This window comes from bacterium (genome assembly GCA_041648665.1).
Taxonomy (GTDB): Bacteria; UBA10199; UBA10199; order 2-02-FULL-44-16; family JAAZCA01; genus JAFGMW01.
The window spans coordinates 1-56,211 of sequence record JBAZOP010000009.1; the positions used below are offsets into that span (position 1 = coordinate 1).

General features: G+C 59.8%; 52 protein-coding genes. 44 read left to right on the top strand and 8 right to left on the bottom strand.

Translation table 11 applies throughout. The annotated features are described in order from the left end of the window. The 6 genes from WC683_05215 to WC683_05240 all read left to right on the top strand — a co-directional run. Nucleotides 1-262, top strand: a 262-nt coding sequence (locus WC683_05215) for a hypothetical protein (GenBank protein MFA4971992.1), incomplete at its 5' end; no start/stop codon positions are given. Next, nucleotides 262-621 carry a hypothetical protein gene (locus tag WC683_05220; GenBank protein ID MFA4971993.1) on the top strand — a complete coding sequence of 120 codons (360 nt, stop codon included), beginning with the start codon at nucleotides 262-264 and terminating at the stop codon, nucleotides 619-621. The genes WC683_05215 and WC683_05220, both read left to right, overlap by 1 nt. Before the next feature lie 231 nt (nucleotides 622-852). Continuing rightward, nucleotides 853-1,887: a site-specific integrase gene (locus WC683_05225; protein ID MFA4971994.1), complete on the top strand. Its 1,035-nt coding sequence runs from the start codon at nucleotides 853-855 to the stop codon at nucleotides 1,885-1,887. Between the two features lie 242 nt (nucleotides 1,888-2,129). Next, a complete protein-coding gene (locus WC683_05230; protein MFA4971995.1) occupies nucleotides 2,130-2,735 on the top strand; it encodes an NAD(P)H-dependent oxidoreductase in 606 nt (201 codons plus the stop codon). A gap of 71 nt (nucleotides 2,736-2,806) precedes the next feature. After that, nucleotides 2,807-4,114, top strand: a complete 1,308-nt coding sequence (locus WC683_05235) for a radical SAM protein (GenBank protein MFA4971996.1) — start codon at nucleotides 2,807-2,809, stop codon at nucleotides 4,112-4,114. 18 nt (nucleotides 4,115-4,132) lie between these two features. After that, nucleotides 4,133-5,419 carry a DegT/DnrJ/EryC1/StrS family aminotransferase gene (locus tag WC683_05240; GenBank protein MFA4971997.1) on the top strand — a complete coding sequence of 429 codons (1,287 nt, stop codon included), beginning with the start codon at nucleotides 4,133-4,135 and terminating at the stop codon, nucleotides 5,417-5,419. On the opposite strand, the gene WC683_05245 is transcribed toward WC683_05240, so the two are convergent. Beyond that, nucleotides 5,416-6,474 (bottom strand): 4-hydroxy-2-oxovalerate aldolase, encoded by a 1,059-nt coding sequence (locus tag WC683_05245; protein MFA4971998.1) that lies wholly within the window; start codon nucleotides 6,472-6,474, stop codon nucleotides 5,416-5,418. The two genes, WC683_05240 and WC683_05245, sit on opposite strands and share 4 nt — an antisense overlap. 226 nt (nucleotides 6,475-6,700) lie before the next feature. Between WC683_05245 and WC683_05250 the strand changes: the two genes are divergently transcribed. The 5 genes from WC683_05250 to WC683_05270 are packed head-to-tail and all read left to right on the top strand — an operon-like array spanning nucleotide 6,701 to nucleotide 10,386. Then, nucleotides 6,701-8,290 (top strand): 30S ribosomal protein S1, encoded by a 1,590-nt coding sequence (locus tag WC683_05250; GenBank protein ID MFA4971999.1) that lies wholly within the window; start codon nucleotides 6,701-6,703, stop codon nucleotides 8,288-8,290. A 21-nt stretch (nucleotides 8,291-8,311) separates the two neighbouring features. Beyond that, nucleotides 8,312-9,190: a signal peptide peptidase SppA gene (gene sppA, locus WC683_05255; GenBank protein MFA4972000.1), complete on the top strand. Its 879-nt coding sequence runs from the start codon at nucleotides 8,312-8,314 to the stop codon at nucleotides 9,188-9,190. A 39-nt stretch (nucleotides 9,191-9,229) separates the two neighbouring features. Then, on the top strand, nucleotides 9,230-9,514 hold the full coding sequence (locus WC683_05260) for an integration host factor subunit beta (GenBank protein ID MFA4972001.1): 285 nt from the start codon (nucleotides 9,230-9,232) through the stop codon (nucleotides 9,512-9,514). Further along, nucleotides 9,514-10,008 (top strand): HIT domain-containing protein, encoded by a 495-nt coding sequence (locus WC683_05265; GenBank protein ID MFA4972002.1) that lies wholly within the window; start codon nucleotides 9,514-9,516, stop codon nucleotides 10,006-10,008. Before WC683_05260 ends, WC683_05265 begins: the two co-directional genes overlap by 1 nt. 15 nt (nucleotides 10,009-10,023) lie before the next feature. Next, nucleotides 10,024-10,386: a LapA family protein gene (locus tag WC683_05270; GenBank protein ID MFA4972003.1), complete on the top strand. Its 363-nt coding sequence runs from the start codon at nucleotides 10,024-10,026 to the stop codon at nucleotides 10,384-10,386. 4 nt (nucleotides 10,387-10,390) lie between these two features. Here the strand turns inward: WC683_05270 and WC683_05275 are convergent, their stop codons facing one another. The 5 genes from WC683_05275 to WC683_05295 form a co-directional block, all read right to left on the bottom strand. Continuing rightward, nucleotides 10,391-12,109 carry a radical SAM protein gene (locus WC683_05275; protein ID MFA4972004.1) on the bottom strand — a complete coding sequence of 573 codons (1,719 nt, stop codon included), beginning with the start codon at nucleotides 12,107-12,109 and terminating at the stop codon, nucleotides 10,391-10,393. 3 nt (nucleotides 12,110-12,112) lie between these two features. Beyond that, nucleotides 12,113-12,877: a hypothetical protein gene (locus WC683_05280; protein MFA4972005.1), complete on the bottom strand. Its 765-nt coding sequence runs from the start codon at nucleotides 12,875-12,877 to the stop codon at nucleotides 12,113-12,115. Between the two features lie 125 nt (nucleotides 12,878-13,002). After that, nucleotides 13,003-13,578 (bottom strand): hypothetical protein, encoded by a 576-nt coding sequence (locus tag WC683_05285; GenBank protein MFA4972006.1) that lies wholly within the window; start codon nucleotides 13,576-13,578, stop codon nucleotides 13,003-13,005. A 10-nt stretch (nucleotides 13,579-13,588) separates the two neighbouring features. Continuing rightward, nucleotides 13,589-14,197, bottom strand: a complete 609-nt coding sequence (locus tag WC683_05290; protein ID MFA4972007.1) for a hypothetical protein — start codon at nucleotides 14,195-14,197, stop codon at nucleotides 13,589-13,591. A gap of 15 nt (nucleotides 14,198-14,212) precedes the next feature. After that, nucleotides 14,213-14,650 (bottom strand): hypothetical protein, encoded by a 438-nt coding sequence (locus WC683_05295; protein ID MFA4972008.1) that lies wholly within the window; start codon nucleotides 14,648-14,650, stop codon nucleotides 14,213-14,215. A 182-nt stretch (nucleotides 14,651-14,832) separates the two neighbouring features. On the opposite strand from WC683_05295, the gene mutS reads away from it, so the two are divergent. Genes mutS through WC683_05320 form a run of 5 tightly spaced genes read left to right on the top strand, consistent with a single transcriptional unit; the run spans nucleotide 14,833 to nucleotide 22,310 of the window. Beyond that, complete coding sequence (gene mutS / locus WC683_05300; GenBank protein ID MFA4972009.1) at nucleotides 14,833-17,313, top strand: DNA mismatch repair protein MutS; 2,481 nt, start codon at nucleotides 14,833-14,835, stop codon at nucleotides 17,311-17,313. Nucleotides 17,314-17,353: 40 nt separating this feature from the next. Continuing rightward, nucleotides 17,354-19,102: an N-acetylmuramoyl-L-alanine amidase gene (locus WC683_05305; GenBank protein ID MFA4972010.1), complete on the top strand. Its 1,749-nt coding sequence runs from the start codon at nucleotides 17,354-17,356 to the stop codon at nucleotides 19,100-19,102. After that, the gene (glnD, locus tag WC683_05310) at nucleotides 19,102-21,750 is read left to right on the top strand and encodes a [protein-PII] uridylyltransferase (protein ID MFA4972011.1); all 2,649 of its coding nucleotides are present in this window, start codon (nucleotides 19,102-19,104) and stop codon (nucleotides 21,748-21,750) included. Before WC683_05305 ends, glnD begins: the two co-directional genes overlap by 1 nt. A 9-nt stretch (nucleotides 21,751-21,759) precedes the next feature. Beyond that, nucleotides 21,760-21,972: a hypothetical protein gene (locus WC683_05315; protein MFA4972012.1), complete on the top strand. Its 213-nt coding sequence runs from the start codon at nucleotides 21,760-21,762 to the stop codon at nucleotides 21,970-21,972. Next, nucleotides 21,972-22,310 (top strand): hypothetical protein, encoded by a 339-nt coding sequence (locus tag WC683_05320; protein MFA4972013.1) that lies wholly within the window; start codon nucleotides 21,972-21,974, stop codon nucleotides 22,308-22,310. The genes WC683_05315 and WC683_05320 overlap by 1 nt, the downstream gene beginning before the upstream one ends. Nucleotides 22,311-22,367: 57 nt before the next feature. On the opposite strand, the gene WC683_05325 is transcribed toward WC683_05320, so the two are convergent. After that, nucleotides 22,368-24,377 carry an oligopeptide transporter, OPT family gene (locus WC683_05325; GenBank protein MFA4972014.1) on the bottom strand — a complete coding sequence of 670 codons (2,010 nt, stop codon included), beginning with the start codon at nucleotides 24,375-24,377 and terminating at the stop codon, nucleotides 22,368-22,370. Nucleotides 24,378-24,562: 185 nt separating this feature from the next. Between WC683_05325 and WC683_05330 the strand changes: the two genes are divergently transcribed. The 22 genes from WC683_05330 to WC683_05435 all read left to right on the top strand — a co-directional run bounded on the left by WC683_05330 (nucleotide 24,563) and on the right by WC683_05435 (nucleotide 50,732). Then, entirely contained in the window at nucleotides 24,563-25,012 is a 450-nt protein-coding gene (locus WC683_05330) for a nuclear transport factor 2 family protein (GenBank protein MFA4972015.1), read from the top strand. Nucleotides 25,013-25,067: 55 nt separating this feature from the next. After that, entirely contained in the window at nucleotides 25,068-27,089 is a 2,022-nt protein-coding gene (locus WC683_05335; protein ID MFA4972016.1) for an oligopeptide transporter, OPT family, read from the top strand. Beyond that, the gene (locus WC683_05340; protein ID MFA4972017.1) at nucleotides 27,058-27,438 is read left to right on the top strand and encodes a PqqD family protein; all 381 of its coding nucleotides are present in this window, start codon (nucleotides 27,058-27,060) and stop codon (nucleotides 27,436-27,438) included. The genes WC683_05335 and WC683_05340 overlap by 32 nt, the downstream gene beginning before the upstream one ends. After that, nucleotides 27,417-28,745: a tRNA (N6-isopentenyl adenosine(37)-C2)-methylthiotransferase MiaB gene (gene miaB / locus WC683_05345; GenBank protein MFA4972018.1), complete on the top strand. Its 1,329-nt coding sequence runs from the start codon at nucleotides 27,417-27,419 to the stop codon at nucleotides 28,743-28,745. Before WC683_05340 ends, miaB begins: the two co-directional genes overlap by 22 nt. Beyond that, nucleotides 28,742-29,263 (top strand): bifunctional nuclease domain-containing protein, encoded by a 522-nt coding sequence (locus WC683_05350; GenBank protein MFA4972019.1) that lies wholly within the window; start codon nucleotides 28,742-28,744, stop codon nucleotides 29,261-29,263. The genes miaB and WC683_05350 overlap by 4 nt, the downstream gene beginning before the upstream one ends. Nucleotides 29,264-29,284: 21 nt before the next feature. Next, complete coding sequence (locus tag WC683_05355; GenBank protein MFA4972020.1) at nucleotides 29,285-29,695, top strand: VanZ family protein; 411 nt, start codon at nucleotides 29,285-29,287, stop codon at nucleotides 29,693-29,695. Further along, nucleotides 29,692-30,216, top strand: a complete 525-nt coding sequence (locus WC683_05360) for a gamma carbonic anhydrase family protein (protein ID MFA4972021.1) — start codon at nucleotides 29,692-29,694, stop codon at nucleotides 30,214-30,216. The genes WC683_05355 and WC683_05360 overlap by 4 nt, the downstream gene beginning before the upstream one ends. Before the next feature lie 5 nt (nucleotides 30,217-30,221). Beyond that, nucleotides 30,222-31,208 (top strand): tRNA lysidine(34) synthetase TilS, encoded by a 987-nt coding sequence (gene tilS, locus WC683_05365; GenBank protein ID MFA4972022.1) that lies wholly within the window; start codon nucleotides 30,222-30,224, stop codon nucleotides 31,206-31,208. A gap of 77 nt (nucleotides 31,209-31,285) precedes the next feature. Continuing rightward, nucleotides 31,286-33,232, top strand: a complete 1,947-nt coding sequence (gene ftsH, locus WC683_05370; GenBank protein MFA4972023.1) for an ATP-dependent zinc metalloprotease FtsH — start codon at nucleotides 31,286-31,288, stop codon at nucleotides 33,230-33,232. Beyond that, nucleotides 33,229-34,050 (top strand): dihydropteroate synthase, encoded by an 822-nt coding sequence (folP, locus tag WC683_05375; GenBank protein MFA4972024.1) that lies wholly within the window; start codon nucleotides 33,229-33,231, stop codon nucleotides 34,048-34,050. Before ftsH ends, folP begins: the two co-directional genes overlap by 4 nt. Before the next feature lie 72 nt (nucleotides 34,051-34,122). Further along, complete coding sequence (glmM, locus tag WC683_05380) at nucleotides 34,123-35,496, top strand: phosphoglucosamine mutase (GenBank protein ID MFA4972025.1); 1,374 nt, start codon at nucleotides 34,123-34,125, stop codon at nucleotides 35,494-35,496. A 2-nt stretch (nucleotides 35,497-35,498) separates the two neighbouring features. Continuing rightward, nucleotides 35,499-36,218 carry a pyridoxine 5'-phosphate synthase gene (locus tag WC683_05385; protein MFA4972026.1) on the top strand — a complete coding sequence of 240 codons (720 nt, stop codon included), beginning with the start codon at nucleotides 35,499-35,501 and terminating at the stop codon, nucleotides 36,216-36,218. Between the two features lies 1 nt (nucleotide 36,219). Then, nucleotides 36,220-36,594: a holo-ACP synthase gene (gene acpS / locus WC683_05390; GenBank protein MFA4972027.1), complete on the top strand. Its 375-nt coding sequence runs from the start codon at nucleotides 36,220-36,222 to the stop codon at nucleotides 36,592-36,594. Continuing rightward, on the top strand, nucleotides 36,591-37,484 hold the full coding sequence (locus WC683_05395; GenBank protein ID MFA4972028.1) for an NAD(P)H-hydrate dehydratase: 894 nt from the start codon (nucleotides 36,591-36,593) through the stop codon (nucleotides 37,482-37,484). The genes acpS and WC683_05395 overlap by 4 nt, the downstream gene beginning before the upstream one ends. Then, nucleotides 37,468-37,908 carry a tRNA (adenosine(37)-N6)-threonylcarbamoyltransferase complex ATPase subunit type 1 TsaE gene (tsaE, locus tag WC683_05400; protein MFA4972029.1) on the top strand — a complete coding sequence of 147 codons (441 nt, stop codon included), beginning with the start codon at nucleotides 37,468-37,470 and terminating at the stop codon, nucleotides 37,906-37,908. The genes WC683_05395 and tsaE overlap by 17 nt, the downstream gene beginning before the upstream one ends. After that, nucleotides 37,901-39,280, top strand: coding sequence for a dihydrolipoyl dehydrogenase (lpdA, locus tag WC683_05405; protein MFA4972030.1), 1,380 nt, complete (start codon nucleotides 37,901-37,903; stop codon nucleotides 39,278-39,280). Before tsaE ends, lpdA begins: the two co-directional genes overlap by 8 nt. A gap of 9 nt (nucleotides 39,281-39,289) precedes the next feature. Further along, nucleotides 39,290-40,498 carry an aspartate kinase gene (locus WC683_05410; protein MFA4972031.1) on the top strand — a complete coding sequence of 403 codons (1,209 nt, stop codon included), beginning with the start codon at nucleotides 39,290-39,292 and terminating at the stop codon, nucleotides 40,496-40,498. A 232-nt stretch (nucleotides 40,499-40,730) separates the two neighbouring features. Beyond that, nucleotides 40,731-45,674: a hypothetical protein gene (locus WC683_05415; GenBank protein ID MFA4972032.1), complete on the top strand. Its 4,944-nt coding sequence runs from the start codon at nucleotides 40,731-40,733 to the stop codon at nucleotides 45,672-45,674. Between the two features lie 175 nt (nucleotides 45,675-45,849). Further along, on the top strand, nucleotides 45,850-47,172 hold the full coding sequence (locus WC683_05420; protein MFA4972033.1) for an OmpA family protein: 1,323 nt from the start codon (nucleotides 45,850-45,852) through the stop codon (nucleotides 47,170-47,172). A gap of 55 nt (nucleotides 47,173-47,227) precedes the next feature. Beyond that, the gene (gene recG / locus WC683_05425; GenBank protein ID MFA4972034.1) at nucleotides 47,228-49,372 is read left to right on the top strand and encodes an ATP-dependent DNA helicase RecG; all 2,145 of its coding nucleotides are present in this window, start codon (nucleotides 47,228-47,230) and stop codon (nucleotides 49,370-49,372) included. A gap of 34 nt (nucleotides 49,373-49,406) precedes the next feature. Next, nucleotides 49,407-50,279: a lipoyl synthase gene (lipA, locus tag WC683_05430; GenBank protein ID MFA4972035.1), complete on the top strand. Its 873-nt coding sequence runs from the start codon at nucleotides 49,407-49,409 to the stop codon at nucleotides 50,277-50,279. A 9-nt stretch (nucleotides 50,280-50,288) separates the two neighbouring features. After that, on the top strand, nucleotides 50,289-50,732 hold the full coding sequence (locus tag WC683_05435; protein ID MFA4972036.1) for an SRPBCC family protein: 444 nt from the start codon (nucleotides 50,289-50,291) through the stop codon (nucleotides 50,730-50,732). Here the strand turns inward: WC683_05435 and WC683_05440 are convergent. Continuing rightward, complete coding sequence (locus tag WC683_05440; GenBank protein MFA4972037.1) at nucleotides 50,724-53,003, bottom strand: prenyltransferase/squalene oxidase repeat-containing protein; 2,280 nt, start codon at nucleotides 53,001-53,003, stop codon at nucleotides 50,724-50,726. The genes WC683_05435 and WC683_05440 overlap by 9 nt on opposite strands. Before the next feature lie 357 nt (nucleotides 53,004-53,360). Between WC683_05440 and WC683_05445 the strand changes: the two genes are divergently transcribed. The 6 genes from WC683_05445 to WC683_05470 form a co-directional block, all read left to right on the top strand. Beyond that, complete coding sequence (locus tag WC683_05445) at nucleotides 53,361-53,537, top strand: hypothetical protein (protein ID MFA4972038.1); 177 nt, start codon at nucleotides 53,361-53,363, stop codon at nucleotides 53,535-53,537. A gap of 359 nt (nucleotides 53,538-53,896) precedes the next feature. Further along, nucleotides 53,897-54,223: a hypothetical protein gene (locus tag WC683_05450; GenBank protein ID MFA4972039.1), complete on the top strand. Its 327-nt coding sequence runs from the start codon at nucleotides 53,897-53,899 to the stop codon at nucleotides 54,221-54,223. Nucleotides 54,224-54,554: 331 nt separating this feature from the next. Next, on the top strand, nucleotides 54,555-54,809 hold the full coding sequence (locus WC683_05455; protein ID MFA4972040.1) for a hypothetical protein: 255 nt from the start codon (nucleotides 54,555-54,557) through the stop codon (nucleotides 54,807-54,809). Between the two features lie 13 nt (nucleotides 54,810-54,822). After that, nucleotides 54,823-55,092 (top strand): hypothetical protein, encoded by a 270-nt coding sequence (locus WC683_05460; GenBank protein ID MFA4972041.1) that lies wholly within the window; start codon nucleotides 54,823-54,825, stop codon nucleotides 55,090-55,092. A 28-nt stretch (nucleotides 55,093-55,120) separates the two neighbouring features. Next, complete coding sequence (bet, locus tag WC683_05465; protein ID MFA4972042.1) at nucleotides 55,121-56,002, top strand: phage recombination protein Bet; 882 nt, start codon at nucleotides 55,121-55,123, stop codon at nucleotides 56,000-56,002. Next, nucleotides 55,999-56,211, top strand: a 213-nt coding sequence (locus WC683_05470; GenBank protein ID MFA4972043.1) for a PD-(D/E)XK nuclease family protein, incomplete at its 3' end; no start/stop codon positions are given. The genes bet and WC683_05470, both read left to right, overlap by 4 nt.

Consider the following 56,211-nt stretch of genomic DNA (forward strand, 5'->3'; position numbering starts at 1 on the left):
GGCAAATCGAGTAACACCTCCCCCGGAGCACAACCGCATTTCGGGTAACACCCTAACCGCTCAAAATGACTTGCTTGCAGGTGTTACTCAAAATGACGGTGTGTGTGAGGCATCGCCTTCATGGGATGGCGAAACAGTGAAGCGGTACAATGGCACCTTCTCCCTGACATCGCCGCCGCTGTCTTCTCCGCCCCCATTGCTACGCCAAGGCGACGAAGATGAGGGATATATGCCGGAACCCGACCTCCCGGAGGGCTTCTGATGAAAGCAAGCTCTGAAATCCTTGAGCTGATCGAGGGCGACTTTCGCCGGGTCGAGTGGGCTGATTTCGTCCAGCTCCCCGTGCGGGAGATATGCCGCAGGCCCTTCGTCCTCAAGGCGCACGGGCTTTATTTCGTGGGAGATGGCTGGGGAACGGATGTTGGCAAAATCGTTGCTCGGAAGCACCCCGGGAAAGTCCGGCACCTGATTGAGTGGCTTGAGATCGTCCTCCCTTATTGGGACTCGGACCTCATGGACAAACCCCTTGCTGGCATCCCGCTGCGAAAGATCGGGGACGGCAACGCCTCGGAGATATTGGCGAGGATTCAGGCGTTGGCGAGTGCGGAGGCCATGGCATGACGGAGCGGCTTCTCACCCTCGATGCTTTCATGGCGCTGGGACGAGTGCCCGCCATCTGTCGGAGTGCGATCGAAAGAGGTTTGAGACAGGGCTGGATTAGTGGTATGAAACTCGGCAAGCGTTGGCTCGTTGATCCTGATGAGGTAATTAACGATCTTAAGAGCAGGGGGCGCAATGGGTATCAATCAAATCAAAGGGCGGGTGAAAAAGTGGCGCGTTCGCTATTACGAGGTGTCATACGAGGGCGGCAGGCTGATCCGTCGCCGCGTCTCAAAGTATTTCGAGAATCGGGACCTGGCAAAGGCGTTTTGGCACGAGAAGTCAAAAGACTCCGAAGCGTTCAAGGCAGGGCTCACGAAAACAATCCCGATCACCCTCAACCGATTCATTGCGGAGATGACTGAGGGGCATTTCGCCCACCGCTCGCCGAAATACCTGGCGGGGGAGTGGGGCAGGCTCGACCTCATGGCGACTTATTGGGAAGGGAAAGAGATGCACAAGATTGAGGCCCCGGAGATTCAGGCATTTCTTTATCGTCTCTCGGATCAGGGGTTGGCCTCAAAGACTGTTAAGAATTACCACGGGCTTTTGTCGCTGATATTCAACCAGGCGAAGCTCAGGCATCACGTTGAATCAAACCCCATGGAATACGTCCCGGCGCCGAAGGTTGTCCCCCGGCGCGAGGTTACGGCACTCTCCGAGATTGATATTGCGAGGCTCGTAAAGGCAGGTGAAAGCCCTGCATGGGAAAAGGCGGTAAAGACCGCACTGATCCTGATTCATACGGGCATGAGGCTGGGAGAGATGTTAAAAGTTAGAGTCGAGCGGGATGTTGATTTTGAGCGCAATTGCCTGAGAGTCCGATCAGTGGAAGGGGCGGAGACTAAAAACAAAAAGCCTCGCGTTATCCCTTTTTCGGATGTTTGCCGGGGCTTCTTTGCGGAGATTCGAGTCGGGCCGATATGGTCCGAGACGGGACGGGTTTTCGATGCTCAATTGCGCAAGCTGGGGGATGTGCTTAAAATCCATCTCCACGCCCACCGATTCAGGCACACCTTCGCATCCCTCAACCTGGCGGCGGGTGTCCCTGAGCCCATGGTGAGCGCATGGTTGGGCCACGGATCGAGCGCAATCACAAAACGCTATACTCACATGAGCGGCTATGACCTTCAATTTGCGCGTCTCGAAGTGGGCAAAAATTTGAGGCCAATTTGCGCCCAGTTTGATGAAAAATCACGCAAAGTGATGACAGGTGATGACAGGTGATGACAGGTGATGGAAGGACGGGAGATGAAGATATGATGCGGGTTAGAACCGAAAATATATGCACTTCAAGGGGATGTGAAAACCCCTGCATAAGTGGTCTTTCTGGGTTCAAATCCCGTCTCCCGCTCAAAAAGAAACGGCCCCGATTCTGGGGCCGTTTCTTTTCCCGTTTCTCTTTCCCCGCCTTTACACCTTTTCAATCTTCTGACATATGGACGCAATCGAGGAAGGGAGATCCGAATATGAACCGGAAAGTCGTGGCGATCATGGGGACCTATCGGAGGGGATGCATCACGGAGCAGACCGTCGACGCGATCCTGGGGGCGATCGGAAAGCGCGGCGGCCAGGGCGAAAAGATCGTGCTGCTCGATGAGAAGATCGAGTTCTGCAGGAACTGCCGGACATGCACCCAGGAGAGTGAGGATAAGAGGCGGGGCAGGTGCGTCATAGAGGACGATATGGATGGGGTCCTCGCGAAGATCGACGCTGCTGCTGCCCTGATCCTCGCGGCGCCCGTCAACTTCAGCAACACGACCGCGATCATGAAGCGCTTCATCGAGCGGCTCATCTGCTATACCTATTGGCCCTGGGGCAAGACGATACCTGTGAACCGCATAAAGCGCAGCGAGAAGAGGGCGATGCTCTTCACCTCGAGCGGCGCGCCGGCGATCATCAACAGGATCATCATGCCGTGCCCGCTCAAGGCCTTGAAGATTGCGGCAAACGTCATGGGGGCGCGGGTGAAGAAGAGCATCTACATGGGGTCGGCCGGCAAGGACCAGGGGGAGAAACTTGGCGCAGGCGACCTGAGTCGAGCCGAGTCCGCAGCCGCCTGGCTCCTCGGTTAACTCGGAGAATTCGCATTGTGATTCCGGCCTAAGCGTGCTAATTTTTTAATGAAAACGCTCACAGGGCCCCCATGAGAATCGCGCTGGTCAATCCAAATACCCTGCATCTCCCCGGGACCGTCCTCTCAGATGACGCGGCCATCGACGCCCTGGTCAAGCCTGGGGCGGTATGGTTCCGCGAGTTCTCGCCCAACGACTCGCTGCTTGCCCTTGCGGCGCTCACGCCCGAGGAGCACGAGCTCATCTACATGGACGATCAGTTCGGCACAATCGACCCGGACGCGAAGGTGGACCTCGCTGCGATCAGTACGGTGACGATGAACGCCGACCGGGCATATGAGCTGGCAGCGGCCTTCAGGGAGCGGGGTGTGCATGTGGCGATGGGCGGTATCCACGTGACCATGCTGCCCGAGGAGGCGGCCATCCATGTGGATACGGTCGTGACTGGCGATGCGGACCTGGTGTGGCCTAAGTTTCTCTCGGATCTTGAGTGCGGGAGGCCTAAGGTTCGCTATGACGGCGGCTACGCGGACATAAAGAAGAGTCCTCCGCCCAGGCTCTCGATACTTGAGCCTGAACGTTACTTTCGCCGCTGCTTCGGCCTGGAGGTATATGATCTTCGGACCTCGGCCGGATGCAGCAGGCGCTGCCGCTTCTGCGCGAACTGGATGAGGCAGGGCTGCGATCGCATGCACAAGAAGTCGCTGAAACAGGTCGAGGCCGAGCTCGCCCGGATAGCCGCCTTCGCAGGGCCGCGTCTGCTAAGCGTGAGCGACGACAACCTCTTCCTCGATCCGCGGTATGCCGCCGGGGTCATGCGCCTCATCCGCGACCACGGCTTCACGTGGATCGGTTCCGGCGACGTGTCGGTGACGAAGAGGCCGGAGCTCATGCGCCTCCTCGAAGAGAGCCGCTGCCGCGTGCTCTGCTTCGGCCTTGAGAGCCTCGACGCGAGGAACCTGCGGTGGCTCGCGCCATGGAAGGCGCGTCAGGTCCCGCGTTACCGCGAGGCGATCAGCGTAGCGCGCGACCACGGCATCAACGTGTGGGGGTCGTTCATCGCGGGTCTCGAGCACGACGATCTCGATGTCTTTCAGAGGATCCTCGATTTCTTTTTAGCGAGCAGCCTGAGCAGTGTGAACGTCGCCATCCTGACCCCGTATCCGGGCACAGAGGTGCGGCAGCGTCTGATAGACGAGGGTAGACTCGACATCTCCGCAGCCTGGAGCAAATACACGGCCTTCAACCTGCTCTTTCGCCACGATCGGTTCAGCTCGGAGCAGGTGATGAGAAAGCTGGAGTGGTTCTTGAGGAAGCTTGCAAGCCCCGAGATTCAGGAGCATCTCCGGCGGATCACATTGAGGCCGGAGGGAAATTAGGCTTCCACGGAGGATTCTATGAAGAAGAGCTATTATTTCATCAGCCCGGCGATGGAGCCGGCGCGCGGCAGGACGCGCGAGCTCATCGAGGAACTCGACGCACTGTGGCTGGCCGGCAAGAACGAGGGTGCAGGCGAGATCTGCGCCGCGCTCCATACGCTCGCCGACGAGAAGAATCTGCCCTACGTCTTCAGACAGATGGAGGGATCGCCTACGGTCGGCATGCTGAGGGACATCTTGAAGCTGCTCACCTCGTGCGATTGGAAGGGGAACGCCTTGTTCGAAAGGATCCTCAAGGGGCGCTCCGAGCAGACTATAAACCTGGACGCCGCCGGGGTGAGCTGCGCCACCGGGGGCCTGCATGCGGCGCTGCAGGGGTTGGGCGCCGCGGGCGGCGAGGTCATCACGACCTCGTTCAATTACATCGGGGTCGTCAACGCCATCAAACTAGCAGGCGCAAAGCCGAGGTTCGTGGATATAGACCCGCGCACCTGGTGCATGGATCCGGGCGCTGCGCGCGCCGCTGTGAACGACAACACCAGGGCGATCCTCCTCACGCACTTCAACCACTTCGCGGATCTTGCGCCGTTCTACGATATCTGCGAGGAAGGCGGCAGGAATGTCCCCCTCGTGCAGGACGCCTCCCTCGCCATCGGATCGAAGCGCGCGGGCCTTCGTCCCGGGTTCCTGAATATCGGCCGCCCCGGCGCCACGGTCATGAGCTTCACGATCTCGAAGATCATCTCCGGTCTGGGAGGGGCCATCGTCGTCTCCGACAGCAGCAAGCTGATAGAGCGCGTGCAGGTGATCGCGCACCAGGGGCTCAACCTGCGGGACGAATGCATCGTGGACGAGTTCGGCGCCAACTACAAGCTCTCCTACCTTAACGCGGCCATTGCGCGCGAGATGCTCAAGCGCTTCGACGGGATCGTCGGCCGCCGCCGCGAGATCAGGACCCGCTACGACGAGGCGTTCGCGCCGCTCGCCGCCGACGGCCTCATCGAGCTGCAGGGGCTCAGCGCGGATGACGCGGTGACGTATTACGGGATCCTGCTGCCGAAGGGCGTGGCATGGCGCGAGTTTGCGAAGCTCCTCTTCGACAGGCACGGCATCATCATGGGGCGATGGCACTGCCTGCACCAGGAGGAGATCTACAAGAGGGCGCAGGGCGATGCGGGCGCCTCCCTCCCTGTCACCGAGGAGATCAACAGGCGCATGCTCTTCCTGCCGCTGCACACCGGGTTTTCCGACGAAGATGCGAAGTATATCTGCGAGAAGACTGCGGAGGAGATCCGGCGGCTCTAGCGTTTTTTGATACCGATGGCAGCGAGTACCTTTTCCGGATCCTTGCCGAGCTTCTTGAGTGCGCGTTCGATCCCGTCCAGTTCGATCTCGACAGTCCCCAGGTTTGCCGCGATCGCGCGGATGAGCGTGGTCAGATCCACATTCGCCTCCGCCGAGATCCGCTCATAGATGGAGAGCGGGTAGACGTCTATGTTGAGGTCTGCGGTTGTGAGGTCGATGGCGGCTATTCCCTTCGATGGAGGCATGATCGGCGCCACGAGTTCCTCTCCGGCGCGGAGCAGCTGGTCGAAATCCACATGCAGCGCCATTCCCGTGCGCCTGAGCAGGGAGACGATCGCCTCGAGCTGCGCGTTGCCCGCGGCGCGTCCGATGCCCTTGAGGCTTGCATCGATCGAGACCGCTCCTGCGCGCACCGCGGCCAGGCTGTTGGCGTTCGCCAGTCCCATGTTGTTGTGGCCGTGGAAGCCCACGCCGATCGGGCATGACTCCCTGATGCGGGATATGAGATCAAAGACCTGCTCCGGTAGGAAATGGCCGGCCGTGTCCACGAGGTAAGCGATGTTTACCCCCATATCCTCGGCGATCTTCATCGAATCCACGAGCTTTTCAGGCTTCACTCGGGTGGAGCGCATCAGCTGGACAAATATCTCTATATCAGGGCGTCGCGACCTGGCGTGGGATATGTTTTTTTCAAGGATGCTCGGGTTGTCGCAGTTGGCGGCGAATCTTATGAAGTCGAGATGATCTATGACCGAATCTATGTCGCGGGGCAGGGTGCCCGGCTCAGGGTTCGCGATCACGCCGATCTTGGCCCTCTTCACCGCTGCCTTGGCTGATCTCACCTGGGCCACATCGCTCGCAGCAGGGGGCAGCCCAACCTTTTCACCGGCGCAGAGTCCGCAGCCGTGGCCGACTTCTATGTAGTCCACGCCTGCCCGGTCCAAGGCCTGCGCCACTGCAAATACCTGCTCCTCTGTGAACTGGTAGTTGACGGCATAGCTGCCGTCGCGAATGGTTACGTCTAATATCTTGATATCGTTGGTCGATTTGGTCATTTTCCCTCCGTGCGACGTCAAAAATGATATCTTATATTTAATGCGAATGCGAGGGGTTTGCGATGCAACTCGCCAGTCGGCCGTTATCTTGGCTTTTCACGGTTAACCCTTCAAGAAACAAAACAAATCCTTTGACAAAAGGCCGATTGAAATTTAAGGTCCGGCACCGAATTTAAAAACACCACAAGGTGTTAAATTTAATAAGGAAAAAGGAGGAATTAACAGAATGTGCGCCGTTCATATCCAACCCACTGAAGTGCAGAAAAACAGCGAGTTTGCGAGGCTCTTCGACGAGAGCGTGAAGAAGGTGACCCTCAAACAGGGGGAGATCATCAAGGGCAAGATCGTCGGCCTCACTCGCGACAACGTCATCGTGGACATCGGTTTTAAGTCCGAGGGCCAGATTCCTATCGAGGAATTCAAGAACCCGAGGGGCGAGATCACGGCAAAGCCCGGCGATGAGATCAACGTGCTCCTGGAGAACATCGAGAACGAGCACGGCCTCATGATCCTCTCAAAGGAGAGGGCCGACGCCATGCGCACCTGGGACGTCCTCACCGAGGTCAGCGAGAAGGACGGCGAGATCGAGGGAACGGTGGTCTCCAAGGTCAAGGGCGGGCTGTCGGTCGACATCGGCGTGCGTGCGTTCCTCCCCGGCTCCCAGGTTGATTTGAGGCCGGTCCGCAACCTCGAGAAGTACGTGGGCAACGTGTACAAATTCAAAATCATCAAACTCAACAAGAGGCGCGGAAACGTCGTCCTCTCCCGCAAGGTCATCTTGGAGAAGGAGAGGGAGGCGATGCGCGAGGCCACTCTCGCGAACCTCGCCGAGGGCCAGGTCTTCGACGGTATCGTCAAGAACGTCACGGACTACGGCGTCTTCGTGGATTTGGGCGGCATCGACGGCCTGCTACACGTGACCGACATGACCTGGGGAAGGATAAACCATCCCTCCGAGATGTTCTCGGTCGGCGACGAGATACGCGTCGCGGTGCTCAAGTTCGATCCCGAGACGCAGAAGGTGAGCCTGGGGCTCAAGCAGCTTATGCCCGATCCGTGGGCCGACGTGGAGTCGAACTATCCGGTCGGCTCCCGCGTGACCGGCAAGTGCACCAGCCTCACGGACTATGGCGCGTTCGTGCAGCTGACCGACGGCGTCGAGGGGCTCATCCACGTCTCGGAGATGAGCTGGACCAAGAAGATCAAGCATCCCTCCAAGGTCATGGCCGTGGGCGACACGGTGGACGCCATAGTGCTCGACGTGGACACCGAGAACAAACGCATCTCGCTCGGTCTCAAGCAGATCGAACCCAACCCCTGGGAGCAGATCAGCGAGAAATATCCGATCGGCAGCACGATCAAGGGCGCTGTGCGCAACATCGCCGATTTCGGGGTCTTCATGGACGTCAACGGCGAGATCGACGGCCTAATCCATATCTCCGACATAGACTGGGTCCAGAATTTTGCGCATCCCTCCGAGCTCTTCAAGAAGGGGGACGAGATTGAGGCTATAGTGCTTCACGTGGACCCGCAGAACGAGCGCTTCTCCCTGGGGCTCAAACAGCTCAAGGACGATCCGTGGGACCGCATCAAGTCTGCGTATAATGAAGGCAGCCGCGCGTACGGCAAGGTCCTCTCTAAGAGCGGCGCGGGCGCGGTCGTTGAGCTCGAGCCGGGCGTCGAGGGCCTCATCCCGGACGCGGAGGGCGGCAAGGAGTTGAACGCCGGCGATTCGCTCGACGTGGTCGTGAGGCAGACGAACCCCAAGGACCGCAAGTTCCTCTTGGCGCCTGCGGCGAAGAAGGATGGGGAATAAGGACAAAGCCGGGGGATACGAATGCGTCACAAGTGGCTCTTGATCGTCATTCCCGTCGCGGCCATGATCTTCATCGCGTTCATGGCCGGCATGGTCTCCTTTTTTGCGACAACGGGCGGCGGCACATCGATCTTCGGTGGCGGCAGGGTGGGTGTGATAGAGGTGAGAGGACCCATCATCTCCGCCGAAGAGACGGTGAAGGACATCGAGGAGCTGAAGAAGGAAGACGGGATCAAATCCGTGATATTGAGGATCGAGTCGCCCGGCGGCTCGGTCGGCGCGTCGCAGGAGATCCTGGAGGCCGTGAAGCTGCTGGCCAAGGAGAAACCGCTCGTCGCTTCGATGGGGTCGGTGGCCGCCAGCGGCGGGTACTACATAGCGTGCGGCGCCACGAGGATACTCGCCAATCCGGGCACAATCACGGGTTCGATCGGCGTCCGGATGGAGCACGTGGCAATAGGCGATCTGCTCAGATGGGCCAAGGTGAATCTCGAGACCCTGAAGAGCGGCCGCTATAAGGACATAGGCACGATGGAGAGGCCGCTCACGGATGAGGAGAGGGGCATTCTGCAGGATCTCCTCGATGAGCTCCGCGGGCAGTTCAAACAAGCGGTGATGGAGGCGCGAGGCCTGTCCGCGGAAGAGGTCGAAGCGTTGGCGGACGGCAGGGTCTTCACCGGGATCCGAGCCAAGGACCTCGGTCTCGTCGACGAGATAGGCGGATTCGCCGAGGCCATAAAACTCGCTGCGCAGCTCGGAGGCATCTCCGGCGAACCCGAACTCGCGTATCCCAAGAAGCGGGGAGGCTTCATCAAGAGGATGATTGAAGGCGCAGCCGAATCGCTGGATTTTCTCGCCGGATCGGCTGCGGATTACCGGCGGCCCGTGATGAAGATATAGGCTTCAGTTAAACCTTAAGGGCGTGAAAGGAGGACGGCCTTGAACAAGAGCGATCTGATCGAACTGCTGTCGAAGAAATTGCCCAACCTGGCTGCGAGGGACGTGGAGGTGATCGTCAATACTGTTTTCGACAGCATGACCGACGCGCTGGGCAAAGCCGAGCGCATCGAGATCCGCGGATTCGGCAGCTTTGAGGTCCGCGTGCGCAAACCGCGCGTGGGACGCAATCCCAAGACCGGACAATCGGTCGACGTGGGCGAGAGGTTCGTCCCATTTTTCAAGGTCGGCAAGGAGCTGCGCGAACGCGTCAACAAGGGGGTCTGATGGAACGCCTGTGGGCGCCCTGGCGCATGAAGTTCATCGAGGAGCTGCGCGAGCGGGGCTCGGGCTGCATCCTCTGTGAGCTCGCAGCCCAGGGCGATGACCGCAAGAGGCTGGTCCTTCACAGAGGCAAAAGATGTTACGTCGTCCTGAACCGCTTTCCTTATAACAACGGCCATATCATGGTGGTGCCTTATAAGCACGCGGGGGAGCTCGCGTCCCTCGAACCAGGCGATTACTCGGAGATGCTCTCCATCTCTTCGCACGCGGTCCGCATCATGCGCGAGAGGATGGAGGCCGATGGCTTCAACATTGGGATCAACATAGGCGCCGTGGCCGGCGCGGGGATCACCGATCACATCCACATGCACCTGGTGCCCAGGTGGAACGGCGACTCCAATTTTCTGCCGGTGTTGGGCGAGACCAAGTGCATGCCGGAATATCTCGAGGAGACCTATGACAGGCTCGCCGGAGATTTCTCAAAGATAGGAAAATGAAGCAGGGGGATTTCGATGAAAAAACTGATATTCGCGTTCCTGATGGCCGCTCTCTTCTTCGCGCTGCTCAACTTCATTTACTGCAATCTCGACGAGAGCGTGTTCGGATACAAGATCGTGTTCAAATTCACCGTCCCGTATATGTTCGCGCTGCAGTCCTCCCCGCTGCCGATGGGCTTCGTGCTCCTCGTGACGTTCTGCGCAGGCATGATCACGATCGCGCTGCTGGAGGCGCTGCCCTCGTTCTTCAAGACGCTGGAGATACGCTCCAAGAACAAGAAGATCCGGCAGCTGGAGAGGGAGCTCGACGTGGTCCGCGGTCTCGGGGAGGTCAGGGAGACGCGGGTTGAGGAGAGCGAGAGCTCGGAGAAGAAATGATCCTTCAGAATGTCCTGTAGACGATGGCCTTCCTTTGTTCCAGCCTGCCCAGCGCCGCCTTCATCCTCTCGTCGTCGAATCCCAGGTGGCTTGCGATATCGCTGCCGCTCAGCTTTCCGGTGGAGTAATGGAAGATCGAGCTCTCCTCCGCGTCCATCAATACCCCTTCGAATGCGTAGAGGCCGTCTTCGCTCATGCCGAACGCGGGCAGCCTGGTCGGCATCAGGTGCCTCCAGCCGTCGCCCGCCTCGAGCCGGTATTCCGCGAATTTTTCGGCCTTCTGCCTCAGTATCTCGGTCTGTATTTTTTTCATCTTCTCCATGAGCCCCTCTTCCAGGAGTATCATGGACTTGTGGAAGTGGCCGACGTTCGCCCTTATGGCGTCTATCGCCCTTTTGGTGCGTTCGCCGCCTGAGGCCAGGGCGGCGCGCATCATCTCGAAGCTCTCGGTGAACATGTCGAAGCGGGCCCTGAATATCTGCGCGCGGCTCATCTCCGCGGTCCTCGTTACGCAGTTGTCGAAACTGACCGAGGTGTAGAGCTCAGGGTCGAGCATCTCGATGCCGTACCTGTCGGGGTGCATGAATATCTCTGTCCCGGGCAGGGGGGTCATGAAGGTGAAGTTGAGCTGCAAAAAGCCCTTCGAGTCCTTTGCGAGCCTGGACATGAGATCCCTCGTCGAGTTCAGCGTGGCGGGCGACTCAAAGGGGCCGCCCACGATGAATCCGGCGTGATAGAGGAGCTCCAGGTCGGCGCAGGCGCTGCAGACCCTGCGCGCCTGGTCGAGTGTGATGCCCTTTCGATACGCCGCGAGCACGCGCTCGTCCCCGGACTCGATCCCCAGCTGCAGGAATCGGAGTCCCGCCGCCTTCATGACCGCGAGCACCGAGGGGTCGTGCGCTATTCTGTCGATTCGCGCCTCCGCGTACCAGATGAATTTGCTGCCACCGCCGACCTGTTTGATCGCGTCGCAGACCGCCGCGGTCCTCGCAAGGTCGAAGGTGAACGTGTCGTCCGCTATGGTGAGAAACGGGAGTTTGCGCCCCTTTGAGGAGAAGATAGCGTCGATGTCCGCGGCGATCTTACCCGGGCTGCGCCACCTGATCTTGCTCGAGAGGAGCGGCGCCGCGCAGAAGGTGCAGCGATAAGGGCATCCGCGCGCGGTCGCCAGCGCGGGCGCGTACGGGATCACCTCCGAGTCCAGCACCGTCGAATAGTCGGGCGATGGCAGCTCGTCCAGGTCGATGGGCTTCGGCATCTCGTTTCTCACGATGCGATTGCGGCTCATGCGCATGATCCCGCGGACCTCCGAGAGCCTGCGTTTTTTAAGGAGGTCGAGGCACGCGATCTCGCCCTCGCCGATCACCAGCGCGTCGGGCATGGCCTCCCGCATCAGCGCCTCCGACGCGAGCGTGGCGTGCGGGCCGCCGAGGACGACGCGGGAGTCGGGGGAGAGGGCGCGCACGATCCGCACCAGGCGCATTGCGGTGAAGACGGTGTCGGAGAGCACGTCGATTCCGATCCAGCGGGGTTTCTCCTCGGCCAGAAAGTTCGCCAGCTGCCTCATCGAAAACTTGGGGCTGCGGCAATCGATGATCCTGGAGCGGAGGCCGTTAGCGTTGAGGAATGATGAAAGGCCGACGAGGCCTATGGGCGGCAGGAAGTATTCCATGTCTAGCGGCGAGATGCCGGATTCGCAGTGGATGAGCAGGAGGTCGATCATCCATCAACCCCTCATGCCGCGGGTGGAACGGCGTATCTTCGCAAGCTCGGTCTTCGCCTTTCCCTCGACCTCGACCGATTCCGCTTTTTTCTTGGTCTGCTGCAGTGCCTTGAGGCCGATGGCTTTCTCCTCGGCGCGCGTCGTTGGCTTGCCGGAGAACGAAGATACCTGCATCGCCGCCTTGGCGCTGACCGCATCTATCTCGGCCTTCTCGATCGCGTCGTGGACCTGTTCGCCCTTTGTCTTGAGCATGTGGTTGAGCAGGATCTCGAGGTTTCTGAGCGGGGAGGGGCTCTTCTTCAGGAGCTCCTTGATCTTCAGCTTTGCCGGCTGCTTGATAATTATCAGTCCGCCAGACTCGCGGAATTCCTTCTTGATCTCGTCCAGGAATTTCGCGAGATCCGCCTTCGGCAGCGAGCACGAGGGAGCGATCGACGCCTCGAAGAGCTCGTTCAAGCCAGGGTCGTCGTATTTTCCCTCGTTTATCATCATGGCGTCGAAGGGTATGCGGATCTCGCCCTTGTAGCGGTACTGATCGAGCGCCGTGAACTGGTCGTGCGTGAGCAGGAATGTGCCGTCCGCCTGCCGCATGGGTTCGAAGATCGCCCTCCACTCCTGCATGCCGATCCTCTGCGTGTCCACGAAACCCATGGTCCAGAGCTGCTTCACGTCCTTGTTGGTGTAGCGGATGTGCTTGCCGTCGGGGGTCTTCTGGAGGGTCTCCCAGAGGTACTCCATGACGTCGAATTTATCGAGGGTGAGAGCCATTTGAGGTCCTTTCCTTGAGCGCGGCCTGTCAGCGGGCCAAATCGTTGAATATGATAAAGAAAGATAGGGAAAAAGAAAAGGGGGATGAGCGAGTCATCCCCCTCGGTCGATCGGTCTTGTCCGGATCAGGCGGCTGCAGGCTTCCCGTAGGCGTAGTTGGTGCGGAAGAGCCGATCCAGCGCCTTGGTGTTGATCCTGCCCGCCTTCTCTGTCTTGAGTTTTTCCGCAACCCTGGCCTTGGCTATGGAGAGCTGTTTTTCCTGTTTGACGCGGCTCTCGTTCGCCTTGAAGTACTCGGCCTGGAATTCGACCTTGTCGCTTATTCCCTTCTCCTGCCAGTAGGACTTGTCCATCTCCATTTCCATCTGTTTCTCGGCCATGGCGTCCTGGTGTTCCAACTGGCTCAGCGTGGATTTGCGCTGGAAGTCCATCTGGTTTTTGGCGGTGACGTAGCCGATTATGCTGGAGCATATGCCGGCCACTGTGGAGCCGATGCTCATGCCTATCTGCGCCTGCGCCAGGTTCTCCATGCCGGAGGATGCGCCGGCAGCGGTCTGCGATGTCGGGGGTACGTTTGTGAAGCTTGTATCAGGGAGCGCATTGGCTGCATCCGGAGTCATATTCACCACGTTACCTGTGGCGGTGTCGGTAAACCACAGATTATTGGAGGTGCTCATCTCTGGTATGTACGTTAAAGACATAATCTCTCCCTTATGCCGCTATCGAGGGCGTTCCCAAGTCCCAGCTGCCGCGGCTGAAAGCGTCGGTCACTGAGAATATCTTTGCCCTCTCGGTCTTGCCCTTCTCCTCGATCGCCGCGAGCCTGGACTGCGTGTTGCCCTCGAGCTTCGCCATGCGCTCCTCGTGCATGCACTGCTCTAGGTGCATCGTGCTCTGGGCAGTGATCGCCTTCTCCTGCACGTCCATCTGCCTGAGCGACACGTCCATCTGATAGCCGGCGATATTGTCCTGAACCTCGTAGTACTTGTTTGCGATCTCGAGCTGGCAATTCATCGCCTTGTTCGCGAGCCCGTAGTTGCAGAGCATGTTGACCATGCCGTTTAGCATGCCGCCGGCCTGGAGACCGAACTGGCCCCACATGTAACCTTCCATCATCTCGTCGTTCTTGGGGCTCCAGTTGACGTTCATGCTCGTGCCGCCGCCCGCAGGGGCGATCGACTGGTTCGGCAGGGTGACCGGGTTGAACTGGGGCGGGCCTGACTGGCTTGCGCCGACCTGCTGCTGGTTGGAATAGGCCGGCGGATAACCCGTAGCCTGATTCTGTTGATTCTGGTTGTAGACCTGGCCTGCGCTCATCATATGATTTCTCCTCTTCTATGACTGCAGATTGAGCTGAGACTGACTGGCGTTGCCCGAGGGCTCCACCGGCGTTCCATGGCTGTAATGTTCGGATGAACTGTTGGTCTTCTTGCTGTCTCCCAGCTTCTTCAACTCCGCCACAGTTTCGTATTTTGCCTTCCTGTTTTTGAACTGCTCGGTCATTATCGCGCTTCCCATTGCCATGATATTGGCGAGGTTGGTTCGCTCCTGCTGCCTGTAGGCAGCCTCCTGCTGGGCATCCAACTTCTTTTCGGCCTTACCCTCGGCATCCTCCTGCGCCTCGAGCATCTCGTTCTGCAGCTCCTCTGCCTGCTGCTGCTGAGCGACGCTCACGCCCACGGTCACGCCTACGGTGATAACGCTCGATACGATGCCCAAGATCGCGCCGAGCGAACACCCCAGAATTGCTGTAAGTCCAATTATTCCAAGCATTTTAGCTCCTGGTGCTTTCCCCTCGTACTAATTATCGGTTGGCAAAAGACCCAAAGTTGCGTGTCCTGCGATTTTTTTTGGATAGAAAAACGACCCATAATCCTTGCCTTAGCCCGGCCTGCTATGGTAGCGGGCAGGCCATGCAAGAGAGCGCATCTGTCATTGAAAACCCTCCTACCCCCATGCTCAGGCAGTACGCGCGCATCAAGTCCCAGTATCCTGACTCCATAGTTATGTTCCGGCTAGGTGATTTTTATGAAATGTTTTATGAAGACGCTGTGTTAGCTTCAAATATCTTAGGTATAACATTAACATCCAGGAATAAAAAAGAGCCAAACCCCATACCCTTGTGCGGCGTTCCACATCATTCTGTGGAGCCATATCTGGCTAAGTTATTGGAAAATGGCAAGAAAGTGGCGATCTGCGACCAGATGGAGGACCCGCAGCTCGCCAAGGGCATCGTGAAGAGGGAGGTCACAAGGGTCCTGACCCCTGGCGTGATTGCGGATGGGCTGGGCTTAGGGCAGAGGAGTTCGAACCACCTGGCCAGTATCTATATATATGATGGAATCCTGGGACTGGCCGTTGTCGAGGCATCGACCGGATATTTCGCTGCCTCAGAGTATGATGGCGTGGATGGACTCCTGGAAGAGCTGGCAAGGGTCGAGCCCAGGGAGGTGCTCATCCTTGCGGATCAGCCCTCCGAATCCAGGATCGAGTCAGGGATCAGCGCTGCCTGCCCGGGCATACTCTTCACCAGGCTCGATGAGACGAGCTTCGACCCCGCGAACATCGCTCCCCTGGATGGCGCGGCTGAGATCCGCGGTTCGATGCCCGTTGCCGCAAGGGCGGCAGGTGGCGCCATGGCCTACCTCGCAGCCACCCAGATGGGCCGCACCCGTCAGATGACGAGGATTGAGACGATATCGCAGACCTGCGTCATGCGCCTGGACGAGCAGACCAAGAGAAACCTGGAGCTGGTGAAGACCATGCGCGAAGGCGAGCGCGAGGGCTCGCTCCTCTGGGCGCTCGACCGCACGAAGACCGCGGCGGGGGCCAGGCTCCTCAGGCGCTGGCTCCTCTATCCGCTGACAGAGCCGGCGCGGATCGAGGCCAGGCTCGATGCGGTGGAGGCGATCTACAAGGAGCCTGCGCTCATGCGAGCGCTCTCCGCCGCGCTGGGCGAGATCTACGATATCGAACGGATCGCGAGCAGGGCGGCGGCAGGCAGCGGAAACGCGCGCGACCTCGTGGCGCTTGCCCGCTCGCTCGAAGCAGCGGCGCAGCTCAAACAGGAGTTGGCGGGGCGCGCGCAGGCGCTCGCGGATTTCGCGGAGAGGATCGACGATCTCGCGGCTCTTTGCACGAAGATCGCAGCCACTATTGCGGAGGAGCCGCCGCTGGGCGTGAAGGAGGGCGGGCTCATAAAGGCCGGGGTCAGCGCGGAGCTCGACGAGATCAGGGACGCGATCGCGAATGGAAAGCGCATCATCGCAGGCATGGAGGAGGCGGAGCGCGCCTCCACGGGCATCGGCTCGCTCAAGATCCGCTTCAACAGGGTCTTCGGCTATTACATCGAGGTCACCAACGCACACAGTGACAAGGTCCCTGATCGCTACATGCGCAGGCAGACCCTGGCGAACGCGGAGCGCTATATCACCCCCGAGCTCAAGGAGCACGAGGAGAAGGTGCTCGGCGGCGAGGAGCGGGCACGGGCCATGGAGCACGAGATGTTCGCCCAGCTCCGCGAAGAGGCGGGCTGTGCGATCTCCGCCCTGCAGCGCACGGCCTCTGCTATAGCGGCGATCGACGTTCTCACCTCCTTCGCAGGGGTGGCTGCTGAGTACGATTACGCGAGACCGGTGGTGGACGACTCCCAGGAGATCGAGATCAACGACGGGAGGCATCCGATCGTTGAGAGGCTCTGCCCCGCGCGCTTTGTGCCCAACGACGTGAGAATCGGCGGGGATGATCTTAGGCTCCTCATGATCACCGGCCCCAACATGGCCGGCAAGTCCACGGTCATGCGCCAGGTGGCCCTGATCGCGCTCATGGCCCAGATCGGGTCGTTCGTGCCGGCGAGGAGGGCGCGCATAGGGGTGGTGGACCGGATATTCACGAGGGTCGGCGCCTCGGACGCGCTGGCGCAGGGGCAGTCCACCTTCATGGTCGAGATGTCCGAGGCCGCCCTGATCCTCCGCGAGGCGAAGAAACAGAGTCTCGTGATCATCGACGAGATCGGCAGGGGTACGAGCACGTTCGACGGTCTGGCCATCGCGTGGGCCGTGGCAGAGGACCTGCATGACAGGGTGGGCAGCCGCACCATGTTCGCCACTCACTACCACGAACTCACCGACATGGCCCTCACGAAGCCCGGGATTTCGAACTATCACATCGCGGTCAAAGAATGGAACGGAAAGATAGTCTTCCTCCGCAAACTCATGCCTGGCGCCACATCGCACAGCTACGGGATCCAGGTGGCGGCGCTTGCGGGGCTGCCGGGCTGCGTGATCGAAAGGGCGCGCGAGGTCCTGTCAAACCTCGAGGCCGGCGAGTTCGACGAGGTCGGCAGACCCCGGATCGGCTCCTCCAAGGCGGCCAAACCCCGTAGGGAGCATGCGGGACAGATGCCCCTCTTCATGGGCCAGGCGATCAAGCTTTAGTTGAAAGGTCGTTGGCCTGATGGTAATATCGCAGACAATCATGAAGACATCTCTTTCCATATCGATAGTCGTTGCGATCCTGCTCGCAGGATTCGCCGCGCAGGCAGACCCCTCTATCGCGGCCTACGAGAAGAGCAAACCCTGCTACACGAAGCTCGTCGAGGCCTCGGGAAAATCGGCTTCTGAGAAAGACTGGCGCTCCTGCATCGATCAGTTCAATGAGGTCTACAGGAACTACCCTACCGGGGCGCGCGCAGCCGCTTCCCTCTACTCCTCCGCAAAGCTGAAGAAAGGCCTCTACGACAAGGACAAGGATCGCGCCGAGCTCGAAGGCGCCGTGAAGGATCTAAACCTCCTGGTGAGGGAGTTTCCCAAGAGCTCTCTGGCGGACGACGCGCTCTACCTTATCGGCGTGATACGCAGAGACGATCTCAAACAGCCTGATCGAGCGCAGCGCGCCTTCAGCTACCTCGTCGAGAATTATCCTGACGGCGATATGGCGACCAAGGCGCGCGTTGCGATGGAGACGGGAGGCGCGGCCAAGGCGAAGCTCACTGCCGATGCAGAGGCGGCCGTGGCCGACATGTCGCAGGAGGCCGCCCCGGTTGCTGCCGAACCTGTTGTCGAAGCTCAGGCCTCGCCGACGACGCCACGCGACAAGGTCGTCGCCAAGGCGAGTTCCTTTGATCGCGCCGCACTTGAGGAGGTGAAACTCACGAAATCGAAGGGCCAGACCAAGGTCGAGCTCATTCTGGACAAGGAGGTCGAGTTCACGGTCGAGTACACCGAGCTCGGTCCCAGGACCATGTCCCCTGCGACGCTGGAGCTCTCGATCTTGCACTCGTACCCAAAGGGCAATATAGAGAAGAAGGTGGATCTCGATTCAGCGCAGCTTATCTCCTACAAGATCGGCAAGCTCCTCCTCTCCAGCGGGATCAAGGCCTCCTTTGTGCTCGCGCCAGGCGCGCGATACGACATAAAGAATCAGAAAGGCGTGATCTCGGTCAGCTTCTTCTCGTCCGGAGATGTTCCGGCGCCTGCGGCTGTCCCTGCCAAGGGGGGCGATGCGGAGAAATCCAAGGCAGGCGAGGACCTCTCGGAGCTCAGGATAGTGATCGATCCTGGCCATGGCGGCGACGACGAGGGGGCGGTGGGGCCGAAGGGGACACTGGAGAAGGACGTGACGCTCGCGCTCTCCAGGGAGCTCGAAGCGATGCTCCGCAAAGAGGTGGGCGCGAAGGTCTGGCTCACGAGGACTTCCGACAAGACGCTCACGCTCGAGCAGCGCCACGAGTTCGCCGCCAGGAAAAAGGCGGACCTCTTCATATCAGTGCACGCCAACGCCTCGAGAGAGAGCTCCGCGTCCGGCGTAGAGACCTATTACCTGAACAACGCGACCGACGAGGCGGCGCGCAAGCTGGCCGCGCGCGAGAACCGCTCCTCCGGCAAGAAACTCACGCAGGTCGAGCACATTCTCTCCACAATGTTGCAGAACTACGATGCGGCACAGTCGCGCGATCTTGCCTCGGACGTTCAGTCAAGGCTGGCCAAGCGAGTGGGCAACCTTGCGGGGGGAGGGGTGCAGAACAGGGGCGTCAGGTCCGCTATGTTCTATGTCCTCGTAGGCGCCCGGTGCCCTGCTATACTCGTCGAGGCCGCATTCATCTCCAACCCCAGGGAGGAGAAACTCCTGCGGACCGACGCCTTCCAGAGGAAGATCGCCTTGGCGGTGACCGAAGGCGTTAAGCTCTACTTCAAGCAGAAAGACAGCCGAGTAGTGTCCCTGTGATGCAAAAAGACATCCTGCTACAGTTGCCGAGACCGCCCCTGGCGGATGAGCCTCTGTTCGCGCGCGATCAGGTCGCGGCGGTCCGGGCTCTCGTCCTGGAACGCAGGGGATGGTTCGAGTCCGCCCTCGAACAGGGCTGTGCGCCCCTTGAGATAAACCGCGCGAGCAGCGACTCCATAGACTCCGCCGTCTGCCTGCTCTTCAGGAATGCCGAGTTGAAGTCAGGTGTGAAGAGCGCGTTGGTCGCGCTCGGAGGCTACGGCCGGAGGGAGATGGCGCCGCTCTCGGACGTGGACCTGCTCTTCCTCATGGAGGGCGGCTCTCAAGACGAGGCGAAACCTCTCGCCGACGCGATACTCTATCCTTTCTGGGACAGCGGCGTGAACGTGGGCGGCGCCACGAGAACCGTCGCCGACTGCAGGGATGTCATGACGACGGACGTGCGCGCGCTCACGGCGATGCTCGACGCAAGGCTCGTCGCGGGCTCGTCGGAGCTCTATGACGGCTTCAAGCAGCTCATCTGCGAATACTTCTCAAACGCCAGGCAGCGAAAAAAATTCATAACGCTGAAGATCAGGGAACACGAGAAGAGGCTTCAGAGATTCGGAAGCTCCATCTATCTTGCGCAGCCGAACGTGAAGGAGGGGGAGGGCGGCCTCAGGGAATACCACACCCTCATGTGGTGTGCGCGCGCGGCGAGGCCCGGAGACGATCCGGCCGCCGTCTTGGCCCGTTACCTCCGCGACGAGGTCGCGGTGAGGCGCATGAACGCGAGCTACGGGTTCCTCTGGTCCGTAAGGCAGGCGCTGCATCTTGCCGAGGGCTCCTGGAACGACAGGCTCGCCGAGGGGGTGCAGGAGGAGGTTGCACGCAGGCTCGGCATCCGGCGCCAGGGAGGCGAGGGCGATGCGCAGCGACTCATGTCGCTCTATTATTCCAACGCGGAACAGCTTCACCTGGCCTGCGAACGTGGTCTCGAGATGATAAGGCGCGAGGTAGAGCCCTCTTCAATCTTTTCCTCGATCATTCTCAGGCGCAGGCTCCCCGGCGGATTCGTGAAGACCGAGAACGGCACTCTCCTCATGGATGCGGTCGCGGGCGAGTTCAGCCCCGACGTCGTGATGAAACTGTTTGCGACCGCCCGGCGGACCGGCTTGCCCGTGGATCCGGAGACCAAGGCCGCGCTGACGGCGAACGGCGGATGGCGGACCGGGCTGAAACAGGGGGAGGCCTTGTCGGAGGCCCGCTCCATATTCTCAGAGATCTCCCATCTCGACCGTGTACTCGTGGAGATGCACGAGTGCGGGGCGCTCGAAGGAGCGTTCCCTGAGATGGAAGAACTCTTTCACGCCGCGCAGCGCGACGGGGTTCATCTGTACACGGTGGGCGTGCACTCGATAAAGACCGTGGGCGAGATCGCAGCGCTCGTCGCCGGGGCGAAGCGTCCGGCGCACAAGAGGGCGCTGGCCCAGATCAGGAGGCCGCACGTCCTGGCGCTCGCGGCGTTCCTCCACGACATAGGCAAGGGCCGCGGCGGGGATCATGCGGGCAAGGGCGCTGTGATCGCGCATGAGATCGCAAAAAGGCTCGGGCTCGATGCGGCCGACTGCCAGGACATAGAGTTCCTCGTCCGCTCGCACCTTCTCATGGCCACGCTGGCCTTCAAGAGGGATATCAACGACCCGGCCCTGATAGAGAGGTTCGCCCAGTCGGTGCGCTCGGCGGAGCTTCTGGCCATGCTCTACCTGATCACATACGCCGACCTGCGCGCCGTGGGGCCGTCGGTATGGAGCGAGTGGAAGGGCGGGCTGCTGGACGACCTGTATGGGCTGACGCAGGAGCACATGGCAGCGGGCGGCGCCGCCCCTGAAAAGAGGGCGCGTGAGTCCGAGAGGATCATCAGGTCCGTTCTCCGACGGATAGGTGCGGGTTGTGAGGAAGAGCGCGTCAGGGAGTTCCTCGAGACCCTGCCCGAGCGATACCTTTTTTCCGTGGATCCGGAGTCCGTGGCCGCCCACTTCATGATGTCGCGCGACGTGGGCGAGAGGGCTTGCGCCACCATCACCAGGGAGGTTTCTGAAAAGGGGTGCACGGAATTCTCGGTCGTGACGCCGGATTCGCCGGGACTGTTCGCGAAGATCGCGGGCGTGCTCTCCGCGAACGGCGCCAACATCGTCACCGCGCAGCTGTACACATCCGCCCACGGCATGGCGATAGACGTCCTGTGGGTCACCGACTCGCTGCACAGGCCCATGAACGATCCCGAACGATGGTCCAGGATTCGCTCGGAACTCGTAGAGGCGGTCTCCGGCGAGAGGGAGCTCAAGAAGATAGTCGGCGGCCGATTCAAACAGAGGCTTCTGGCGTGGAACGCGGCCAGAAAGCCTGTCGAGGTATTGGTTGACAACGACGTCTCCGCGCTGCACACCGTGGTCGAGATATCGGCCGACGACCGCAGGGGGCTGCTCTACACGATAGCGGACACCATCCACGAGCTCGGCCTAATGATAGATCTGGCGCGCATCACCACCCATGTTGACCGGGTGACCGATGTCTTCTATATTAAGGAGGCGTCAGGGAAAAAGGTCGAGGCCCAGGAGAGGCTCGACGGCATAAGGCGGGCGCTTTCCGATGCGCTTGCGGAGTGAGGGCGACAGATGGTCTGGTACGTGATAGCCGGGATAGCGGCGACTGCAGCGCTGGGGTTGCTCGTCGTCACGTTCGTCAGGGATCGAAGGTATATGAAGAAGAAGACGTCCGAGGCCATGAGCCGCGAGCTGTGGACAGAGATCGAGGAGGAACGCGAAGATGGAAGGCAGAGGCAAGAGAAGTGGCAAAGGGCGCTCGGTGAGGCCAGGAAGAAGGGCTGATGGCTCGCATTAAGATCTGCAAAGATCCTGACTGCCAGGATGCGGCTACGACCGGCGGCTACTGCAGGCTGCACTACCTCAAACACTGGAGCAGGATAAGACAGGCCGAGAAACGCGCCGCGCTGCGCAGGCTCAACCGCTACATCGAATACGTATGCAAACAGAATCCCGAGGATTACGTAGAGGCGATCAAGAAGGACCTCCGCAGCCCGCAGTTCGCGAACTACGTTGACGACAACTTCGCGGACGAGGAGGGCGCCGTCCTCTTCGACGAGGCCGAGGACGAGGAGTCCATCGACAGGATAATAAAAAAGCTGAAGGTGGAAGAGGGATTTTGAATTAAAAACCCCGGGTTCGTCCCGGGGTTTTTAATTTTCAAGTCATGTGATCCGCGATCATGCTTTCTTGCGCGAAGGGAGCCAAATAAGCGCGAACGCTACGGCTGCGAACACGAGCAGCGACAGCGCTCCGCCGTGGGAGTTGAGGAGCGGAAGCTCGTCGACCCCGAAGATCTTGCCTGACAGCGAAGGTATGCCGATCAGGACGAGGGAGGCCAATATCACGCCTGTGATCGCCTCGCCTGCGATGAAGCCGGACGCCAGCAGCACCCCCGGTCCTTCGAGTCCCTCGACATAGGTTCCGCGCCTCTTCGCCAGAAGGTCCGCGAGCCACTTGATGACGCCGCCGACGAAGATCGCGAATGTGGCCTGGAAGGGCAGGTACATGCCGACCGCGATCAGCATCGGGGCGGGCGCCTTGATCAGGATCAGCGCCAGCGAGAAGAACATGCCGATGATGAGCAGGCCCCACGGCATCTCGCCCGCTATTATCCCCTTCGCCAGCTGCGCCATGAGGCCTGCCTGCGGCGCGGGGAGGTTGATGTCGCCGATGCCGAGCCCCCCTGCGGCGATGTTCCCCTCGTGCAGCACGATGATCGGCAGGATCAGCGTGAACGCGACGACGACCGTGCCTATCAGCGCGGCGAGCTCCATCTTCCAAGGGGTTCCGCCGATCAGTTGCCCCACCTTGAGATCCTGTATCATGTCGCCGGAGAGGCAGGCGATGCAGCAGACCACCGCCGCGATCGCGAGCACCGCTGCGATCCCGGGCAGCCCCTTGAAGCCGAAGAGGAGCATCACGAGCGCCGCGATGACCAGGGTCGTGAGCGTGAGCCCGGAGACCGGCTGATTCGAGTTGCCGACTATGCCGACGAGCCAGCCGCCGACCGCCGCGAAGAGGAAGCCGGTGATCAGCATCACGATCGCAGCGACGATCGTGGCCGCGAGGTTGTTCGTGAAGTGGTAGTATATGAAGGCCATCGGGATCGCGAGCCCGAGCCCGGCGATGAACACGGTGCGCAGGTTGAGGTCGCGCTCCAGCCTTGTCTTGCCCACGGCGTGGTGTTCGTGCTTGCTGAATACGCCCTTGAGCGCGCTGATGAGCGAGTTTCTGAGGCCGTAGAGCGTGTAGATCGAGCCGACGAGCATACCGCCCACGGCTATCGGCCTTATGAGGTTGTACCAGGCGGTGTACGCCATGTCCTCGACGGTTACCATGGAGCCGGTAGCAGTCAACTGGTCCATGAAGTTCGGGTTCAGAAAGAGCGCCAGCGGTATGAGGACGAGCCAGGCGAAGACTCCGCCCGCGAAGTTGATCGCAGCGTACTTGGGGCCGATTATGTAGCCCACGCTCATGAGCGCAGGGGAGGCGAGCGGGCTCTGGAACGCTATGCCTCCGCTGTGGCTTATGTCGGCCAGAGGCTCTTTGCCGCGATTGAAGTGGTGAATGACGGAGCGCGGAAAGTGGATGAAGAACTGTTTGGTCTCCTGGAAGATCGCGATGCCGCTGGGGTTCTTGAGCATCTCGACGAGAATACCCAGGCCGAGTGCGCCGAAGACCAGCCCTGCGCCGCTCGTCCCGCTCTGGCCGCTCTTCACTATCTCGTAGCAGGCCTGCCCCTCGGGGAAGGGGAGATCCGCGTCCACCAGCAGCGTGCGTCGAAGCAGGATCACGAAGAGGATGCCCATGAGGCCGCCGACCAGGCAGATCAGCGATGACTCCCAGTAGTTGAACCCGGTCCAGAGCCTTTCGCCGTCGAGGCTCACCATCACGAACGCGGGCAGGGTGAAGATCGCGCCCGCGACCAGGGCTTCGCCGACCGCGGCCGCCGTCCTGGTGATGTTCTGTTCGAGGACCGTGCCGCGGAAGAAGGGCAGTCTGAAGGCCGCGATGGCGATCACCGCTGCCGGGAACGAAGCCGAGACGGTCATGCCCGCCTTCAACCCCAGATAGGCGTTGGCAGCGCCCAGGACCACTGCCATGACGATGCCGAGCAGCAGCGCCTTGAGCGTGAATTCGCGCATGTCGGTCTTCTCAGGCACATAGGGTTTCAGTTCGGTGGACATCATATCCCCCTTTGCGGATAGGGCCTGCTCTGCAGGCATTTTGCCCGGACTACCCGATCGGAGGCTTCGTGTCAAACATATGATCACACTTGCCTTTTCATTGGCGTGTGCTATGCAGGCCCGGCACGTAAACCGAGGCTCGGCAGATATTGTCGACACCTCATTAAGATCGAAAGGAGGGCGTTATGGCGACACAGTACAATACCAATGACGTGGCCCAGCTCATCGATCGGTACATGAAGGCGTACGAGACTCGCAACATAGACGTGTTGGCGCAGACCGTTTCAAAGGATGTGAACTTTGTGGCCTACGGAACCGACCAGGGGGAGGTATGGCACGGTTGGGAGGTCTACCTTGGGGCGACTGAGAAACTCTTCGGCGCGCTCGACGAGATCCACTGGCAGAGGGGAAAGCCCGCGATTCGGTTTTCACAGGACGGGAACGTGGCCTGGTTCGCGGAGGAACTCAGCGGCAAGTTCCTCACCGGCGGTGAGGAGCATGGCTGCGATCTGCGCATCACAGGAATAGCGGAGAAGCGCGGCGGGCAGTGGACGATCGTTCAGTTCCACCGCTCGGTTCCGTTCACGCCGCACGCGGTTCCGTACCTCGAGACGCACGGGGTGCGCTTCGACTGATTTGACGTCAACCGGAGGATAACTAATCACTACACGAAACAAGGGGGAGATTATTATGGATAACCGCTCGTTCACGCCGTATGTCCCTGAGGGCACGGACATGCGCGAATTCACGCTGAGGGCCCTGGTTTTGGGTCTTGTGATGACGGTGGTGCTCGGTGCCGCAAACGCCTACCTGGGGCTCCGCGCCGGCATGACGATTGCGGCGACGTATCCTGCCGCGGTGCTGGGGATGGCCTTCCTCAGGATATTCAAGGGCTCCATCCTCGAAGAAAACATCGCAAGGACCGTCGGATCGGTCGGCGAATCTCTGGCGGCCGGCGCAATCTTTACGCTGCCGGCGTTCTTCCTGGCGGGCGTCTGGACAGACATGGCTACAGTCCAGCACTACCTCGAGGCCACGGGCATCATGGCGGTCGGCGGCATCCTGGGCATCCTCTTCGTCACCATGCTCCGCAGGGTGATGGTGAACGACGCCGAACTGCCGTATCCTGAGTCGATCGCAGCCGCCGAAATACACAAGGCGGGCCGAAAGGGCGGCAGCGGCGCGCTCTTCCTCATATGGGCGATGGTCGGCGGCGCGTTGGTGCAGCTGGCCGGCGCACTGTCGTTGTTCGCCACCAGCTGGGAGCGCTTCATCCACTTTGCCAAGACCGGCATCGGCCTCTTCACAGGACGCGGCGACCTGATCACCAAGGTCAGCGCAGGCGGCGGCACGCTCCTCACCACGCCTCACGTATCGCCGGCCTACATCGGTGTCGGCTACATAATCGGGCCGAGGCTGGCGGCGCTCAACTTCGCCGGCGGCGTACTCGCCTGGGGTCTCTTCGTTCCGCTCCTCCTGTACTTCGTGGGCCCTTCTCTCGAACCGCTCCTCCTGCAGCAGGGGACCGAGGTCACCTGGACCACCCTCGCGTACGCGGTCTGGAAGTTCATGGTGAGGCCGATAGCGATCGGCGGCATGCTGGTCTCGGCGGCCTATACGCTCTACCGCATGCGTAAGAGTCTGGCCACGGGCCTGGTGCGCTCGATCGGCGACCTCAAGAAAGCCGCCACTGAGAGCGAGAAGCAGAGCAGGCTGGACAAGGACATCAGCTTCAAGCTCGTGGCGCCGCTGATACTCCTCGTGTCCGTCGCCATGGGTTTCCTCTATTACTACTTCTGCAACGACGTTAAGGGCGCGGTCATCGCCACGGTGGTCATGGTCATAACCGGCTTTTTCTTCGCAGCGGTCTCAGGCTACCTCGTGGGCATGATCGGTTCCTCAAACAACCCGGTTTCCGGGCTCACGATATCGACGCTGATAATCGCGGCCCTGCTCATGGTGTTCATGGGTGTCTCGGGCGCCTCCGGTGTTGCAGCGGTGCTCGGGGTAGCCGCGGTCGTATGCGTATCATCCGCGGTCGCGGGCGAGATGCTGCAGGACCTCAAGGTCGGGCACATCCTTGGCGGCACGCCCTGGAAGATGCAGTCCGGCAACATTATTGCGGTCCTGATATCCGCGGTGGTGATGTTCATCCCGATCATTTTCCTGCACCAGGCGGACATAAACATGGGCGGCACGGGCCTCGGCGGCCAGGCGCTCCCGGCTCCGCAGGCAGGCCTCATGGCCATGCTCTCGCAGGGTATCGTCGCGGGTGAAATGGCGTGGCCGCTGGTGATCGTCGGCATGATCATGGCGATCGCGATGATCTGCGTGCAGGTGCGCAGCCCGATGCTGGTGTCGGTCGGCATGTACCTGCCGTTCGGGACCGTGTCGGCAATATTCGTCGGCGGCATAATCCGCGCCATTGCGGACAAGATCGCCGAGCGCCGCAAGTTCAATGACGCACAGAAGATCCGCATGGACAACGGCGGAGTGCTGCTGGCCTCCGGCTTTATCGCGGGCGAAGCGTTGATGGGACTCGTGATCGCGGGGTTGGCGGTCTTCAATATCTTCCTGCCGGCGGTCTTCGCTTCGCCTTCATTCATATGGGGAATCCTGATCTTCGTGGCCTTGGGCTACGTGTTGGTCAAATTCCCGCTCAAAAACGCAGGGAGCCCTGATGAACCAGCACCACCTGCAGCAATGGCATGACGTTGTAGCGACAAGAGAGATCGAATGGGAGGACGGCCCGGAGGATCGGGCCGTCCTTCTTGTCCCTCGATTCAGAAAGGGGCCGCTCGCCCGATGGCTGCAGCCCCGTTTGAAGAGGCCCCATATCAGGGTCAAGCTCGACGAACTGGGCAGCTTCGTCTGGCGCAGGCTAGACGGCGCCACGCCTTTTTGCAGGATCGCGGAGGCGATGAGGGAGCAGTTCGGCGAGCACGCGGAGCCGTCCGAGGCGAGGCTCAAGGCGTTCTTCACTCTGCTCTACAAGGACAACTTCGTGAAACTCTTCACACCGGGCCCTGCCGTAGGGAAATGTCCAGACTCTTCTACATAAAGACCTTCGGTTGTCAGATGAACGAGCACGATTCCGCCAAGATGGCGCTCCTGCTCGAGGCGCAGGGCTATGCGCCGAGCGACGACCCGTTCGCCTCGGATCTCGTGCTCTTCAACACCTGCACGATTCGCGAGAAGGCGCATCACAAGGCGATGAGCGAACTGGGCAGGGCCGCGGAGATCAAACGCAGAAATCCCGGGGCCCTCATCGGAGTCTCCGGTTGCGTCGCCCAGGAGATGGGTTCTCGCATCCTTGAAAGATTCCCGGAGATCGACTTCGTCTTCGGCCCGGATCAGCTCTGGAGGCTCCCGGAGATGATCGAACGGGCGATGGCGGGCGAGAGGACGACAGCCCTCGACCTGGTGGATGATCTTGCTGAATATCGTTTTCTCGGCCTTACACCGCCTGTCATAGACCGCTTGCCGCTGGTCACCGCTTTCGTAACGGTGATGAAGGGCTGCAACTGCGCTTGCAGTTACTGCATAGTCCCCTCTGTTCGAGGCCGCGAGATATCTAGGCCCGTGGACGAGATCGTCGAAGAGGTTCGCAGACTCGTCGAAGCGGGCGCAAAAGAGGTGACCATGCTGGGCCAGAACGTCTGCGCGTACGGGAAGGGCTCCGGCTCAAGCCTCGCCGCCCTCATCAGGAGGGTCGCCGACGAGACCGACATAATGAGGATACGCTTCACTTCGCCGCACCCCAGGGACGTGACCGACGAGTTGGTGCGTGAGTACAGGGATAATCCGAAGCTCGCCCCGCACATACACCTGCCGGTGCAGGCCGGCTCCAATGAGGTGCTGCGCCGGATGCGCCGCGGCTACACCCGGGAACGCTACATGGAGATCGCGCAGGATCTGAGGCAGGCGCGCCCAGGGATCTCGATCACCACCGATCTCATAGTGGGTTTCTGCGGCGAGACCGACGCGGATTTCGAGGAGACGCTGGGCCTTATGCAGAGTGTGGAGTTCGACTCCGCGTTTGCGTTCAAATACTCGTCCAGGCCTGGCACGGAGGCGGCCGAGCGAATGCAGGACGACGTGCCGCAGGCCGTGAAGGAGTCGAGGCTCAAACAGCTGCTCGATCTGCAGCGCGCGTCATCCAGGCGCCGCAACGAGTCGCTCGTGGGGAGCACGGGGGATGTGCTGGCCGCAGGTCTCGACAGGATGGGCAACGGGCTCGTCACCGGCAGGCTCGCGGACAACCGCATAGTACATTTCGCTGGCCAAGGGGGGCAGATTGGCTCTATAGTGCGTGTCCGGATTACGGCGGCGAACGACAATTCGCTTGCCGGGGAGGCGACAGGATGAACGAGCGCAAGGCGGAGACGGATTTCGTGGAGATGAAGGTGACCGGCCTCACGATAGACCCTTTCACCAGCATGCCGATCATCATCCTCAAGGACATGGAGGAGAAGTGCGCGCTCCCGATCTGGATCGGGCTCATCGAGGCCTCGGCTATCGCCACTGAGCTCGAACACATCGAACTCTCCAGACCCATGACGCACGATCTGCTTAAGAACATATTCGATTCGGTCGGCATCAGCGTGAAGAGGGTGGAGGTGAGCGATCTGGCGGACAACACCTTCTACGCCAAGATCATACTCAAGCAAGGCGAGAGGGAGTTTCTGATGGACTCGCGTCCGTCGGACGCTATCGCTGTGGCGCTCCGGACCCGTTCGCCCATATATGTGGCGAGGGGGGTCATCGACAAGTCGCGCAAGATAGACCTCGCAAAGGAGGGGGCGCAGGAGGACTCGAAGAAGCAGAAGTGGACCGAGATCCTCGAAAACCTTTCGGTGGAGGACTTCGGCAAGTACAAGATGTAGGCGGATGCTGCGGGAATCTCAATGTGGAAAAAGATCGCCAGGTGGTCTGTGACGCTGGCCTATGCGGCCGGCGTATATTATTTGTCCGTGATCCCGGGCGACGGCCCGGAACTATTTCCCCAACAGGACAAGGTCCTCCACTTCGTGTTATACGCGGGGCTCGCGTTCCTCTTCGTCTGGTCGCTTCGGATCACCAACCTTAGATTCTGGCCGCATGTTCCTCTCCTGGCCGCGGCCTTGACCGTTGCGTACGGCGCGCTCAACGAGGTCAACCAGCTCCGCATCCCTTACAGGAGCGCCGAATTTTTGGATGTCGTCGCCAACACGCTGGGCGCAGCACTCGGCGCTTGCGTCGGCGCGTTTTCGGCGAAGTCTATGGAGGCGCGGAGGCTGAGGCGCAGGCGCGAGTGCGCTTCTGGAGGCGGGGCATGATCGAATCGTTCGACATGAAAGTCCCCATGATAGACGTCTCATGCTTCGTCGCGGAAAACGCGGTCGTGCTCGGCGACGTGATCCTGGGCTCGCTCTCCAGCGTATGGTTCAACGCGGTGATAAGGGCCGACTTGGGCCGCATAAGCATAGGCAGGCGCTCAAATATCCAGGATGCGTCCGTGCTCCACATCGAGGCCGGCGAGAGCTGCTCGATCGGCGACGACGTGACCGTGGGTCACGGCGCGATACTCCACGGATGCGTCGTGCGCGACCGCGTGCTCGTGGGCATGGGCTCCGTCATAATGAACGGAGCGGATATCGGCTCAGACAGCATAGTGGGAGCCGGCTCTTTGGTGACAGAGGGCACAGTCGTGCCTCCGCGATCCCTGGTGTTCGGCGCGCCCGCGAAGGTGAAGAGGGCGCTCACTGACGAGGAGGTCGCCGGCATAGTCGCCTCGGCTGAGCGCTATTCGAGGAACGCCTCGCACTATATCGATCTCGGCTTTTCGAACGGACTCTGATCGTCATGCTCTATCCTGATTTTAAAAGATACGTAGCTTCGCATGATCTCTTTGCTGAGGGAGAGAGGATCATCCTCGCGGTGTCCGGCGGCGTGGACTCCATGGTTATGATGGACCTCGTTTCGCGCGTCGCCCGCCCCATGGACCTCAATGTCTGCGTGGCTCATGTTAACCACGGCCTTCGCGGCAGACAGTCGGACATGGACGAGGGGCTGGTGAAGGAGGAGGCGGCGCGCCTGGGTTTTGATTTTGCATCGAGGCGCGCGCCCCCCAAGAAGGACCAAAATCTACAGGACTCCGCGCGCACGGCGAGGTTCTCCTTCTTCAGGCGTCTTGCCCGGAAGTCCGGTGCCTCCAAGGTGCTGCTCGCCCACAACAGGGGCGACCAGGTCGAGACCGTCCTCATGCACCTCATAAGGGGGTCGGGGCTCCCTGGCCTCTGCGGCATGCGCCCAGCCTCATCGGCGGACGGGCTCATCGTCGTGAGGCCCATGCTCTTCGCGCCGAGGAAGGCCATCGCGCGTTACGCGCGTGAGCGCAGGGTCCGCTTTCGCGAGGACAGGACCAACCGCACGCTGAAATACCGGCGCAACGAGATCAGACACAGGCTCATGCCGCTGCTCGCGGGTTTAAATCCCAGGATCGAGGAGTCGCTCGCCGCCATGGCAAAGACGCTCGCCGACGACGAGTGCGCTCTGGACCTCATCGCCAAAGCCTCTTTTTACGAGGTGTGCAGCCGCGCGGCAAAGGGAAGGGTCTCCTTGCGCGCAGAGGACTTTCGCGCCATGCCCGAAGCGATCCGCAGCCGGATGCTCGTCATCGCATGGCATAAGGCCACCGGGAAAAGGGCCGACCTCAACCGCGACCAGATAGAGCGCATGGATTCGATCGCCTTGTCCGGCAAGGGCCAGGGCGCGTACGGCCTGCGCGCTCCGTGGGAGTTCAGGATGAGCAAAGGGCTGATCGTCATCCAGAGAAGGTCTGCGCGGTGAACAGGGCCTCAATTGACCTTGCCTTGCCGCGTCATCTCAGTTAAATTCCGGACTCAATGCAATTTTCAGGAGGTCGTATGCCTGTCGAGAAAAGGGGCCCCATCGGCAACGCTCCGCACAAGACCATAGCGCTCTGGCTCATCATCGTGCTCATGGTGATAGCGGTGCTGCACGTAATGAATCAGCCGATGGAGCAGAGCGAGAAGATAAGCTTCTCGGAGTTCCTCACCGCGGTCGGCTCCAATCAGATAGAGACCGTCACGATACAGGAGGACGATTACCGCGGCAAGTTCAAGCCGGATTATCGCAACGGCGTGCGCTTCCAGACCATAGGTCCCATCGACAGCGAAGAGGCGCTCAAGCGCCTGGCCGGCACCGACGCTAAAGTCGACTACATGAAGAAGAAGGAGACCCCGCTCTGGCAGACCATGCTCATCTCGTGGCTGCCGATGCTGTTACTCTTCGCGTTCTTCTTCATCTCCATGCGCCAGATACAGGTAGGCGGCGGGAAGGCGATGAGTTTCGGCCGCAGCAAGGCGAAGCTGCTTGCCGACAGCCAGAAGAAGGTCACCTTCGCCGATGTGGCAGGGGTCGAGGAGGCCAAGGAGGAGCTTCGCGAGATCATCGAGTTCCTGCGCGAGCCAAAGAAATTCACGGTGCTCGGCGGCCGTATACCTAAGGGCGTGCTGCTCGTCGGCCCTCCGGGTTCGGGCAAGACGCTCATCGCCCGCGCGGTCGCAGGCGAGGCCTCTGTCCCATTCTTCTCCATATCCGGATCCGAGTTCGTGGAGATGTTCGTGGGCGTGGGCGCATCCCGCGTGCGAGATCTCTTCGAGCAGGGCAAGAAGCAGGCGCCCTGCATCGTCTTCATCGACGAGATCGACGCGGTCGGCCGCCATCGCGGCGCGGGTCTCGGCGGTGGACACGACGAGCGCGAGCAGACCCTGAATCAGCTCCTCGTGGAGATGGACGGCTTCGAGTCCAATGAAGGGGTGATAATCATGGCTGCCACCAACAGGCCGGATGTGCTTGATCCTGCGCTGCTCCGTCCCGGCCGCTTCGACAGGCGCGTGATAGTGCCGAGACCGGACGTAGGCGGGCGCGAGGCCATACTCAAGGTGCACTCGCGCAACAAGCCGCTATCCAGCGACGTCGAGCTCTCAACCGTTGCGCGCGGGACCCCCGGATTCTCCGGCGCCGACCTGGAGAACGTGGTGAACGAGGCGGCGTTGCTCGCGGCTCGCGTCGGCAAGAAAATGATCGACATGGTCGACTTCGAGCACGCGAAGGACAAGGTGCTCATGGGCTCGGAGAGGAAGAGCATGATCATCTCCGAGGAGGAGAAGCGCAACACCGCGTTCCACGAGGCGGGCCACACCCTCGTCGCCAAGCTAATCCCTGGCACGGACCCGATACACAAGGTCACCATCATCCCGCGAGGTGCGGCGCTTGGCCTCACTCAGCAGCTCCCGGTGGACGACCGCTACACGCAGAACAGGCGCTACTGCGAGAACGGTCTGGCCATCCTCCTCGGCGGCAGGGCGGCCGAGGAGCTCATCTTCGGCCAGCCCACCACCGGTGCTGGCAACGACATCGAGAGGGCCACCGAGCTCGCGCGAAAGATGGTCTGCGAGTGGGGGATGAGCGAGAAGATGGGGCCGCTCGCCTTCGGCAAGAAAGAGGAGGAGATCTTCTTAGGCCGCGAAATCAGCAGGCACGCTGACTACAGCGAAGCCACGGCACAGGACATAGACGCAGAGGTAAGGCGCATCGTCATGGATGCCTACAACCTCGCCAGGGACCTGCTCGCCAAGAACCGGGAGAATCTGGAGCGACTGGCCCAGGCCCTCCTCGAGTACGAATCTCTCTCCGGCGATGAGATCGACACGATCATGCGCGGAGAGAAGATAGTGCGCAAGCAGACCCCCCTGCCGGAGGCTCAGCCGGCCGGCAACGCCAAGACGAGGGAGCGCGATAAAGGCATGGCCGAGTCGGCCCCGAAGATCGCGCCGGAGACAGCATGAGGATAGGGAGACTCGAACTCGCAGGCGGACGGCCTGCGATAATGGGCATCGTGAACGCGACCCCCGATTCATTTTCAGACGGGGGTCGTTTTTTGGAGCCGACCGCCGCGATCGAACATGCCCTGGCGATCGAGGGCCAGGGTGCGCGGATCATCGACGTGGGCGGCGAGTCCACGAGGCCCGGGGCGGCGTTGGTTTCACCGGACGAGGAGCTTTCGAGGGTGATTCCGATCATCGAGGGGGTGAGGAGACACAGCCGTGTTCCCATCTCCATAGACACCACCAAGTCGGAGGTAGCAAGAGCGGCGCTGGATGCGGGCGCCGACATGATCAACGACGTCAGCGCCGGCCGTTTTGACCCTGAGATGCTGCCGCTGGCAGCGAAGAGGGGTGTGCCGATTGCCCTCATGCACATGAAGGGCACCCCAGGGAACATGCAGGACAACCCCTTGTACAACGACATCATGGGCGAGATCATGGCATTCTTGGCAGAGGCGATATCCAGGGCGGAGAGGGCCGGAATCAGCCGGGAGAGGATAGCGATCGACCCGGGCATAGGCTTTGGAAAAACGGTCGAGGGCAACATCACGATACTCAAGCGCCTCCCCGAGTTTAAGAGGCTCAATGCCCCGATCCTCATAGGCACTTCAAGAAAATCCTTTATTGGTAAGGTGTTAGAGCTTGAATCTAATCAAAGACTTGAAGGTACTCTCGCCACACTGGCGATCGCTATACAAGGCGGCGCCTCCATACTTCGGGTGCACGACGTGGAGGCTGCAAGGCGTTTTATCGACATGTATCATGTCCTCTGCAAATAGACGTATAAACTTGAAATACCGATCGTTTTTTTGTAATCAGGCTCAATCCGCAGCCCATCAGGGGACAATCAGATGAGTGATTTGAAACGGGAGATATTCGGCACTGACGGGGTCCGGGGTAAGGCCAACATCGCGCCCATGGACTCTGAAGTCGCACTTTCGCTCGGAAGGGCGATCGCCGGCCTGTTTCAGAACGGCCGCCACAAGCACAGGATCGTGGTCGGCAAGGACACCAGGCTCTCGGGCTACATGATCGAGACCGCGCTCGCATCCGGCATCTGCTCAGTTGGCGCGGACGTCTGGCTCGTGGGGCCCCTGCCCACGCCGGGCATCGCCTTCATAGCGCGGAGCATGCGCGCGGACGCGGGTGTGGTGATCTCCGCGTCGCACAACCCATACGATGACAACGGCATAAAATTCTTCGACAGAGATGGGTTCAAGCTGCCCGATGCGCTGGAGATCGAAATGGAGGAGAAGGTCCGATCAGGGACGAGGTTGCGTCCCACCGGCGACTCGATTGGAAAGGCGCACCGCATAGAGGACGCTGGCGGGCGCTACATCCAGTACCTCAAGGGATCGTTCCCCAATGAACTGACCCTCCTGGGCTTCCGGCTCGTGGTGGACTGCGCGAACGGCGCCGGGTACAGGGTGGCGCCCACGGTCTTCGAGGAGCTCGGCGCCGAGGTCATAGAGATAGGCACGCGGCCGGACGGCCTCAACATCAACGACGCGTGCGGTTCGCTTCACCCCGAGAGGATGTGCGAGCTCACCCGCAAGATGAAGGCGAACGCCGGCATTGCGCTCGACGGCGATGCGGACCGCGTGATCATGTGCGACGAGAAGGGCGACCTCGTCGACGGCGACGTGATAATGGCGCTGGCTGCGCTCGACCGCAAGAGGCGCGGGAAGCTCGCGAAGGACACGCTCGTGGCCACGATCATGAGCAACCTGGCGCTCGATCGCGTGATGAGGGAGAAGGGCGTTGAGGTGGTTCGCACCAAGGTCGGCGACCGCTACGTCATAGACGAGATGCGGCGGGGCGGCTACAACCTGGGAGGCGAACAGTCCGGCCATCTCATCTTCCTCGACCACAACACCACCGGCGACGGGATCATGGGTGCGCTCAACGTGCTGGCGATCATGCTGAGGCAGGGGCGTCCGCTCTCGGAGCTGGCGAAGATATTCGATCCCTATCCGCAGGTGCGCGTGGACGTGGAGGTGCTCAAAAAGATCGAGTTCATGAATATCCCCGCGATAGCGACCGCGCTGGAGTCTTACCGCAGCGAGCTCGGCAGGGACGGCAGGCTCCTGCTCCGCTACTCGGGCACCGAGAACATCGCGCGAGTCATGGTGGAGGGCTGCGACCGCGGCAGGATACGCAACATGGCGGACGACCTGGCCGGGCTGATCAGGTCGCACCTGAATACGGACGGCAGGTCAATTTGAATATGACAAAATTGGGCGTCAACGTAGACCACGTGGCCACGATAAGGCAGGCGCGCGGGACCGCCTATCCGGATCCGACGGCCGCAGCGCTTGAGGCTGAGAAAGGCGGAGCCGATCAGATCACGATCCACCTGCGCGAGGACAGGCGTCACATCGTCGACTCGGACCTGCGGAGCATCAAGGCCGCGATCTCGGTCCCCCTCAACCTCGAGATGTCGATCGCGGACGAGATAGTGGGCATCGCGTGCTCGACCGGACCGGCCACTGCGACCCTTGTACCCGAGAGGAGGCAGGAGCTGACCACCGAGGGCGGTCTCGACGTCGTCTCGGATCTGGCTTCGGTGAGAAGGGTCGCCATGCGACTCAAGGACGTCGGCATAGCGGTGAGCCTCTTCGTGGACCCTGATATCTTTCAGATCGAAGCGTCGAAGGAGGCCGGGGCCGACTTCATCGAGCTGCACACCGGCGCGTATTGCGATTGTGCGGATGCTGTCTGCGCGAGGGTTGAGCTCGAAAGGCTCGTGCGCGCAGCCGAGAGGGCGAAGGAGCTTGGCTTCAAGGTCTGCGCGGGCCACGGCATAAATTACGAGAACGCCGCGAAGATCGCGCGTGCGCTTCCCCAGGTAGTGGAATACAACATCGGCCACGCCATCGTCGCCCGCGCGATCCATATCGGCATGCGGGAGGCGGTCCGCGAAATGAAGGATTTCTTGAGGGCGTGATATGATAATAGGAATCGGCGTGGACATAGTGGACGTCAAGCGCTTCGAATCCATCATCTATAGGTGGAGGGAGCAATTCTTGCGCAGGGTCTTCACGGACAAGGAGATCAAGTACTGCAATACCAAAAAACATCCCGCACAGCGTTTTGCGACGCGCTTCGCCGCCAAGGAGGCATTCATCAAGGCGCTCTTCTCCAGGGAGCAAAAGGGGATCAGGTTCTCGGACATCGAGATAGACCAGCTCGACGGAAGGCCGGTCATCAATCTCAGCGGCGCGGTGAGCGAGTTGGCGAAGGGCTACGACATAAAACGAACGCACATCATGGTCTCCCACGACGGGGACTACGGAATAGCGAACGTCGTCCTTGAAGGATGAAGACAGACCGACCACAGCCGATCAAACCCGCGATGTTCGCCGATCTCATGAGGCCCAGGCGCATGGATGCGCACAAGGGCGCGTACGGCCATATGCTGGTCTTCGCGGGCTCGGGCGGTCATCTCGGCGCAGGATATCTCGCATCAATGGCCGCGCTGCGCGCAGGCTGCGGGCTCTGCACCTACTGCATGCCCGCGGCTGCGTTCGAGCGTTTCGACGCGCGCTATCCCGAGATCATGTGCGACCCCATACCTGATGCGGGCAGAGGTCGCTTCGCGCCGGAGGGGCTTGCGGCGGCGAAGGAGGCGTGCGAAGGAAAACAGGCGCTCGCGATCGGACCTGCGATCGGCACTGCGGACGAGACGCGAAAATTCGTGAATCAATTGCTCAGCGAGGTGCCGTTGCCTGCGGTCGTGGATGCGGACGCGCTCAACGTGTTGGACCTCTCCTCGTTGGCGAAGAGGTCTTCTCCCGCGGTCCTCACTCCCCATCCCGGTGAGATGTCGAGGCTAATGGGTGTTCGCACGGAGGAGGTCCAGTCCGCGAGGCAGGAGATCGCCATGCAACTCGCGCGCAAGGCGGGGGCTGTGGTCGTGCTCAAGGGACACGATACGGTGGTCGCTTCTCCTGACGGGAAGATGGCGATCAACCCGACCGGGAATCCCGGCATGGCTAGCGCAGGCATGGGAGACGCGCTCACCGGGATTCTGGCCTCGTTCATCGCGCAGGGCGCGGACGCATGGAGCGCCTCGATATGCGCAGTCTACATCCACGGCTTGGCGGGCGATCTGGCGGCGCAGGAGCTCGGCGAGTCCTCCGTGATCGCCACGGACGTGATAGATCGCATCGGAAGGGCATTTGAGAAAGCGCGTCATGAAGAGAGTGACTAAATCTCCGGACGAGACGTTCGAGCTTGCGGCAAAGTTCGCACAGCGCCTCAAACGAGGGGACGTGCTGGCGCTCGTGGGCGAACTGGGCGCGGGCAAGACCCGTTTCGTGCAGGGGCTGGCGGCAGGTCTGGGCGTGCCTGACGGCGTGTTCGTGCGCTCGCCCACGTTCGCCTTGATCAACGAGTATCGCGGCGGCCGCATGCCGCTGTATCACTTCGACTTCTATCGCTTGGGCAGGGAGTCCGAGCTCGGCGATCTGGGGCTTGCGGAATACGTGGACGGGGACGGCGCCACTGTCGTAGAGTGGGCGGATCGCTTTCCGGGCGCACTGCCGGGGCGCGCGAAGAGGATCGAGTTCAGCATAATGGACGAAAAAACGAGAAAAATTGAATTCGTGTCATCCCGGAGGGAGTCGCATGTTTGATCTGGCGGTAATCGGCGCGGGGCCAGGCGGCTACGTCGCGGCGATCAGGGCCTCGCAGCTCGGCGCGAAGGTCTTGCTCGTGGAGCGCGGAGAGTTGGGCGGCGTGTGCCTAAACCGCGGATGCATACCAACCAAGGCGATGATCGCCTCTGCCCACGCGCTGCGCGCGGTGAGGCGCGCGGCCGAGTTCGGTGTGAAGATCTCCGGCGAGAAGGCCTCCGTCGATATGACCGTAGTCAAGGCGCGCAAGGACGCGATAGTGGAGAAGCTGCGTGCAGGCATTGCGCAGCTCCTGAAATCCGGCGGCGTCACGATCGTGAAGGGGAGCGCCGCTCTGTCGGGCGATGGGAAGATATCGATCGACGGAGTTACGCACGAGGCAAAAAACATCCTCATAGCCTCAGGCTCCGCGTGGATAGAGCTGCCCGGTCTCCAACTCGACGGCAGGTCGATCGTGACCACGGACGAGGCGCTCGACTGGACCGAGGCGCCGGCGAGGCTCCTGATCGTGGGCGGCGGGGTGATAGGCTGCGAATTCGGATGCATGATGCGCGAGTTCGGATCAGAGGTGACGATCGTCGAGGCCACCCCATCCATACTCCCGCCCGTAGAGGCCGCGATATCGAGACTGCTCGCGCGCTCCATGAAGGAGCAGGGCATTTCGATCATGACCTCGATGACTGTGAATTCCGCAGAGGCTGCAGGCGGAAGCGTCAAGGCCCGGCTCTCCGGCGGCGAGGAACTCGAGTTCGACCGGGTGCTCATGGCGGTGGGGCGCCGGCCGCATACAAAAGGGCTCGGGCTGGAATCGGCCGGTGTGGCCCTCACCGAGCGGGGTGCGATCAAGGTGGACGAGAGATTCGCGACCTCGCGCAAGGGGGTCTACGCGATCGGCGACGCGATCGGAGGCATGATGCTCGCGCACGCTGCGAGCGCACAGGGGATAGCTGCGGTGGAGAACATCTTCGGCAAGCGCGGGATATATGACGCGGCGACGGTTCCGTCGCCTATCTTCACCTCGCCGGAGATAGGAGCGGTGGGGCTCACCGCAGAGGAGCTCAAGAGGCGAGGGATCGAATTCAAGACTGGCCGCTTCCCGTATGCGGCAAGCGGCAAGGCGCTCTGCGATGGCGATGCGGAGGGACAGGCGATCGTGCACACTGACGCGGAGGGAAAAATTCTCGGCGCACACGTGATCGGCAGGGACGCGACGCTCCTCATACCCGAGCTCGCTCTCGCCATGCGCAAGGGGATGGGCGCGAGGGAGGTAGAGGAGACTGTGCATGCGCATCCAACTCTCTCTGAGGTCGTGGCCGAGGCGGCCGCGGATGTTTTCGGCATGGCGATACACAAGGCCGGCAAGAGGCGCTAGAGGATGATCATGAAAACCATAGTCCATAAATACGGCGGCACGTCTGTCGCGGATCCGGGCCGCATCAAGGCGGTGGCAAAGCGCGTGGCGAACTCGTGGCGCGCGGGCGAACGTGTAGCGGTCGTGGTCTCTGCGCAGTCCGGCGAGACCGACAGACTCATCAAACTCGCGCAGGAGATGTCGCGCGAGCCCGACGCGCGCGACATGGATCTGCTGGTCGCGACCGGAGAGCAGGCCTCGGTCGCGCTGCTCTCACTGGCGCTTCGGGGCGAGGGATTGGAGACCGAGACATTCCTGGGTTTCCAGGCCGGCATCTTCACCGATGCAAATCACGGCCGCGCCCGCATAGAGCGCATCGACCCCACGGCCGTGAGGTCCGCGCTCGATGCGGGAAGGGTGGCGATCGTCGCCGGCTTTCAGGGAACGACCGGCGAGGGCAGGGTGACGACGATCGGCCGCGGCGGTTCGGACACCTCTGCGGTGGCGCTCGCAGCCGCCCTCAAGGCGGACCGTTGCGAGATATTCACTGACGTGGAGGGGGTCGCGACCGCGGATCCCAGGCTGTGCCCGGATGCAAAACTCCTCAAGTGCATTTCGTACGAGGAGATGATGGAGCTTGCGGACACCGGCGCGAAGGTCCTTCATGCCCGCTGCGTGGAGCTCGCCGCAAAATTCAAGGTCCCGCTCGTCGTGCGTTCCTCATTCACCGAATCCCCCGGCACCTTGGTCGTGCCTGAAGAGAGAGTGCTCGAGGGAAGCGTGGTCACGGGCATCAGTCTCACCACCGGCGAGGCCAAGGTGGCTATACGCAAGGTCCCCGACAAGGTTGGGGTCACGGCAGCGATCTTCGCCCCTATCGCGAAAGCCGGCATCGATGTGGACCTCATCATCCAGAACGTCTCTGAGGACGGATACACGGACCTCACGTTTACGGTTCCGAAAAACGATCTCAGGCGCGCGATGACGCTGGCCGAGGCCGCGGCGCGCGAGGTCAAGGCGGGAAGGGTGGAGGCGGCGGGCGATATCGCCAAGGTCTCGATCGTGGGGCTGGGCATGCGCTCGCACGCAGGAGTGGCGCACCGCATGTTCGCGGCGCTGGCGAAGGAGGGGATCGCGATCCAGATGATCGGCACCAGCGAGATCAAGGTCTCGATAGTGGTGGATATCAGGCACTCGGAGAGGGCGGTGAGGATCCTGCATTCTGCCTTTTATTTATAAAATTCACCTATTCGATGCTTGAGTGCCGATTGTACAAGTGCTAGGCTTCCCCGCGTTCAAAAGTGTCGAATAATTGACGCATATGAAATCCATATCATATTGAGAAGCGGATGACTTCTCCCTGCCTGTCAAATTATTTTTCAATATCAATAAGTTATATGTATATTTGTGCACCCATACCTATGGCATCCGGCTTGCAATCATGTCTGATGGAGGGGAAAGCGAGGATCCTATGAAACGTGCATATTCACTGTGTCTTGCGGCAGTCGGTGTCGTCGCAATTATTGCGTCGGTCGCTGTTGCCCAGGAGGTCAAGTTCTCCAAGCCGATCCTGATCGGCGGGGACAACGCTCTTGATCAGACGAAGACTCAGTCCACTGATCTCGAGTTCTTCGCCCACCCGGCGGGCATCGGCAAAAACTTCAAGCCCGACAAGAAGATCGAGATGCCAGGCATGGTGCCTATCGAAGTGGGCGACGTGGCCGCCTCGCCAGGCGCGCCTGCGGAAGGGGCAATCTCAGCGAATTCGCCCGGCGTCGACCATCTGAAATCCAGGGCAGACGCTCCCGGCGTGCTGGATCCGCTCACCGGCATCGGCACCGACGACTTCGTCATGTTCATGGATCATCCTACGTATGGAGACACCTATCTTGCTGCGGCCTTCGAGTACCAGATGAAAGACTCTCGACAGGCGCATCGGCTTATCATGGCGGACTTAAGAAGCGAGGCGGAGGCGAACGAATTCAACGCTCTGTTCGGGGTCGATCCTCTGGAGGAGGGATTGATCGGCAACGCTGCTCCTGTTGCCCCATACGATTCGCCTGAGACCTATCCCACCACAGTGGTGCACCAAGACAAGTCATTCAAGTGGTGTCTGCTCCCCAATGTCTACATGCCTTCCATGGGGTTCTGGGAATGCGGCGCGCCGATACCGGCCAACGTGGCGCTCGGCGGCAATGAGTACAAAGATGCGCTCATGTACGATTTTGTCGATATCGGCACAGGCCTTGTCGGCGCGGTCTACGATCCTGTTCCGCTTAAAGCCAAGCCTGAAATTTACATGTCGCTTACAGTCTCCGATCCGGCTCCCATGACTCTGAAGTTCGCCTATACGTACGCGGATTTTTCCCCTTACGCCTATTTCTCGCCCCTCGCTCTCTTCCGCAAGGCGAACCTCGCCGGCTCCGAGCGCTACCTGTTCGGCGGCTACACGGCCTATGAGATGCCGTATATCGATGTCAGCAGCGGCATGAAAAAACTGGTACCGTTCGTGCTCAACAACTGGATCCTGCCCTTGGCCATGAACCCGATCGCAATCGATGCGGTCGATTTGAAGGGCGCGTCGTCCTGGCAGAATTGTGGGCTTTCGGAATGCAGCCCGAACGTGCCGTACCCCGACACCGATCTCGTCGTGGCGTACCAAGGCACACTCTTTGATCTTGAGAGCAACCTTTACGACATCTGGGGCAGGCCTCTCGTCATGGCGAATGAGTACCACAACTGGCGCTGGCATCTCGGCACCTGCGAGACTGCCGGTTGCGCTGATTTCGACGACCTGGATGCAACCCGCTTCCCTGATCGCCGGACCGCGCTTGCCATGGCCTGGATTCAGAAGAACAAGTGGTTGCAGTCCAGCCCTGACGGCGATTACGTGGACATGAACCCAAGCCACGTCTTCAGCCCCACGCACCCGATCCTCGTGGGCTCAGGGATGTATGACAACGAGGTCGTGACCGACTATGCCGACGACCCCATCAACAGACATCAGGTTTTGTTTGTGCCGTCCGGGTGCAGCGAAGTCGAATGCCCTGGCGGAGGGATGATATACTATGTGTCGAACTGGGAAAAATTCAAGAAGCTGTGGTTCAAGTACGTGGACAACGAATTTACGGGCGCCGGGCCCTTTTGCACTTCAGACACATATAAATACCAAGAGACCCCGTTCATCATGCCCTATCTGCTCAGGGTCGAGCGACCGGCCGAGGGATTCGTGCCCTATGAAGTCAAGGTCGCCAACCTTGACGGCGATAAGTGCGGCGATTTCATCGTGACCTGGCGTGGGGCGCAGACCGTCGCTGATCCGGATGGCGTAAAGTTCGACGACGGCGCGGGCGCGATGTTCTCCAACCGCGTGAGCATCGTGCTGCGCAACGAGATCGCGGGTCCCGGCTGCGAATTCACGGCCTCCTATCCAGCAGATATACCGAATTACGTGGTTGTCCCGGGTGCGCAGGTCGCCTCCGCGGTGACAGGCGATTTTGACGGCGACGAGCTGATCGACATAGCTGCAGGAAACGTACTCCCCGAATTGGCGGAAGATGGCAGCAGCTACAGCGCATATGAATACGTCTTGCGCCGTGTGCTCAATTTCTCGACCCTGCCTCAGGACATGTTGCGCGTACAGGTCGGCTTCACTTCCACCGATTTGGCGCAAGCCAAGGGTGTGAGCAGGGTCAAGGCCTATGAGGCCTCTACCGGCCCCGATACCCTGGCGCAGATCGTGGGCAGGCCATTGATGCTGCCTGACATAGGCTGCCCTGACTATTCCGGATCCGACGATCCCACGGTAGCCAGCGCTTTTGAGAATTACTGGGGCGTGTACGCAAACCTCCTTTCCGCGTACGGAGCGGCGGGCCCGAAAGCGGATGTGTTCAACGTGGTGGCCCCGTTCATCGATTCGACGAACCATCCCGTGCCGATCGGTTGTTCTTCGCCCAAACCGTATTGCGAACTTACGGGCAGCAAATGGCCGCTCTACAGCACCGACGATTGCTGTTCGTCGCCATGCAGCTGGGGCGCCGCTTCTCCGGCGGACGTAGTCAACACGCAGTGCTATATGCACCTCAAAAAACTCAAGGATACGTCGTGCTGGCACAGTCAGTGGCTGAATGATTTGCCGACGTGGATGGTCACGGGGTGCCCCTGGGCCTCGAACTCAGACGAGGGCAGCAGCGGCAACGGCGACAGCGACTTTGCACAGGCAGGACGCAGCGACGTGATCGTAGGCGAGGGAGACGCAATAGCCCGCGCCTCGGAGCTCGTCTATGCTGCCGCACAGGAGCTCGACGCCTCTTCCACGGCGCGGCTAGCGGCCGCGGTGGAACAGTCGGTATTCCCGCATGTGGACCTTGAGGCCATGCTTGAGCTTGCGCTCGGCGCCCAGGCTGAAAAGGATCCCCAGCTCGCCAAGATGATGGAGATGCTCAGCTCCGGCGACAATCTGAAGAACGTAAACAGCATGATCAACGATTTCATAGACCGCCTCGATGCGCCGCCGCGCTCCATGGAAGAGTATTTCATGCAGAAGATCGTCTCGGCGGCGTATCTGCCGTCGATCATGGGCAAAGCCTCGAATTCGAGGTCCGACGTGAGAAGCGACCAAAAGGCTGCGCGTATTGCAGCCGGCTGTTCGCTGATCTATGAGAAACCCGACGCTGGTGTCAGTAATTTCTCCGGCGATGTTGCCGCATCGGTCGCAAGGTTCATCGACAGGCTCACCGACCTGTTCGTCAAAAAGGCCGGCGCTGCCTGCGGAGACGGCGTAGTCGAGGCTACTGAAGGTTGCGATCATAACCTGGCGGATCCGACGAGCAATACCACCGGGGCTCCGTATTATCTTTGCGAGGGTCTTTCATCCAACGACCCGAATTGTGATGTAGCTGCCTATACCTGTTCTCCATTTCATTCTCTTGACACCGATAAGTGCAGGTGCACCAGACCTTTCTGCGGCGACGGATGCGTATCCGCTCCTGATGAGGCATGCGATCCAAGGGCGTCCGAGCTGTTGCCGAGCGTCTACGGCAGCAACAATAATTGCCCGGTCGGCACCTCCTGTTCAGCCACTTGCGAATGCGTGGCGCCGCCGATCACGGTGGGAAGCTTGCTCGGCGATCTGAAGTTCCCCATCGGCCAGGCCATGCCTGGTCTTCGCGAGCTAACCGCCGTCGTGCTCAAAATGCCCAATCTCTGTAATCCCGCCGACGGAGTGCTTAATACGGGCGAACAGTGCGATATGTTCGGCACTTTGCCCGGCGATTCGAGCTACGCCGCAACGGTCAACGCGCAGTGCGACTCCACGGGCAACGGGCCTGCGGATATCTGCGAGATCAACTGCACATGCTATCGCGGCGGTGCGACGACGGCAGTGGGGCTCAGGAACAACGACTGCATAGTGCAATGCGCGACCTATCCCAACGACGCGGTGGCTGCCAAGTACAAGGAGACCAACGACAAGATCCGCGCGATCACAGGCAGGACCGACGACTTCATCTGTCCGGAGGAGCAGGGCGTCACAGTGGTCTGCCGCGTGGACGGTTCGTCCGCCCCCACGGTTGCGCCATCCGAACTCAGCCTCTCGCTCTCGGGCGATCCTCTCGGCGGAGTCGCGGGCAACGTCCTGCCGTACTCGATCATCCAGTCCGGCGGCTCTGCGTTCGAAGACGAGACCAAGCTTGAGTTTCGTTCGTTCGTCACGGTGGAGCAGCCGATAATGCTCGTGCCGCTGGGCGGCTCCGAACTCCCGTCTGCCCAGGTTGTGGTGCCCAGCCTTGCTTCCAGCGTTGGAGCTGTCCCCATGACCACGACCTCCGTGGCCGCAGGTGCCTCCGGATCCACGCTCGTGAACAATATGTATTCGCACCGCCTGATAATAGGCGGCGGCGATGGCGAGTTGTCGTTGGATATGGCGCTGAGTGCGGATGCGCTGCCCGGCACGGCGGTGACCCTGCACGAGCTCAAGATGCGCACGGTCAACACGGGCGGCTCATGGGTCGCGGCCGAGGGCGCCACCAAGGATCTCAAACCGGTTGAGGATCGCATCGACTGGCCGCAGCTCATGGCGATGATGGATGAGAGGGTGAAGGCGATGGGAGGCGCGGTGCCCACCTCCGCAATATACGCGGACAATGCGTACCCAGTGGTTCCCAATCAGCGCTACGCGTTCTCGCTCTACCAGGAGAAGTACACGACTGCGGCCGAAGGCGAGGCGCAGACGGTCGACCTTCCCTTCGGTTTCATAGTGGGCGATCCGATGGTATACGGACAGGGCAGCGGTTGCGGATGCTTCGTGGCCGGCGCTGAGCCAACGCTGGGCTCGGTCCTCCCGATCATGCTCGCGCTGCTTGCGCCTGCAGGAGGCATCGCATACTTGAGGATCCGTAGGCGCCACAGGAAGTAGATGGGCTGCCGGCAGGCAGGGCAGGCGTAAATTTAATGAGGGATCAGCCCGAGGTTATCAGCCTCGGGCTGTTTTTTTGAGCGTCTTATAAACGGATTGGGCGTTGACATTCCTGAAAAAACCAATAAAATCGCATAAAACAACGTCATCACTGATACTTACGGGGGAGGGGGAGATGGCCAGAAAATTTATCAAATTGCTCGCTATGGCTGTTTTTGCACTGTTTATAGCAAACAGCGCACAGGCGGCGCATAACGCCGACGTGATCACGATCAATCCGGCGACAGACGGCGGCAAGTACCTCACCATGTATCAGTCGGGTACGTTGCCTCAGTGGGGCTTCAACGCCGGCGGCTACATCGATTACGCCTTTGAGCCCCTCGAGTACGCGGACGCGTCAGGGCGCAGGCGCCGCGGGATCGTGGACGATCTGCTCATGGCCAACATCATGGGCGCCATCGGTTGGACGGACTGGTGGTCCACGGGCGTAAACGTGCCTCTGGCCATCTGGGAGGGTTACATCAATCCCAACCAGCCCGCGGCCACGGCCACGAAAGAGAATCTCTACGGCAAGATGGGCGATGTCAGGCTTGAGATGAAATTCAGGCTCCTCGACATCAACCGCTATCACGTCGGCCTCGCTATCATTCCGTTCTTCTATTTTCCGACCGGAAAGGAATCCACGTTCTTGGGCAACGGCATGTGGTCGCCGGGCGGAATCCTCGCATTCGACGCCGATATAAAGAACCGCGTGTTTCTGGCCCTGAACGCAGGCTATCGTAATTACGCGAACACGCGCTACGACGTGAACAACGCCAACGCCGTGATCGACGACTCCCTCATCCTCAACGGCGGCATCAACGTGCGCATCAACGACTCATGGGCGGTCCTCGGTGAAGTGATTTCCGAGGGCGTTATCAAGAGCTACTGGCAGAACCAGCTGCAGAACCCGGCCGAGTTCCTGGTCGGCGGCCGTTGGACGCCTCAGTCGAGAGCCAAGGGCCTCACTGTCACTGCGGCTGGCGGCCGAGGCATAACCACGGGCATCGGCAGCCCGGACTTCAGGGTGCTCGTGGGCGTGAACTACAGGCGCGCGGAGGTCGGGCCGCCTGAGCCAGTCGCAGTCGAGGCGGCGGTCGAGGAGAAGATCGTAATCACCCAGAAGATCCACTTCGAGTTCAACAAGGCGGTCATCAGGCCGATCTCCTATCCGATAGTCGACGACGTGGCATACCTGCTCTCGCGCAACCCGCAGATCAATCTCGTGAGGGTGGAGGGCCACACCGACTGGATAGGCTCCGACGCATACAACCAGCAGCTCTCAGAGCGGCGGGCCAACGCGGTGCGCGACTACCTCATAGGCAAAGGCATTGAGTCCAGCAGGCTGGCGGCGGTGGGTTACGGCGAGACGAGGCCGGTCGCGGACAACAACACTGTCGAGGGCCGCGCGCGCAACCGCCGCACGGAATTTACGGTGGTGCAGATCGCGCCGCAGTGATATGAGCTGATGCATGGGCAATAAGGGGGAGCGATGAGCTCCCCTTTTTATCGATATGACCGATCAAAGGCAGACAAGACATCCGCTCGCCACTCCCGTCCAGTTCGTCAAAGGCGTGGGGCCTGCGCTCGCCGGGATACTGGGGCGCATGGGCGTGCTCACGGTCGGCGACCTGCTCGCAGTGACGCCGATCCGCTACATAGACCGCCGCCGCATACTCCCTATGTCCGAGCTCTCGCCCGGACACGACAGGACCGCGCAGGGAAAAATCGAGGCCGCCGGCATTTCCTTCATGGGAAAGCGCCGCAAACGCATCTTCGAGATCGTGCTCAGCGACGGCACGGGAAAGGCCTCGGCCAAGTTCTTCCACTTCAGGCAATCCTACATGCAGGAGAAGTTCAAAACAGGCATGGAGGTCATGCTCTCCGGCGACGTCTCCGAGTACGGCCGCACGCTGCAGTTCATACACCCGGAGATGGAGGTCTTGGGCGAGGAGGGCGGGGCGCCTGAATCCGGGGGCAAGATAGTCCCGGTTTATCCGCTGACGGAGGGGCTCTACCAGAAAACCGTGCGCAGGATCATAAGAAACGCATGGGACTCGTTCAACCAGCATATACACCCGATATTCCCCGAGTCCTTTGCGGAAAAATATCACCTCTCCGATCCGTGGGAATGCCTTCAGGAAATCCATTTTCCCTCGCCAGATCTAGACCCGGAGCTCCTGGCGATTGGCCGCTCCGCTGCGCACAGGACGCTCATATTCGACGAGTTTTTCTTCCTTGAGCTGGGGCTCGCCATCAGGCGCCGCCAGCACACGGTAAAACAGGGATTCGTCTTTGAGGGGGACGATGCGGGGCATGCGAGGCTCTTGTCGGCCCTGCCTTTTGAGCTCACGGCTGCGCAGAAGAGGGCGATCTCTGAGATCTTCTCGGACATGGCGAGGCCCGTCCCCATGAACAGGCTCCTGCAGGGAGACGTGGGCAGCGGCAAGACCGTGGTTGCGCTCGCTGCGGCAAACAGGGCGCGCGCGGCCGGCTTTCAGTCCGCGATAATGGCGCCGACCGAGATACTGGCGGAGCAGCACTACAGGACGATAGAGAAGCTCGCCGGCCCCATGGGCATCCGCCACGCCCTTCTCACGAGTTCGACGAAGGGACGCGACCGCGCCGAGATCCTGCGCGGCATAGCCGACGGCTCGATCGAGCTCGCTGTCGGCACACACGCGCTGATACAGGAAGGGGTGGACTTCAAGCGGCTGGGGTTCGTGGTCGTGGACGAGCAGCACCGCTTCGGGGTGATGCAGCGTGCGAAGCTCAGGCGCAAGGGCGCCCCGGATGCGGAGGAAGGGGCATGGCCCGACGTGCTGGTGATGACCGCCACGCCGATCCCGCGCACCCTGGCCATGACCCTCTACGGCGATCTCGACGTCTCGATCATAGACGAGATGCCTAAGGGGAGACTCCCCATCGTCACCAAACTCTATGACGAGCGCCAACGTGCGAAGCTCTATGAAGGGATCAGGCACGAACTCAAACTCGGGCTGCAGACGTACGTGGTTTATCCCCTCATCGAGGAGAGCGAGAAGCTGGACCTCAAGAACGCGACCGCCATGTGCCAGGAGCTCAAGGGCGTATTCGAGCCGGATCACCGGGTGGAGCTCTTGCACGGCAGGATGTCCGGCGACGAGAAGGAACGCGTGATGGCCGAGTTCAAGGGGGGCCGCATTCAGGTGCTCGCTGCGACCTCGGTCGTGGAGGTAGGGGTGGACGTGCCGAACGCCTCGGTCATGGTGATAGAGCATGCGGAGCGATTCGGACTGGCGCAGCTGCATCAGCTGCGAGGCAGGGTCGGCAGATCCAACCACCAGTCGTATTGCATACTCATGGCGGACTATCGCCGCTCGGAGGACGCGCGCCGAAGGCTCAAGGTCATGACCGAGACGACCGACGGATTCAAGATCGCTGAGGAGGACCTCGCTCTACGCGGACCAGGGGAATTCATGGGTACGCGGCAGTCCGGCATGCCTCCGTTCCGGATTGCGAATCTCGTCCGCGACATCGGCCTCCTCACGCAGGCGCGCGAGGCCGCGTTTGCTCTCGCGCAGAGCGACCCCAGGCTCGAGCTGGCGGAAAACTCTCGCATCAAGGAGGTCCTCCTCTCCCGCTGGGAGGGCCGCCTCACCCTCGCCGACATAAGTTGACTGGGCGTATAAATCTGATATCCAGCTCGGACTCATGGGAATTTCTGATAATAACGAACGGCAACGGCTTCCGGAATGGCTCAGGAAGAGCGGCCATGCCTCCCACAGTGCTCACGAGATCAAGAAGGGTCTCAGGGCCCGCGGCCTCCATACTGTCTGCGAGGAGGCACACTGTCCGAACATGGGCGAGTGTTTTGAGCGGGGGACAGCTACTATAATGATAATGGGCGATACCTGCACCCGCTCCTGCGGATTCTGCGCGGTGAAAACCGGTGTTCCAACCCCCCTGGACCCTTCTGAACCCGAAAGGGTGGCGGCCCAGGTCAAGGCCATGGGCCTCAAACACGCGGTGATCACCTCAGTGACCCGCGATGATCTTGCGGACGGAGGGGCGTTCCATTTCGCGGTCACGATTGCGGCGGTGAAGGCCATGTGCCCCGGTACTTCAATTGAGGTGCTGACCCCGGATTTCATGGGCAGGGAAGGGGATGTCAGCACTGTTTGCAAGGCGCGCCCCGATATCTTCAACCACAACATCGAGACAGTGGAGAGGCTTACCCCGAGCGTTAGGGACAAAAGGGCTTCTTATCGTCGTTCTCTCGAAGTTTTGTCTCTCGCTCGAAAGGAGCTCCCGCAGGGGCGCGTGAAGTCCGGGCTCATGGTAGGGCTGGGGGAGACTGATCGCGAAGTCGAGTCAGCACTCTTAGATCTGGCAAAGGCCGGATGCGATATTGTGACCATCGGCCAGTATCTGAGGCCCGCGAAGGGAAAACTGAAAGTAGCGGTTTACATCACACCGGAAATATTTCAGAGATATGAAAAAATAGGGTTAAAGCAAGGTATCAAGTACATGTTTTGCGGTCCTTTTGTGCGCAGCTCATACATGGCAGATAAAGCGTTACTTTAAGGAGGTAAGATGAGCAGGCTCTCAGAGAGCATAGCTATCAAGGCGCCGATCGAAGAGGTGTTCAGGGTGATCTCAGATTTTGAGAGCTATCCCGATTTTCTCAACGAGATCGTCGCAGCCAAGGTAGTCAAGAAAGCGAAGTCCAAAGCAGAGGTGGATTTCACGGCCCAGATAGTGAGCCGCATCAATTATACGCTCGCAATGAGGCTCTCACCCCCAAGCCGCATAGACTGGTCTCTGATCAAGGGCGATTTTATGGAAGGAAACGACGGTTCGTGGGAGCTGGCGAAACTGGAGCCCAATCTCACGGACGCTACTTTCAGCGTGGAGATGCGCTTCCCGATGTGGGTGCCAAAGTCCTTTGCCGAAGGGACGCTGAAATCAGGGCTCCCCAAGATGTTAAGAGAGGTCAAACAGGAGGCGGAGAAGAGATTCGCGAAGAAATCACGATAGCTTGATACCCGTCTTGAGGTTGAACGCGTCCACCGGTGCTTCCGCGATCCGGCCGCCCGCCCGCTCGATCGCCTCGCACGTGCCGCCTGCACGGAAATACCTGCCCAGGGCAAGCAGCGGGAAGAAGTGGCGATAGCCATGGTAGCGGATGTAGAAATGCAGCGGGAAGCCGGTGCCGGTGTAGTGCCTCTCGTCCCATCCGTTGTTTAGGTTACGGTTATTTATGAGATAGCAGGCTGCCCTGGCCGCGGCCGGGGAGTGCACTGCGCCGCCTGCGACGAGCCCCATCAACGCCCACGCGCTCTGCGACGGGACGCTTTCGCTGTAGCTCTCGAACGGCTTGTGCGGATGGTAGGTGTCCGCTGCTTCGCTGAACCCGCCGTCGGGCCGCTGCACTGATGAGAGCCACGCCACCGCTTTTGCGACCCTGCTGTCTGTATGCCCGATACCCATGGCGGCCAGCGCCGTGAGCACGCACCATGTGCCGTAGATGTAGTTGATACCCCAGCGCGCAAACCATGCGCCGAAATCCTCCTGTGTCTCCCGGATATATTTCAGCGCCTTCTTCACCGACGGGTGCGAGGTGGAGTAATTTCTCCTCATCAGGAATTCCACCATCCGGCCGGTGATGTCGGGCGAGGAGGGGTCGAGGCACGCCTTGTGGTCGGAGAAGGGGATGCGGTTGACGATCCAGCGGGTCTGGTTGCAGTCGAATGCGCCCCATCCGCCGTCGTCGTTCTGCATGGAGATGAGCCAATCGATGCCCTGCATCACCGCCTTTTCCTTTTCGCGCCACGGTATGGAGAGTTTGCAGAGAGCGGTCAGCACCTGGATGGTGTCGTCGACGTCAGGGTAATAGTCGTTTTCGAACTCGAACGCCCAGCCGCCTGGCTTGCCCTTCGGATTTTTCATCGCCCAGTCGCCGCGCACGCCGGTGATCTGCTTGGACATGAGCCAACGGCCGGCGCGGAGAAGGGCGGGGTCGCCCGGAGGAACGCCCGTTTCGAGGAGCGCCTCGATCATCCAGGGAGTGTCCCATACAGGCGATATGCAGCACTGCTGGTGAATTCTGAAACCGTCACGGCTCGCAGAGGCCTCTGCCGGATTGGTGCGGGGGTCGATGCCGGCCTCGCGGAGCTCGGAGGGGCGCGCCTTGCCGTTGTCGCGTATCTCAGGGGGCAGCGCCGGCACATCATCTGCCGCATAACGCTGCTGGAACATCTTCAGCGCGTTGAACGGCTTTCTTATCTTAGGGTCGTCGTTCGAAAGGCCGAGTGCCTTGTGGGCAAAGGCGCAGTATGCCATGGGCGGATATATGTCCTCGGTCTTCTGCACCCGTTCCCAGATCCATTCAGAGCAACGCCTTATCGCCTTTGCTCGAAGTTCCTTTAAAGGGTTTTTCTCGTAAATCTTGAGCAGCTTATCGATCTGTATGAAGAAATTCTCCGGCGAGAAAAAACCTTTGTCAGTCTTAAAGGAAAAGTCTCGCTTTTCCCTGGGAGCCAGAAAGATCTCGTCCAGCTGGAAGTTATCGGGCAAGGGTTGAACCTTTTTCTGACACATGAAGATGAGCAGGGGCACGATCGTGGCCCTGGCCCAACTGGAGAAGGAATAGAGCGAGACGTAGAACCAATTTGGCAGGAAGATAAACTCTGCCGGCATGGCCGGTGCGGCATCCCATGGGATGAGCCCGAACATTGCGAGGTGTATCCTAGTGAATACACGCACCTTTTCGGCGCCGCCGGCTGAGAGGATATATTCGCGGGCGCGCTGCATGCAGGGCTCTGATGGGTCCATACCCGCGAGTTTTAAGGCAAAATAGCATTCCACGGTGGTCGAAAGATCCGCGGGACCCTCGTGATACAGCGCCCAGGTGCCATCCTTGCGCTGAACGTCAAGTATGCGCCTCGCTATGCCTTTTACGATCTCCGGATCGACTTCGTCCAGATAATGCATGAGGTATATGAACTCCGCGCCGATGGTCTCGTTGGCTTCGAGTGCGAACCACCAGTAGCCGTCCTGGCGCTGCAGCGATTTCATGAGCCTGATCGAACCTTCCAAGATGGAGTTCGCCTGGACCCTGCGGCCGTTGATGCGTATCTGGCGGCCTGAGGCAGGGTCGATGATCTCTTCCTTCAAGGGTGGTCGTTTGACAGGGCCGATGATGCCGAATTGTCCGGGCCCGATAGAGAGGCCTAGCTGCCCCTGGGTCGTGGAGAGCTCGTCTACAAGGCCTGTATCTGCGTTGTTCTGGAGGTTTTCCTTGTTCATCGTTGGTTTGCTCCTGGATCCGGATATATATCTAAAGTCGGATAAGGTATATTATAGCTAGTTACTTACTATTAAGTAATTATCATTCAATTACTTTCGTCAATAATAGAACAATCGACATATCGTTAGAACATGATGGACTTGGGGGTCCACGTCGGAGGCTGTATGACCCCATATCCCATCATAAATGCCCTGAGTTTTCAACAGGAATGTACGGTTTTTCGGCTAGGTCCGATAGAGCGCCGGGTACGTCGAATCAAGGGCAGTCTCTACCAGGTGTACGATATCAATCATGTGAGCCAACAGGCTTGGCATATCGGGTACGAGAACGGGGCATACTTGGCGAGCAGGGCATCGATGAATTCAAGGCCGATATTCTTGAACGGCTGGCAGGTGATACCGGGGCCGAGGGCCGAAGGGTATCAATCGAAAGAAAATCGCAAGATCGAAAAACGTCTCTTCTACAATCTCTCCAGAAAATATCTCAAGTCGCCACTGGTAGTCCTCGAAGGCGGCAAGTCTCTAACAGCGTAAACGAATCTGGCGACGGTGCGCGGTGGATGGGACACCGAACACTCTCTAGTCTAGAGGGTGTGGCAGCTGGTTCAAATCCGGCCACCGTCTGCCAGATTTAAACAAGGGGGTTTTATGAGAGGTAAAAAAGCACGCAAATTACGCAAGCAACATCTCAATAAATCTTCACAGCGCACTTCATTTGTACATGGAAAGCGCCAAGGCACAACCGTTAAGTGGGAGGGTGGGCGTAGAGATTATCAAGAAGCGAAACGGGTCAGAGGTGCCGCATGAAACTCTACATAATCATAGGTGCGTGTGTGGGTGGATTAATTGGCTGGCTAACTCGTAACTGGGCCGTGTGGCTCTGAGGGGGAGAGATGGACCGATTCACGCCTAATACTTTTGGATATGCGCCGAATGAAGGAAAGCCGGAATATGTGCGGTGCAGCGAATGTAAAGAACGACTTGAAGTGGGGTCTGATGAAATCATTGAGTTTCAAGATGAGCATATATGCCCGCATTGTTTCGAGACAGAGACAAAGATTTGCTCACGTTGCCACGAGCGCGATTTCAAAGATAACGGACGGGAGGCTTTATCTGGTTTCATTTGTTCAATTTGCCAAGAGGAAATGGACCCTTCGGAATTATCCAGAGCCGTATGCGGTGCAGACCTAGAGGATCTCTGCGTGAATAATGAAAGATAAGGGGGAATGATGGCTTTCACACTCAAGCAGCGTGCACTAAAGCATTACGATCGAATGATTAGATGGGCTGAGAAGCAACCAAAGAGGAAGTTTCCATTTTCAGGGGACATGGAGAGAGCAATCGGTGAAGAATGGCACAGTGGGGATTGTCCTTATTGTCAGAAGTATGACCCTTTTGCTTGTTTTTCAACAAGCCTCTGCCCTCTTGTAGAGGGAGATTGCTGCGGCGGGCTATGGAAGGACATGAGCACGAGACGCACATGGTCAGGTTGGGTCAACGCCGCAAAGAAGGTACGTGCGTATATAAAACAGCATGGATAAGGGGGACCAAATGTCAGAGGTAAAAACAGAATTAAAGATATGGGGCGAAGAAAAGGAAGAAAAGAAAGAGTTGTATCTCAGACTGGTACGGGATGGCAATGATGTCATGTTGATTGCCTGCAACTCATCTGGTTCCAGACAGTTGAGTGGCAATATTTTAGCCATCAAACAAAATGGCGTACATCCCTGTTGGTCTGCCGAGGATTGCCTTAACAAGTATGGCATTCCCACGGATGATAAAGGGAGGATTAAGATTGTCTACTAAAGGGAGGACTCCGATGAAAACAATGATTGATTGTGGCTGGCTACAAAAGAAGCCGAAAAAAGAAATAGAGTTGTCCAATCACGACCTGGATGAACTCGTGTATCGGTCTTACAAGCGACACCGTGACGAGTTTCCAGAGATATCGCCTGATATGGAATCGGCTCGTTTCGGACGTACAAAGGAATTTGAAGAAAGGTATCAACGAGAGAAGGCTTTAGAAGTAGGTTCTAAAGTCACTCGAATGTATCAGGGGCATTCACTTGATCGTCAGTTTACGAACTGACTTTCAGGTGGGGAAAGGGAGGGACGGTATGGTGAAAAAGTCAGAATTACAGGTCGTTTCGCCACAGACTACAGGGGCGCTTGCAGGGTGGTCCAGCGAACAAACCGACCTCATTAAGCGCACGATCTGCAAGGGTGCAACGGACGATGAACTCTCGCTGTTTATCCATGCCTGCAAGCGCACAGGACTCGACCCTCTCGCGCGGCAAGTATACGCCGTGAAGCGTTGGGATTCGTCGCAGAATCGAGAAGTAATGTCGATTCAGACGAGTATCGACGGTTTCAGGCTTATTGCAGAGCGTAGCGGTAAATATGCTGGGCAAGAAGGACCCGAGTGGTGCGGAGAGAAAGGAGTATGGGTTGATGTCTGGACCGATTCAACGCCTCCTGTAGCTGCTCGCGTTGGCGTGCTCAGGTCTGATTTTGAAAAGCCTCTTTATGCAGTCGCACGTTTTTCAAGTTATGTGCAGACTAAAAAAAGCGGCGGACCTAACGCCATGTGGTCAAAGATGCCCGACCTAATGATTGCCAAGGTTGCCGAGGCTCTAGCCCTTCGCCGCGCTTTTCCACAAGAGTTATCCGGCCTCTATACCTCTGATGAAATGGACCAAGCACAAAATCCGACTCCACAACCAGAACCGCAGCCGCCCCATGTGGTAGATGAGTTTATCGAGTTACAGACTTTCTTTGAAGAGAACGGTCAAGGTGATCTTTATAGAGTGTACCTCCAAAACTCAAAAGGTGAATCACCTACAGTCGAACAGGTGAAGTCATGGAATACGCCGAAGCAGATAGCATGGCTAAGACAAACGGTAACTAAGATGAAGGAAGAAAAAACGCACATAGAGAACGAACCTGATTCGGATGTAAAAGACGTAGATGAACCGATAGTGGGCGAGGTGGTGCTATGAGTGAACATATATCCCTTACCCAGATGGCGATGTTTCTAAGATGTCCGAGGCAATACAGGTTCCGATATCTGGAAGGTTTCAAGGTGCCGCCTCGCGTCTCTATGGTCCGGGGATCGAGCTTTCACAAGGCCAATGAAACCAACCTCGTACAGAAAATAGAGACGAAGAGGGACTTGCCCATAGACGAGGTCAAAGAGGTTTTCTCCTCC

Excerpts from the sequence above, each read along its gene's own strand:
- WC683_05295 (MFA4972008.1), bottom strand. The coding sequence starts at position 14,650 with ATGCTTGGAATAATTGGACTTACAGCAATTCTGGGGTGTTCGCTCGGC.
- WC683_05275 (MFA4972004.1), bottom strand. The coding sequence starts at position 12,109 with ATGATCGACCTCCTGCTCATCCACTGCGAATCCGGCATCTCGCCGCTA.
- WC683_05230 (MFA4971995.1), top strand. The coding sequence starts at position 2,130 with ATGAACCGGAAAGTCGTGGCGATCATGGGGACCTATCGGAGGGGATGC.
- WC683_05420 (MFA4972033.1), top strand. The coding sequence starts at position 45,850 with ATGGCCAGAAAATTTATCAAATTGCTCGCTATGGCTGTTTTTGCACTG.
- WC683_05410 (MFA4972031.1), top strand. The coding sequence starts at position 39,290 with ATGAAAACCATAGTCCATAAATACGGCGGCACGTCTGTCGCGGATCCG.
- WC683_05360 (MFA4972021.1), top strand. The coding sequence starts at position 29,692 with ATGATCGAATCGTTCGACATGAAAGTCCCCATGATAGACGTCTCATGC.
- folP (MFA4972024.1), top strand. The coding sequence starts at position 33,229 with ATGAGGATAGGGAGACTCGAACTCGCAGGCGGACGGCCTGCGATAATG.
- WC683_05270 (MFA4972003.1), top strand. The coding sequence starts at position 10,024 with ATGAAAAAACTGATATTCGCGTTCCTGATGGCCGCTCTCTTCTTCGCG.
- WC683_05445 (MFA4972038.1), top strand. The coding sequence starts at position 53,361 with ATGAATTCAAGGCCGATATTCTTGAACGGCTGGCAGGTGATACCGGGG.
- sppA (MFA4972000.1), top strand. The coding sequence starts at position 8,312 with ATGCGTCACAAGTGGCTCTTGATCGTCATTCCCGTCGCGGCCATGATC.
- WC683_05355 (MFA4972020.1), top strand. The coding sequence starts at position 29,285 with ATGTGGAAAAAGATCGCCAGGTGGTCTGTGACGCTGGCCTATGCGGCC.
- WC683_05435 (MFA4972036.1), top strand. The coding sequence starts at position 50,289 with ATGAGCAGGCTCTCAGAGAGCATAGCTATCAAGGCGCCGATCGAAGAG.
- acpS (MFA4972027.1), top strand. The coding sequence starts at position 36,220 with ATGATAATAGGAATCGGCGTGGACATAGTGGACGTCAAGCGCTTCGAA.
- WC683_05395 (MFA4972028.1), top strand. The coding sequence starts at position 36,591 with ATGAAGACAGACCGACCACAGCCGATCAAACCCGCGATGTTCGCCGAT.
- miaB (MFA4972018.1), top strand. The coding sequence starts at position 27,417 with ATGTCCAGACTCTTCTACATAAAGACCTTCGGTTGTCAGATGAACGAG.
- glmM (MFA4972025.1), top strand. The coding sequence starts at position 34,123 with ATGAGTGATTTGAAACGGGAGATATTCGGCACTGACGGGGTCCGGGGT.
- WC683_05415 (MFA4972032.1), top strand. The coding sequence starts at position 40,731 with ATGAAACGTGCATATTCACTGTGTCTTGCGGCAGTCGGTGTCGTCGCA.
- WC683_05320 (MFA4972013.1), top strand. The coding sequence starts at position 21,972 with ATGGCTCGCATTAAGATCTGCAAAGATCCTGACTGCCAGGATGCGGCT.
- WC683_05385 (MFA4972026.1), top strand. The coding sequence starts at position 35,499 with ATGACAAAATTGGGCGTCAACGTAGACCACGTGGCCACGATAAGGCAG.
- WC683_05305 (MFA4972010.1), top strand. The coding sequence starts at position 17,354 with ATGAAGACATCTCTTTCCATATCGATAGTCGTTGCGATCCTGCTCGCA.
- tilS (MFA4972022.1), top strand. The coding sequence starts at position 30,222 with ATGCTCTATCCTGATTTTAAAAGATACGTAGCTTCGCATGATCTCTTT.
- WC683_05315 (MFA4972012.1), top strand. The coding sequence starts at position 21,760 with ATGGTCTGGTACGTGATAGCCGGGATAGCGGCGACTGCAGCGCTGGGG.
- WC683_05330 (MFA4972015.1), top strand. The coding sequence starts at position 24,563 with ATGGCGACACAGTACAATACCAATGACGTGGCCCAGCTCATCGATCGG.
- WC683_05335 (MFA4972016.1), top strand. The coding sequence starts at position 25,068 with ATGGATAACCGCTCGTTCACGCCGTATGTCCCTGAGGGCACGGACATG.
- bet (MFA4972042.1), top strand. The coding sequence starts at position 55,121 with ATGGTGAAAAAGTCAGAATTACAGGTCGTTTCGCCACAGACTACAGGG.
- WC683_05455 (MFA4972040.1), top strand. The coding sequence starts at position 54,555 with ATGTCAGAGGTAAAAACAGAATTAAAGATATGGGGCGAAGAAAAGGAA.
- mutS (MFA4972009.1), top strand. The coding sequence starts at position 14,833 with ATGCTCAGGCAGTACGCGCGCATCAAGTCCCAGTATCCTGACTCCATA.
- WC683_05340 (MFA4972017.1), top strand. The coding sequence starts at position 27,058 with ATGAACCAGCACCACCTGCAGCAATGGCATGACGTTGTAGCGACAAGA.
- WC683_05280 (MFA4972005.1), bottom strand. The coding sequence starts at position 12,877 with ATGGCTCTCACCCTCGATAAATTCGACGTCATGGAGTACCTCTGGGAG.
- WC683_05450 (MFA4972039.1), top strand. The coding sequence starts at position 53,897 with ATGGACCGATTCACGCCTAATACTTTTGGATATGCGCCGAATGAAGGA.
- WC683_05235 (MFA4971996.1), top strand. The coding sequence starts at position 2,807 with ATGAGAATCGCGCTGGTCAATCCAAATACCCTGCATCTCCCCGGGACC.
- WC683_05325 (MFA4972014.1), bottom strand. The coding sequence starts at position 24,377 with ATGTCCACCGAACTGAAACCCTATGTGCCTGAGAAGACCGACATGCGC.
- WC683_05350 (MFA4972019.1), top strand. The coding sequence starts at position 28,742 with ATGAACGAGCGCAAGGCGGAGACGGATTTCGTGGAGATGAAGGTGACC.
- tsaE (MFA4972029.1), top strand. The coding sequence starts at position 37,468 with ATGAAGAGAGTGACTAAATCTCCGGACGAGACGTTCGAGCTTGCGGCA.
- WC683_05245 (MFA4971998.1), bottom strand. The coding sequence starts at position 6,474 with ATGACCAAATCGACCAACGATATCAAGATATTAGACGTAACCATTCGC.
- WC683_05265 (MFA4972002.1), top strand. The coding sequence starts at position 9,514 with ATGGAACGCCTGTGGGCGCCCTGGCGCATGAAGTTCATCGAGGAGCTG.
- WC683_05290 (MFA4972007.1), bottom strand. The coding sequence starts at position 14,197 with ATGATGAGCGCAGGCCAGGTCTACAACCAGAATCAACAGAATCAGGCT.
- lipA (MFA4972035.1), top strand. The coding sequence starts at position 49,407 with ATGGGAATTTCTGATAATAACGAACGGCAACGGCTTCCGGAATGGCTC.
- ftsH (MFA4972023.1), top strand. The coding sequence starts at position 31,286 with ATGCCTGTCGAGAAAAGGGGCCCCATCGGCAACGCTCCGCACAAGACC.
- WC683_05240 (MFA4971997.1), top strand. The coding sequence starts at position 4,133 with ATGAAGAAGAGCTATTATTTCATCAGCCCGGCGATGGAGCCGGCGCGC.
- glnD (MFA4972011.1), top strand. The coding sequence starts at position 19,102 with ATGCAAAAAGACATCCTGCTACAGTTGCCGAGACCGCCCCTGGCGGAT.
- WC683_05250 (MFA4971999.1), top strand. The coding sequence starts at position 6,701 with ATGTGCGCCGTTCATATCCAACCCACTGAAGTGCAGAAAAACAGCGAG.
- lpdA (MFA4972030.1), top strand. The coding sequence starts at position 37,901 with ATGTTTGATCTGGCGGTAATCGGCGCGGGGCCAGGCGGCTACGTCGCG.
- WC683_05440 (MFA4972037.1), bottom strand. The coding sequence starts at position 53,003 with ATGAACAAGGAAAACCTCCAGAACAACGCAGATACAGGCCTTGTAGAC.
- WC683_05285 (MFA4972006.1), bottom strand. The coding sequence starts at position 13,578 with ATGTCTTTAACGTACATACCAGAGATGAGCACCTCCAATAATCTGTGG.
- WC683_05460 (MFA4972041.1), top strand. The coding sequence starts at position 54,823 with ATGAAAACAATGATTGATTGTGGCTGGCTACAAAAGAAGCCGAAAAAA.
- recG (MFA4972034.1), top strand. The coding sequence starts at position 47,228 with ATGACCGATCAAAGGCAGACAAGACATCCGCTCGCCACTCCCGTCCAG.
- WC683_05220 (MFA4971993.1), top strand. The coding sequence starts at position 262 with ATGAAAGCAAGCTCTGAAATCCTTGAGCTGATCGAGGGCGACTTTCGC.